We start from the raw sequence: 56,834 nt of genomic DNA, 5'->3' as shown, positions 1-56,834 counted from the left end.
CTGACTGCCTTCTGGCAAGGCTTTCGCAGCCACTTGGTGCTGCGCAGCGACTGGCCCGGAGTGATCAGCCAGGCGAGCCGGTTTCTTATCCACAGCCTGCTGGGGCTGGGAGCACAGGTGCCGGTAGCGCTGCTCAACAGTTCGCCGCTGCGGGACTTGTTGCGGGACAAATTGCACCTGGAAGGCATCAACGAGTCGATCCGCCAGAAGCACCTGCATGCGGTGGCCGTCACTGCGTTTGGCTACGAGTCCGGGCAAGCGGTCACCTTCTATCAGGGCGGCGGCACCATCGATGCCTGGCTGCGGCATCGGCGCATCGGCATTCCCACCCAATTGACCGTTGAACACCTGCTGGCCAGCTCGGCGATTCCCCTGCTGTTTGCGCCGGTGAAACTCGATCAGGAATATTTTGGCGACGGTGCCGTGCGGCAATCGGCGCCGATCAGCCCGGCGCTGCACCTGGGGGCGAGCCGTGTGCTGGTGGTGGGCGTCAGTGGCAACCCGCGCGGCAATGACCCGTCGAACCCGGCACGCACGTTCACGGGCCAGGAGCCGACCCTGGCGCAGATCGGCGGGCACATGCTCAACAGCACGTTCATCGACAGCCTGGAAAGCGACATCGAATTGCTGGAGCGCCTGAACCAGTTCAGTCATGTGTTGCCTGCCAATGCGGCGATACAAGGGTTGGCGCCGGTGGAAGTGTTGGTGATCGCGCCAAGCCAGCCGATCGATGAAATTGCGGCACGTCACCGCCAGGAATTGCCGGCGGCATTGCGCCTGTTTCTGCGCGGGCCGGGGGCGACCAAAACCAGTGGCGCGGGCGTGCTCAGCTACTTGCTGTTCGAGGCGGGATATTGCAGCGAGTTGATCGAATTGGGACGGCGGGATGCGCTGGCCAAGCGCGAAGAGCTGAAGCGGTTTCTGGGCCTTGGCTGATTACCTGTAGGAGTCCGGCTTGCCGGCGATAGCGCCCCTGAGAACGCCATCGCCAGCAAGCCTGGCTCCTACAGGGGAACATCAGAAGTGGTACTTCACCAACAGGCTCGCCGTGTCCTGATTGGTCTCGAACGCGCCGCTGTCCTGGATCCCGTATTTGTTCTTCCAGTAGTCGTACTCGATACCGACATACAACTGCTTCTCGCCCCAATGCAGCGCCTTGCCCAGGTCATATTTGATCTGCGGGTTGAAGTGCAGGTTGGCGTGGTAAGTGCCACGGGCGTTCTTGTCGTTGTCCACTACCCAGTCCATAAAGCCGTCGATCAGCACATTGGAGTTGCCCACCGGGATTGTGTACGACCACACCGGTGTGATCTGCCACACGCCATCACCCGGGCGATTGCCTTCGGTCTGGCGTTGATAGAAGTTCAACTGGAAGTAATCGAAACCAGGGATTGCCAAGTCGAAGCCCGGGCCCAGCAAGTACGATTCGTTATCGCCTTCACCGAACTCGTAAGTGAACGCCAGCAACACGTCCTTGATCGGACCGAACGACAAGTCCTTGTCGAAAATCTTGCCGAACGACAAGCGCGGGCTGAACTCACCGTAGTAAGTACTTGGGCCTACGTTGCCGTCTTCCTTGCCGTTGTAAAAGATGCGGTCGAGAAAGAAGAAGTTGTCACCGTACTTCCACGCGTCGGCGTGTTCGAAGGTCACGGTTTGCTGGATCTGCGGGTTAACAGTGAAGTTCTTGCCCCACAGATAAGTCAGGCTGTTGTTCTGCCACTGCAGCAGATCACCGGCCATGGCCTGGCCCCCGGCCAGCAGGGATCCTGCCAGCATCAGGCTGTTCACAGTACGTTTCATTCGGTTGCTCCCGAGGTAAAGGTTTCTGGTTTTTTTTCTAAGCGGACGCTCTGGTGTGGCGTCTTTTGGCTTACCGCAAAAATCGTCTGTTCGGTCAGCTTTAATGCTTTTAGCAAGAGCTGCGCCAAGGTGTTTAAAAAGCCAAAAAATCCCCGTCGGCTGCGATTGACGCAGTCGAATTCGGAGAGTTTTTGCACACATTGGCTGCGGACCTGGGGCCGGGATAAGTTGGCCTTGCAGTCAGCTTTTACATTCGCTGTTTTTTTTTGAGTCGATTTGAGCGGGCGCCGAGAATACTGACTCCCAGGCCTGTGCTCAAGTGCGCTGTTACAGAGCGCGCGGGGCGAGAATGGGGCACGGCGTTTGGCCGGCCCCGGGTGAATGGCGTGCATGGTGTATTCCCTGATCGTTATTGTTTTTGTTGGGACGCAGGAATCAATGTTGGTGTGCGTGTTCGCTGGTAACAGCGCGCTCGGCGCCACCCAGAATGTTGAATAACAGGTTCAGCGACAGCGCACTGATCGTGGCCATGGCGATACCGCTGTGAGTGATCGGGCTCATCCACAGCGGCAGTTGCGCGAAGAATTCGGGACGCACCACCGGGATCAAACCCATGCCAATACTCACCGCCACCAGCAACTGGTTACGGCGGTCGGCGATGTCGGCTTCCTGGAGGATCTTGATCCCGGTGGCCGCCACCATGCCGAACATGGCAATCGCTGCGCCGCCCAGTACAGCGGGAGGAATCGAGGCCACGAGGAACGCGGCCTTGGGCAGCAGGCTCAGCACAATCAGAAACGCCCCGGCCATGATCGTCACCGACCGGCAGCGCACGCCGGTCATCTGCACCAGGCCGATGTTCTGCGCGAACGAGGAGTGGGTAAAGGTGTTGAAGAACCCGGCAAAAAACGATGCGCCGGCGTCACACAACAAACCGCGACGCAGCATCTTTGGCGTGACGTCCTGGCCGGTGATCTTGCCCAGGGCAAGGAACATCCCGGTGGACTCGACGAAGATAATCACCACCACCAGGCACATCGACAGAATCGGCGCCAACTCGAACTTGGGCATGCCGAAATGCAGCGGCGTCACCACTTGCACCCACGGCGCCTGCGCGAGGCCGCTGAGGTCGACCATGCCGATCATCCCGCACAACCCGTAGCCGAGGGCCATGCCGATCAGCACCGAGATGTTCACCCAGAAACCGCGCATGAAACGGTTGATCAGCAGAATGGTGGCCAGCACCAGTGCGGCGATCGCCAGGTAAATCGGTGAGCCAAACGTGGAGGCCGCAGCACCGCCGCCGGCCCAATTGACCGCAACGGGAAACAGCGAAAGACCGATGGCGGTGATCACGGTGCCGGTCACCAGCGGCGGAAAGAAGCGCACGACCTTGGACATGAACGGCGCGATCAGCATGCCGAAAAAGCCGGCGGCGATGGTGGCGCCGAAGATCCCTTGCAGGCCGATGCCGGGCATGCCCGCCATGGCGACCATGCTGCCGACTGCGGCGAAACTGGCGCCCATCATCACCGGCATGCGGATGCCGACGGGGCCGATGCCGAACGACTGGACCATGGTTGCGATGCCGGCCACCAGCAGGTCGGCGTTGATCAGGAAGGCGATTTCTTCACGGCTCAGGCCCGCGGCCTGGCCGATGATCAAAGGCACGGCGACGGCGCCACCGTACATCAGCAAGACGTGTTGCAGGCCTACCAGAATCAGTTGCAAGAGGGGAAGCCGCACCATGGGGGGCGCGGCAGGAATCTGCGTTTCCAACTGGGACATGCAACACCTCGAATCTTTTTATTGTTGTGTTGTTCGGCATTCAATTGCCGGGTGGAACTCATTCTTCAAAACACGTCGCAGCTCTAGTGTGGGAGCGAGCAAGCCCGCTCCCACATTTGGATCTGCATCAGGCTGTTAGTTGGTACGCGCCCCCTGAGTGATCCATGTGCCAATCAAGTCCCGTTCCTGCTGGGTCATCTGGGTGATATTGCCCAGCGGCATGATCTGGCTGGCCACGGCCTGCGCCTGGATGCGCGGGGCCATTTGCTGGATCTGTTGGGGTGTATCAAACATCACCCCGGCGGGCGCGGTGCTGAACAGCGGGCTGGTGGGCTTGGCCGAATGGCACACCGCACAGCGCTCCTGAATCACCCCGTGGACCTTGTCAAAATCAATCGACGCCTGGGCCGGTGCCGCTTCGGCGGGAGCCGGTGCAGGTGCTGCTGGCGCAGCCGGTTTAAGCCCGCCACCCAACGCCGTTTCCGGCAGTGGCTGGTACTCGATCGCCGCGGGAGCCTTGGCCACTTCCGGTGCAGTCGCCACCGGTTTTGGGCCGGTCACGTAGGCCAGGCAAATCATTGCCAGCGCGCCCACAGGCAGGGTCCAGGCATATTTCTGGCTGTTATGACGGGTGTTGAAGTAGTGCCGTACCAACACGGCCGCCACTGCGATACCCGCCAGGATCAGCCAGTTGTATTGGCTGCCGTAGGTGCTCGGGAAGTGGTTGCTGATCATGATGAACAGCACCGGCAAGGTGAAGTAGTTGTTGTGGCGCGAACGCAGCAGGCCCTTGGCCGGCAGTGCCGGGTCGGGCGTGCGGTTTTCCGCGATGGCCGCCACCAGTGCACGCTGGGCGGGCATGATGATGCGGAACACGTTACCCACCATGATGGTGCCGATCACGGCGCCCACATGCAGGTACGCACCACGGCCACTGAACACTTTGCTGAAGCCGTAAGCGGCGGCAATCAACAGCACGAACAGGATCAGGCCGAGCAGGGCAGGGCGCTTGCCCAGTGCCGAGTCGCAGAGAAAGGAGTAGATGAACCAGCCGGCCAGCAGCGAGCCGAGGCCCAGCAACACACCTTCCGGACCGCTGAGGCTGCTGCCCGGGGTCAGCAGGTACAAGGTCGGGTTGGCGTAGAACACCACGCACAGGAGCGCGATGCCGGACATCCAGGTGAAGTAGGCTTCCCATTTGAACCAGTGCAGGTTGTCCGGCATGGTCGGCGGGGCCAGTTTGTATTTTTCCAGGTGGTAGATACCGCCACCGTGGATCGCCCACAAGTCACCGGCGAGGCCGTCCTTGGGGTTGACGCGATTGAGGTTGTTTTCCAGCCAGACGAAGTAGAACGAAGCGCCGATCCAGGCGACGCCAGTGATCATGTGAACCCAGCGCACGCTCAGGTTCAGCCATTCCATCAAATGTGCTTCCACAGTCTTTACCTCTCGCCTGTCACTCTGTCGTCGAGTGATCAGACCTTCTCTTATTGGTGGGGGGCGAGGATCAACCGCTCATCCTCTTTGAAAAAATGCTCATCGCAGTTATTGCCTGTGCCACTGCGATCAACCACCAGGAAGTCATCCCGCTTTTCGATCGTCAGCACCGGGTGGTGCCAGACGCCGCGATGGTAATTAATGCCCTGCCTGCCGTTGGTAACGAAGGCGCGGACCAAGCCCGATACAGGTTCATCGCCAACGGGCGCGACCACGATCAGAAAGGGGTTGCCGAGCAGCGGAATGAAAGCCTGGCTGCCCAGCGGGTGTCGTTCCAGCATGCACACGGTCAGCGGCATGTCCTGCGCGTCGGCGCGGAAGATGCTGATGATCGCGTTGTCTTCTGGCGTGGCGGTTTGCACCGTCGCCAGTTTATGAAAGCGCATGGTCGACCCGTTGTTGATCATGAAGTGATCGCTGCCATCGGTTTCGATAACGTCTCCGAAAGGGGCGAAGGCTTCTTTGGTCAGGGGTTCGATCATCAGTGTGCGCATGGCTGTCTTCTTAATCTTTTGAATGATGTGATTTCTGTGTAGGAGTCCGGCTTGCCGGCGATGGTGTCCGTGAGACCGCTATCGCCGGCAAGCCGGGCTCCTACAGATGTCGGTTCACCGCTTATTTGGCGACCTTACCGAGAACCCGCAGGCGGCTCACACCACCATCCGGGAACACGTTCAGACGAATGTGGGTGATCGGGCCCAGCGCCTTGATCTGCTCGGCAAACGTGTGTTCAGCGTGCATTTCCAGTTTCTGCGCCGGCAGCAGTTCGCGCCAGAACAGCGATTGGGTTTCGATCTGGCTGTCGGTGCCGCCCTTCACGAAGGCGCCCTGGATCGAGCAGGTGTCCGGGTAGTTGCCCTTGAAGTGCAGGGTGTCGACCACGATCTTCTCAATCTCGCCCGGGTGGCCCAGTGCGACGATCACCCAGTCATTGCCCGGCGTACGACGACGTGCAGTTTCCCAGCCATCGCCCATGTTGATGCCACGGCCCGGGTTGAGGATGTTGCTCATGCGCCCGAAGTGTTCATCGGAGCAGGCCAGTGCACGGCCACCGTTCAGGGCCGCAGCCAGGTCAACCTGTTCGTTGTCGCCCACGGCCGACCAGTCGCGGAACGGAATGCCGTACACGCGCAGGCGGGCCACGCCACCGTCCGGGTAGATGTTGAAACGCAGGTGGCTGAAGGCCTGGTCGTTGTTGATCTCGTGGAAGTGATGGCTGTTGCCTTGCAGCTCCACGGCCGACAGCACTTCAACCCACTGGGTGTTGTCATCCGGCTCGCCGGACGCCAGGAAGCAGGCTTCCAGGGACGCCGATGGCGGGAAGTTGCCGGTGAAGAATGAAGTGTCGATGTCCACGCCTTTGATCGAGCCCGGTACGCCCAGGCGGATTACCGCGCTGTCGTAGCCTTCGAAGCGCTTGCGGCGCGACTCCCAGCCGTCCATCCACTTGCCGTTGTCATCGAAAACGCCCTCCTTCCACACGGCCGGGGTCGGCTGGAACAGGCGGTTGGCGTCGGCGAACCAGTCATCGGTCACAGAGATGATCTTGGTGCCCAGGCGGGCGTCGGCCAGGTTGACGAACTTCTCGAAAGGTACGGCGTAAGCTTTCATTCTTCTTGTCTGCCTTAAATAGAGTGGCTTGGGATGCTCGCGAGGCCCTGGGCGTTCATGAATCGCTCGGGCCAGGTCTGCTTAAAGAGTCAGTAATCGGAACAACGCGATCTTGTTGATCTCGGCCAGTGCGCATTTGAACTCGGCTTCCACCGAGTTGTGAATGCGCGTTTCAAACGCGGCCAGGATCTGATGCCGGTTGCTGCCTTTTACCGCCATGATGAAGGGAAACTTGAACTTCGCCTTGTAGGCATCGTTCAGCTCGGTGAAGCGCGAAAACTCGTCGCTCGAGCATTGGTGAATACCCGCGCCAGACTGTTCTTCAGTGCTGGCTGCGGTAAGCTGGCCCTGGACGGCAGCTTTGCCCGCCAGGTCCGGGTGAGCGTTGATCAGGGCCAGTTGACTGGTGTGATCGGCGCTCAACAGGATGTCGCTCATGCGCTGGTGCAGGGTTTCGATCTCGTCGATTGAAGAATCCTGGCCCAGGTCGAAGGCCTTTTCGGCCACCCATGGCGAATGTTCGTAGATGTCGGAGAAAGCTGTGACGAATGCGTCGCGGCTCAGGGTCGACGGTTTCAAGGTCTGGAACGCAGTCATTTGGCGGCTCCCTGGAAAGGGTGTACGTCACGCCAGTGACGGGCGATGTCGACGCGGCGGGTGAACCACACCTGGTCATGACCCTTGGCGTATTCGATAAAGCGCTTGAGGGCGGCCAGGCGCGCCGGGCGGCCGATCAGGCGGCAGTGCAAGCCGATAGAGAGCATTTTCGGTGCGTCCGCGCCTTCGGCGTACAGTACGTCGAACGCGTCCTTCAGGTATTCGAAAAAGTCGTCGCCCTTGTTGAAACCCTGGACCTGGGTGAAGCGCATGTCGTTGGTGTCCAGGGTATAGGGGATCACCAGGTGCGGCTTGCCGGTCGGGTTGTTGGGTTCCCAGTAGGGCAGGTCGTCGTCGTAGGTGTCGCAGTCGTAGAGGAAGCCACCTTCCTCCATCACCAGCCGCCGGGTGTTGGGGCCGGTGCGCCCGGTGTACCAGCCCAGCGGGCGTTCGCCGGTGAGTTCGGTGAGGATACGGATCGCTTCGAGCATGTGCTCGCGTTCCTGGGCCTCGTCCATGTATTGGTAGTCGATCCAGCGGTAGCCGTGGCTGCAGATCTCGTGGCCGGCGGCGACCATCGCGCGGATCACGTCCGGATGGCGCTGGGCGGCCATGGCTACGGCGAAGATGGTCAGCGGGATGTCGAATTCCTTGAACAGCTTGAGGATGCGCCACACGCCGGCACGGCTGCCGTATTCGTACAGCGACTCCATGCTCATGTTGCGCTCGCCTTGCAGCGGCTGCGCCGACACCATTTCCGAGAGGAAGGCTTCGGACTCTTTGTCGCCATGCAGGATGTTGCGCTCGCCGCCTTCTTCGTAGTTGAGTACGAACGACAGGGCGATACGGGCCTTGCCGGGCCAGTGTGGGTGAGGAGGGTTACTGCCGTAACCGATCAGGTCGCGTGGGTAGTCAGCGCTCACTGCAGTCTTCCTTCTTGTTCGTGGTAGCGGTGTGTGTGGCGGCCGGGCAGCGGAAAGACTGGGTGGCGTCACGACGATGACTGATTGTATACAACTTGGTGCGCACTTTGTAAGCCTGTATTTCTGCATTTTTTCCGCAGGGTCTTCGCAGAGTAGCATTGCAAGAAACCTGCCTGACTGGTCAGCTAATGGATAAAAGGTCGTTTAAAAGCAAGGACTGCTCATCAATCGGCTCATGCACCCGCGATGACGGGGTGGTGCATAAGTTTGTGATTTTTATTGTGTACAATTTTTTTGAAAAGTGTCTTAATCAGTCATCGCCGGCTTTTTCAGCGCCCTGAAAAGGTGCGGTCTTTCACTTTACTGACTTCGGGAGGCGCGCAGACGCTATGGGACGTTTGACCACACACGTATTGGACGCCGCGCACGGCTGCCCTGGCAGCGCGATCAAGGTGGAGTTGTACCGTGTCGAGGGCACACAGCTTGAACTGGTGGCCAGCACCTTGACCAACAACGACGGCCGTTGCGATGCACCTCTGCTGCAAGGCGATGACTACCGCAGCGGTGTCTATCAGTTGCAATTCAGCGCCGGTGATTACTACCGCGCTCGCGGTGTGCAACTGCCCGAGCCTGCGTTTCTCGACGTGGTGGTGCTGCGCTTCGGTATCAGTGCCGAGCAGGATCATTACCATGTGCCGTTGCTGATTTCGCCTTACAGCTACTCCACCTATCGCGGTAGCTGAGTCGTCACCACGCTTCACACCCCCAAAGCTCTTCGTTGGTTTTTCGCCCGCTCACACTGCGGGCTTTTTTTTGCCCGGCGTTCGGCCTAACTATGTAAGGCCCCGTAGAGCAACGCGCTGCTTACCCTCGGTTTTTCATCTGGAACCGATGGCGACATGACTACCGACCCCGATTCTCCCCAACCTGACCCCGATGACTCCCTGGACGAGCTGGCGCGCCTTCGTCTCCATCTAACCCGGCGCGTTGAATCAAGCCCCAGGCCCAGCCGGTTCATCAACCAATTGCAGGGTGCCCAGGCGCGCTGCCACGAGGCCGAGAGACTGTTGCGCCGGTTGCTGGAGCAGGCGCCGAGTCTCCATCGCCTGGTGCGCAAGGCGCTGCGTGAAGCGTTCGACCTCGACCCCGACCGCCTGTTGTTCAGCGAGCCGGTGACGCCGGGCGGGCCGCTGGCAGTGGATAGCCTCACCGACCGGGCTCTGGGTCTGCTGGATAACCCGCAGTTCCCGATCAACATCAATCGTTACACCACACTGAGTATGCAAGGTGACGCCGTGGCTAGATTGCCGTTCAGCGCCAGTGAAGCGTTGCACAAGGTCAATGCCCTGGAGTTGCCCGGGCAAGTCCAGGCGGCGGTGTCCGGTTATTGGCAAGGGTTGGCATTTGGCAGCGCGCTATCCCGGGAAGAGCGCTGGGTGCAAGTGCACCTCGAGGCCTTCGCTGAAAGCGCGTACCTCGCCCACACGCTGTACGACTTGTCGGATCATGGGTTTGCCATGGCGCTGGGCATTCTCGATGCGCCCACCCCACAGGTCCGTACCCAGGCTGGCGGTGCGTGGGAGCGCTTGCAGGTCAGTCCGGTGCTGTGGCCGTCGGATGCAGGAAGCGGGGTGCCCTTGGCCGGCGCGCTGCATATCTACCGCTCGGGAGACGCCCTGGACAAACGCCAGGTGGTTTACCTGCCAGGGCTTGGCCAGGGCTTTCATGAGTTTGCCAGCCTGGCACAGATGCAGGTCAAGTTGCCCGCCCTGATCAACGGCGTACACCGGGACGTGTTCTGGCAACAGTTGCCCCTGCGGCGCCGGCACGGGGTGGCGAAGGATTTCGGCGTATACCGTGGGCCGACGCTGGCGGGGGATGCACTCAGGCATAGCGCGTTGGCGCAGGTGTACCTCCAGCGGGACAACGAACGGGACTGCCTGCTGGCGCGACATGCGTCCAGGGTGAGTGCGGACAGGGCAAGCGTCGCGTGGAGCGCCTCCCAGCGCTTGCGTCGGGTGGAACAGGCCCGGCGCCGGTCACCTGCCGACGAAGGGTTGCGTGAGGCCGTTGAGCAACTGCTGGAGTGGGACCGCCAGCGCCGGGCGCCGGAAGTCAGCTGTGCAGCACTGGCGCCGGGCCTGGCCAGGGGAACCGCCGAGGCGTTGGTGCGACGTCACGAGCAAGGGCTGTTGGCGCTGCTGAACCCGGCGGACCTGAGCCAGGACTACCGGCCTTACAGCGACGTTGAGACCTTGCACACGCAATGGCTTGAACACGTAGAGAAGCTGCACGGGATGCTGGACGGCCACGAACATCGCCTGGGCGACAGGGCGTTCTGGCTGGAAAAAGTGCCCGGTTCGACCGCCAGTCGCGGCGTACAACGGCTGAATATTCAGCGTTCAGCGTTGATTAAAGACGCGCACCTTTATTATCGCCTGGGGTTGCTGGATGAGGTCGAGCGTACGTTGCTGACCGAGGTGTACACCGTGCCAAGGGCCAGCGACCGGGCGGCCAGCACCACCCGCGTTCTGCAACTGTCCGTCGGGCGCGGGCGGCAGACGCTCTTCCGATTGGTCGGGGTGCTGGTCGTCACCACGCGGGAAGCCGTCAGCCACCCTGATCGCTTGCAGCCTGTGGTGCTCCAGGTGCCGGGAAAGTACGGCGGCTTTCAGGCGTTCGGCTCGCTGGATGAGTTATCCGCCAGCCTCGATGCCAGCCTCAAGAGCCCGGACGGTTCGGTGCTCTGGCACTGCATCCCGCAGGATCAACGCCAGGAAGCCCGCGAGGTGATCCACGCGATGGCTGCTGGCGAGCCGACACTCGTCTACTACGAGGTGATGGAAGGCAACGTGCTCTCCGATCCGTTCAAGGAGCAGATCGAGCACTCCGCGCGGACCGACCGTTGGGTAGGCCAGGGCGGGCGGCCGTTCAGCGAGGTGACTGACGTGGCGCTGACACGCACGTTGCTCGCCCGCGAGCTGGCTGACAGCCTGCATCTGCCCCTCGGCACCGCGCGTACCCGGGCGTTGGCCACTATCAGCGTGTTGCGCCTGGCGGTGGCCCAGGCCAAAACATTGCCGGCCTGGCTGACAAGTGCTTCGCGCCCGTTGCGCAAGCGCTATCAGCGGTTGCACACGCATTACCTGGCCAGCGCCAGTGCCCTTGAGCAGGAACTGGGGCAAGTGCTGCCGAGCCTTGAGGCATTCGCCCGCAAGACCTTGGTCGAGGCGTTAAAGGGCGAGGGGGTAACCGCGCCGCTGGATATCGACACGCCGTTCCTGGACATGCCCGACGATGTCAGCACTCATTGGGAATCTCATCCCCAGCGTCCGGCTGGGGATTCCGGGGTCCGGACGGTGGTCAGCCAGGAGCGTCATACCTACAGCCTGTTGCAATTGGCCTTGCACAACCTAGACGCCGATGCGCCCTGGACGCGCGAGCGACTGCGCCACAGCCGCTACCTCGAACCTCTGTGGGCGCAGCATCTGCCAGCCGAGGGCCTGACCCGTCTGATCGCCGGCCTGGACCTGGCGGGCCAGTATGAGCGATTGATTGCCCATGCGTTCTATCCGGATGCCAGCGGGGCGCCGGCCAGGTTGTCCACCGCGCTGCTGGAGCGGCCGTGGTTGCAGCGTGCGCGGCGGGATCATTTCAGCGCCCGGCAGCAAGGGCTGAGCGAGGGCGCGTTGAGTGGGTTCGCCACAGCCCTGGCCGCCAGGACGCCCGGGGATTTGAAGAAAAATGGTCATCACCTGCAAGTGTGTTGCGTGCATCTGGCGGCACTCACCCTTGAACAGCCACGGCATATCGCCGGGGTGTTGGTGATCGATGACCGGGCGCTGGGCAAGACGCTGCTCTACTGGCCGGCGGTGAAGGGCTATCCGCCGTTGACCGAGCACGACAGTGTGGCGGCGGCCCGGCAAGCATTAATCACCGCGGCGCTGAGCCCTGGAAACCTTGAAGTGCTGGCTCAATCCATTGCTCCCGGCTGGGAGGCGCAAGCCCTGGAAAGCTACCCGGTGGCGGTTCGGCCAACCCGTGGCACGCCTGATCGCACCTATCATGCCCTGTCGAGGTGGGGCGCCATCTGGCCTTTTTCCTTTGCCTCCCTGTGGGGTGTGGTGCAAGCCGTCCGGGGTTGGTTTGGGGTGCGGCGTGCCCAGCCGGCGGCGGCAGTGGCGGAGATTGAAAAAGAGATCCACGAACAGATCGAACAGGCCCCGCAGCAGTGGCTGGGCATTACCCCGACCACCGGCTGCGACCTGCTGCGCATGCTCACGCACGCCCGGGTATTGGCGATGCAGCGCGACGTACAGGCGGTCGCCAACTCCGCCAGGGACCTTGTCAGTTATCGGCAACTGCGCCTGGGCGAGCAATCGGCGGCGCGGGTGCGCGGGCTGTTGTCGTTCATCCCCGGGGTGAGTGTCGGGGTGAATCTCTACGAGGTGCTGCTGGCCGCCCGGCGTTTTCACCACAGCGGTGACGCCCGGGACGGGGTTGCTACCGGCTTTGCCACGTTGATCCTGATCGCTGACGTCGCGCTGACGGCATTTCCGCTGGCCAAGGGAACTCCCAAATCCGGTTTGCCGGTCAGGCGAGTGTCGATGTTGTCGGCCTTGAACGTGATCCGCCGTCCGCCACGCCGCCATGGCGTCAACTCCGGATTACCGCCGGTAGCCCGAGCCTTCAAGGGGCTTGAGGGCTACCGCAAGGACCTGACGCTGGAGGGCTCGGTGGCTTTGCACGGGCCGATCAACCAAGGCAGCCATGTGAAGGGCGGCCAACAGTTTGTCGTCGAGGACAGCCATGCCTATCCGGTTTATCGGCGCCGGAACGAGCCGGCGTTGCGCTTGAAGAACCCCAGGGACAACGGCCAGGACGAACTGGTGCTGTCCATTGAAAAGCCTGGCGAGTTGTTGCTGGGCGCCGATGCGCCACCCACGCCTCGGGCAGGTCCAAGCTCCGGCATACGGCGTCCATGGGAAGCACCAAGGGGCGGCACAGCGTGGGTGGCACCCTCGGCTTCGCATTTCGAACGGGTGGAGCGGCAACCCTTGTTGGCCTCCACCCATTGGCATCCCTGGGGCCGCCAGCTCAACGAGCAGGCGGTGGTGGAGATTTCGGCGTCACGCCGCTTGTATCGGGTTCAGGGTGTGCCAGGTGTTGACGCGGTAAAACTGGGTAACCATTACTACGAACTGTTGCCCAATGGTTCGACCGTACCGGACGGCGTCATTTTTTTAAGAGCCCCCGAGTTGCCCTACGCACCTGCCCGGGATGAGCTGGCCCGCTGGTTGATACCCGGCGTGGTAAGCGAGCAACCCATACCGGCCACCTGGGGCGCGGGTCAGGCGTGGGTCCCTCGTGAACCGTTGTTCAGCCATCCCTTGTCAATGTCGGTGGGCACGGCATTCCCCGGTCTGACCCCGGCCAGCCAGCGCTTTGTGACGGAACGCCTGATGGAGCTGGCGGATTCCGGTCGTTCGATGACCGCAACCCGGATCCTCAATATCCGCGCGACGCTGGACGACTGGCTGCCACCAGCGCCCGCATTGACCGGGCAAACGGACGATTTGTTACGCATGCTCAGGCCTGTTTCAAGAAGGCGCCAGGTCAGTATCAATATTGGGCAAGCAGAGCAAGCGCCCGGCCTGGAGCGCGTGGATTTCCAGTTGCCGACTGCCCTTGATCCGAGATTGCTGGCCCACACGGGCAGGGCACTGGGCAGCGCCCGGCCCTGGCGGCGCAATCCGCTGTGCGGTCAGTGCTGGAGCGGCAGGGGTTTGTGCTGCAGACGCTGCGCAAGGGCAGCCCGGCCAGCCTGGTCAACTTTGTCTGCACCCATCCGAAGTCGACCAACCTGTATTACGTGCTGACGCGCTGGACCGAAACTCCGAGCGTTGCCCTGGGGTCGGGAGGCCTGGTGCAACTGTCTGACGCCTGGTTGCGCAGCAACGCCCGGTCGACGGTCCTGGGGCGGGCGCAAGCGCACCAGTCGGTTCTCCAGGCGCTGAAAGAGGGGCGTCTGGTCAGAGTCGTCGCGGGCATACATCACAACGCCCGCTCCAACAGCGTCACGGCGTACTTCGTCAGAGTGACGGACCTTTAGCGGCTCAACAATGACGCCGCTCCGGCCCCGGAAAACAGCCCGGCGCTGATCCGGTTGAACCAGCTCTGGCCCTTGCCGCTGCGCAGGTAGCGCGCGGCACCATGGGCGCCGAGGCCGTAGGCCAGCTTGCACAGCAGGTCGAGCACGGTCCAAGTGGCGATCATGATCAGCAGCTGTGGGAGAAAGGCCTGCTGGGCGCTGAGAAATTGCGGCAGGAAGGCGGCGAAAAACAGAATGTCTTTCGGGTTGCTTGCGCCCAGCACAAAGGCCCGGCCAAACAGCGCGCGAAAACGCGGGGTGGCGGCCACTGGCGGCACGTCGGCGCCGTGGGACGGTTGCCGGGATTGCTGCCAGCTCTGCCAGGCGAGGTAAAACAGGTACACCGCACCGACGATCTTCAGGGCGCTGAACAGCTGTTCCGAGGCCAGCAACAACGCACCCAGGCCCAGCGCCGAGGCGCTCAACAGGCAGATCGAGGCAATCACCCCGCCGAGAAACGCCGGGTACGAACGGCGCAGGCCGTAGTTCAGGCTGTTGCTGATCATCAGCAAGGACAGGGGGCCGGGGATCAGGATCACCACCAGCGCAGCGCCGCTGAACAGCAGCCAGGTTTCCAGACTCATTGCATTCCTCCATTCGTACAAAAGCCCCACCCGACGGGGTGAGGCAGGGTCAAGCCAGTTGGCCTACAGGAACGCGAACTTGGCGATGAAGATCGCGCAAAGCACCCACAGGCTGATGGAAATTTCCTTGTGTTTACCGGTGCCTGCCTTCAGCGCCACGTAGGTGATAAAACCCAGGGCGATGCCGTCGGCGACCGAAAAGGTCAGGGGCATCATAATCGCGGTGACGATCGCCGGAATGCTGTCGGTGGCGTCGTCCCAGTTGATATGGGCCATGCCACTCATCATCAGCATCGCCACATAGATCAACGCACCGGCGGTGGCATAAGCGGGAATCATGCCAGCCAGCGGTGCGAAAAACATCGCGGCGATAAACAGCACGCCCACGGTGACAGCGGTCAACCCGGTACGGCCACCGGCGGCCACCCCGGCGGCGCTTTCCACGTAGCTGGTGACCGGCGGCACACCAACCATGGCGCCGAACACGCTGGAAGCACTGTCGGCTTTCAGGGCGCGGGAGAGGTTTTCGATCTTGCCGTCGGCATTCACCAGGCCTGCACGCTGGGCCACGCCCATCAAGGTGCCGGCGGTGTCGAACATGTGCACAAACAGGAAGGCGAACACCACGCTGATCATGCTGACGTTAAACACGCCCATCACGTCCATCGCCATCCAGGTCGGCGCCAGGCTTGGCGGGGTGGCCAGGATGCCGTGGTATTCCACCAGGCCCAGGCCCCAACCGGCGAGGGTCACGGCAATGATGCTGATCAGGATTGCGCCGAATACCCGGTGGTAGCTGAGGATCGCGATCAACAGAAAGCAGACGGCCGCCAGCAGCGGGGCAGGCTCATGCAGGGAACCGAGCTTGATCAGGGTGGCCGGGCTTTGCACGATGATGCCGGCGGTTTTCAGGCCGATCACTCCGAGGAATAGCCCCACACCCGCGCCCATGGCGTGGCGCAGGCTCACCGGAATGCTGTTGAGCAGCCACTCGCGGATACGTGAGAGCGTCAGGATCATGAACAACACACCGGAGATAAACACCGCACCCAGTGCGGTCTCCCAGTTGTAGCCCATGGTGCCGACCACGGTGTAGGTAAAAAACGCGTTCAGGCCCATGCCTGGCGCCAGTCCTACGGGCCAGTTGGCGTACAGGCCCATCAGCAGGCAGCCCAGCGCCGCAGCGATGCAGGTGGCGACAAATGCCGCGCCATGATCGATGCCGGCGTCAGCCATGATGTTGGGGTTGACGAAGATGATGTAGGCCATGGTGATAAAGGTCGTGAGGCCGGCGATCAGCTCGGTCTTCACTGTGGTGCCATGCAAGCGGAGTTTGAACAGGCGTTCCAGCCAACCGTTGTGGGGTGGCGAAAGGTCGAGCGTAGGGGCTTCGGATTTGCGGCTTTCCACAGCAAGTACTCCTCAAGAGTTTTATTGTTATTTCCAGCGCCGGACACATGAGTGGGCAGCAGCGCTTTGAGGTACCAGCGGGTTTTGTTGACCAATAGGTCAGGAACTCGCACGAAGCGAATTATGCTTTTGTATACAAATAAAGCAAATAATGTTTTCTATTTTGTGTGCGAAAAGGATGAAAGGCAATTCAGGATTGGCCACCGAGTGCCTTGTTTACTGCCAGCCAGCCCTCTACTGCCGTCTCGCCAGCCTCGGCAAACGCCCGTTGCAGCAGCTTCACTTGCTCGCGACGCAACGACTGTTCGAAACGCTGACCTTCTTCGGTCAACTCCAGCAGGCGCTTACGTTTGTCGGTCTCTGAAGCCACGCTATTCACCAGGTGCATTTCCTGCAATTGGCGCAACGGCATGTTCAACGCCTGTTTGCTCACGCCGAGCAATTCCAGCAATTCCTTGACGCTCAAGGCCGGGTAGCGCGCGATAAAAAACACGATGCGTTGATGCACCCGGCTCAGGCCACGGCGCTCCAGCATTTCGTCGGCCTTGGCGGTGAACGCCTGGTAGCCGAAGAAGAAGGCTTCCATGGCGGTTTGTTGGCTGGTCTGGTTTTTAAGGTCAAGCATATTGACGTATCTGCCCAAGTCGTCGTAATTTCGGTCAACCAGTTTGACGTATTTTCCTCAGGCTTCGCTACCGGTGACCCATATGGCCTTCTCAGAACGTGTTTCGCGCCTCAAAAGCTCCTTGATCCGTGAAATCCTCGCGGCGGCGCAAAAGCCGCAGGTGATGTCCTTCGCCGGTGGCCTGCCGGCCGAAGTGATGCTGCCCAAGCTGGATTGGGAAGGCATGCCGCTGAATATTGGCCAGTACGGCATGAGCGAAGGCGAGCCGCAGTTGCGTGAGTTGCTGGCGGCCGAGGCGCGGGGGCTGGGTATTGCGTGCCAAGCCAGCCAGGTCATGGTGGTCAGCGGCTCCCAGCAAACCCTGGATTTGGCGGCCAAGTTGTATATCGACAAAGGCACCAAAATCCTGCTGGAAGGCCCGACCTATCTCGCGGCGTTGCAGATTTTCCAGCTGTTTGGCGCCGAGTGCCTGACCGTACAGCTTGAAGCGGACGGTCCGGACCTGAAGGCGCTGCGCAACAGCCTTGAGCAGCATCGTCCATCCTTCGTCTACCTGATCCCGACGTTCCAGAACCCGTCAGCCGTGCGCTACAGCGAGGCCAAGCGCGAAGCCGTGGCTGCACTGCTGGACGAGTTCGGCGTGACCCTGATCGAAGACGAACCCTACCGCGAGCTGACCTTCGACGGTGGCAGCGCGCAACCCATCGTCAGCCGCCTGAAAAAGGCCAGCTGGATCTACACCGGTACCGTGTCCAAGACCCTGTTGCCGGGCCTGCGGGTCGGCTACCTGATCGCCAGCCCCGACCTGTTCCCACACCTGCTCAAGCTCAAGCAGTCGGCCGACCTGCACACCAACCGGGTTGGCCAGTGGCAGGCAATGCAATGGATCGGCACCGAGAAATACCAGCACCACCTGGTGGAACTGCGCAGCTTCTACCGAGGCCGCCGCGATGCGTTCCAGGCTGCACTGGAGCGACATTTCAGCGACCTGGCCGACTGGCAAATACCCCAGGGCGGATTATTCTTCTGGCTGACCTTGAAACAACCGCTCGACACCCGCACCTTGTTGGCACCTGCGCTCGACCAGGACATCGCGTTCATGCCCGGTGAACCGTTCTTTTCCGAGCCGGATAACCATCACGGTCACTTGCGGCTCAATTTCAGCCATATCGACCCGGCGCGCTTGGACGAAGGTCTCAAGCGTCTCGCTGCGGTGGTCCGTCAAGCACAGCACGCGCAAGCGGCATAAGGGGAGCCTCCATGTACAAGGTCTACGGCGATTACAAATCGGGCAACTGCTACAAGGTCAAACTCATGCTCAGCCTGCTGGGCATCGACTATGAGTGGATCGATGTCGACATTCTGAAAGGCGACACCCAGACCGCCGAGTTCCTGGCCAAGAACCCCAACGGCAAGATCCCGGTGCTGGAGCTTGAAGACGGTACCTGCCTGTGGGAATCCAACGCGATCCTCAACTTCCTGGCCGACGGCAGCGAGTTCCTGCCGACCGAACCGCGCCTGCGCACCCAAGTGCTGCAGTGGCAGTTTTTTGAGCAGTACAGCCATGAGCCGTACATCGCGGTGGCGCGGTTTATCCAGTTTTACCTGGGGCTGCCGGAAGATCGGCTGGAGGAATACAAGAAGCTGCACAAGGGCGGTTACAAGGCCCTGAAGGTGATGGAGCGCCAGTTGCAGCTGACGCCGTACCTGGTGGGCGACCAGTTCTCGATTGCCGATGTGGCGTTGTATGCCTACACCCATGTGGCGGATGAAGGTGGTTTTGACCTGGGCGCTTATCCGGGCGTGCAGGCGTGGCTGAAACGCGTGGCCAGCCATCCAAAACACGTGGCAATGCTGGGCTGATCACCGAAACCCTGTAGGAGCCCGGCTTGCCGGCGATAGCGCCCTCAACGACGCCATCGCCGGCAAGCCGGGCTCCTACAAAGCGCGCAATTCTTCATTGAGCAACTCAAAACAGCGCTGCGCCGCCGGGCTCAACGGCTGCCCACTGCGACTGATCAACCCGATCTCCCGGTTCACGCCCGGATGATCAATCGTAATCCGCTTCAACCCCTCCAGGCTGTCCGCCGCCGACTCCGGCAGAATACTGATCCCCAATCCCTGCCGTACCAGCGCCAATACCGTCGACATGTAATTGGCCTCCATCCCCGCTTGCATTGTCACCTGTCGCTCATCGAACAACGCGTCTACCTGTTCGCGCACGCTGCTGTCGCGCCCGGTGAGGATGATCGGCTGATTGGCCAGTTGGGTCAGGGTCAACCGGCCATGGCGCGCCAGGGCGTGATCCAGCGGCACAAACGCACACAGCCGGTCATTCAGCACCGGTACAAACGCCAATCCGTGACTCAGCCGCGCTCGTACACCAATGCCGAAATCCACCTCACCCGAACGCACTTGCGCATGAATCCGATGGGCCACCAGGTCGTGCAGCCGCACCTCGATCCCGGCGAAACGCTCGCGAAACAGACGCAGGGCGGGAGGCAAGGCGCCGGCGCACACGGAGGGCAGGGCGGCGATGGTCACCACGCCCCGGCGCAAGGCCGCCAGGTCGCGGGAGCCGGTGACGATGTTGTCCAGGTCCAGCAACAACTTCTCCATCGGTCCACGGGCATCCAGGCCGGCAGCGGTGATGCTGACGTGGCGCGGGCTGCGGTCGAGCAGGGCAACGCCCAGCCATTCTTCCAGTTGCTGCACCTGAACGGTCAGTGCTGAGGGCGACAAGTGCAGCTCATTCGCCGCCCTGGTAAAGCTGCCCGTGCGGGCAACGGCGAGAAACGCCTGGATATGCTGGATCGAATTTTTCATTTTTATTTTGCTCGAGCGTTTTGTTTTTACGAATATGAAGTGACGAATATTCCAATTTACAAAGCCTAACGCGATTCCAATACTCCAGGGAAAACAATAACCGGCCGAAAACGCCGTTCTGGAGCTACCCCATGCTCGCTACCCTGGGTGTCATCACCATCCTGTGCCTGCTCACTGCCGTCATGAGCAAGCGCCTCTCGCCACTGGTGGCCCTGATCGCCTTGCCGATCATCGCCGCGCTGCTCGGCGGGTTCGGCCTGCAAACCAGCGCCTTCATCATCACCGGCATCAAGAACGTCGCCCCCGTGGTGGGCATGTTTGTGTTCGCGATCCTGTTTTTCGGGATCATGACCGATGCTGGCATGCTTGACCCCATCATTGATCGCATCCTGCGCACGGTAGGGACGCGTCCTACACGAATTGTCGTCGGTACGGCGACGCTGGCGCTGCTGGTGCACCTGGACGGCTCCGGCGCGGTGACCTTTTTGGTGACGATACCGGCAATGCTGCCGCTGTATACGCGGCTGGGCATTGATAAGCGCATCCTGGCCTGTGTGGCGGCGATGGCGGCCGGGGTCAACTTCCTGCCGTGGACCGGCCCGGTGCTGCGCTCCTCGGCGGCGTTGCATGTGCCGGTGGCGGACCTGTTCCAGCCGCTGATCCCGGTGCAGATCGTCGGCCTGGTCTTTGTGTTCGCCTGCGCCTGGTGGCTGGGCCGCCGTGAAGAAAAACGCCTGGGCCTGGGCGCCGGCTCCAGTGTGGACGCGGTGCCGCAACGGGTGCTCAGCGACGATGACATCGCCCTGCGTCGCCCGCGTTTGTTCTGGGTCAACCTGATCCTGACGGTGCTGGTGATGGTGGTGATGATTGCCGGTTGGGTCGACCCGGTGGTGATGTTCATGCTCGGCACCGTGGTTGCGCTGTGCATCAACTACCCGAATGTCGACGCCCAGCGTGCGCGGATCGACGCCCATGCCAAAACGGCCCTGACCATGGCCAGCATCCTGCTCGCCGCCGGGGTGTTCACCGGCATCATGCAAGGCACCGGCATGCTCAAGGCCATCGCCGAAGTGGCGGTGGCGCAGATTCCGGCGGGCCACGGCAAGCTGATCCCGGCGGTGGTGGGCTTTCTGTCGATGCCGTTGAGCATGTTGTTTGATCCCGATTCCTACTACTTCGGCGTGATGCCGGTGATTGCCGAAGTCGGCAAGGCGCTGGGCGTCGACCCGCTGCAAGTGGCCCAGGCCTCGCTGCTGGGCGTGCACACCACCGGCTTCCCGGTCAGCCCGCTGACGCCCGCGACTTTCCTGCTGGTGGGCCTGTGCAAGATCGAATTGGCCGATCACCAGCGCTTCACCATCCCCTTTCTGTTTGCCGCGTCAGTGTTGATGACCCTGACAGCTTTGCTCCTGGGAGTGATTTGAAATGAAAACCTTGCGCATCGGTTCCGGCGCCGGCTACTCCGGTGACCGTGTCGAACCTGCGGTGGAATTGGCCGAACGGGGCGACCTGGATTACCTGGTCTTCGAATGCCTGGCTGAACGCACCATCGCCCTGGCGCAACAGGCACGCATCAGCGACCCACAAGGCGGTTACGACCCGTTGTTGAGTGAGCGCATGCGCCGTGTGCTGCCCTTTGTCGGCCAGCCCGACGGCCGCCGGCGCCTGCGGGTGATCACCAATATGGGCGCGGCCAATCCGGTGGCGGCGGCGGTTGAAGTGCGGCGGATTGCCAGCGAATTGGGGCTTAATCTCAAGGTGCTGGCGGTGGTGGGGGATGACGTGCTTGAGGTGTTGCGCCGCGAGCCGGAGCAGTTGCTCGACAACGGCCAGACCCTGGGCTCATTGGGTGACCGGCTGATTTCCGCGAATGCCTACCTGGGTGCCGAGGGCATTATCGAGGCCTTGCGCGCCGATGCCGACGTGGTGATCACCGGCCGGGTAGCAGACCCGTCGTTGTTCCTGGCGCCACAGATGTTTGAATTCGGTTGGGCCGCCGATGATTGGCAGCGCCTGGGGCGCGGCACGCTGGTGGGGCATTTGCTGGAATGTGCGGGGCAGGTCAGCGGCGGCTACTTTGCCGACCCGGGCTTCAAGGATGTGGACGACCTCGCGCGGCTGGGCTTTCCGTTGGCCGAGATTGACGCAGACGGTGAGGTGCTGATCACCAAGGTCGCAGGTTCCGGCGGGCGGGTCAGCCGTGCCACCTGCACCGAACAACTGATCTACGAAGTGCACGACCCGGCGGCGTACCTGACGCCGGACGTGTGCGCGGACTTCTCCAGCGTGTCGTTTACAGAGGAGGCCGTGGACCGGGTGCGGGCACACGGCGCAAACGGGCGGCCACGGCCTGAACAGTTGAAAGTCAGCGTGGGGTATCTGGACGGCTGGATCGGCGAGGGGCAGATTTCCTACGGCGGCCCGGGGGCGGTTGCCCGTGCGCAACTGGCGCGTGATGTGGTCCTCAAGCGCCTGGAATTGACCGGCGTACGCATGCAGGACGTGCGCGCCGAATTGATCGGCATCGACTCCCTGCACGGCCCACGCAGCACTGTTGAACCGTGGGAAGTGCGCTTGCGCATCGCCGCCCGTTGCGAAGAACGCAGCGAGGCGGTGCGCGTCGGCAATGAAGTGGAAACCCTCTACACCAACGGCCCGTCCGGTGGCGGTGGTGCCAGCAAGGGCCTGCGCCAGGTGGTGGCAGTGGCGTCATTGCTGTTGCCCCGTCACGCGGTCAATCCGAGGATCGAATCATGAAGCTGCACACCCTGGCCCACTCCCGTACGGGAGACAAGGGCGACACCTCGAACATCTCGATCATTGCGTATCGGGCCGAGGACTATCCGCTGCTCTGCGAACACCTGACGGCTGAGGCGGTGGCGGCGTTTTTTGCACCGTTGCTGGAGGCGGGGGCGGCACCGGTGCGGCGGTACGAGTTGCCCAACGTGCAGGCACTGAACTTCGTGTTGCCGGGGATCCTGCGGGGCGGGGTGACGCGGTCGCTGGCGCTGGACGCCCATGGCAAGTGCCTGGGTTCCGCGCTGCTGGACCTGCACATCAACCTGTAGGAGCCGGCTTGCCGGCGATAGCGGCTTGAAGAGGGGCGGAGAACCCGCCGGCCTCATCGCTGGCAAGCCAGCTCCTACAAAGGGCAGGGCGGGTTTCAGACCGCCGCAAACCGCTTGTCGAGGTAATCGATGATCACCTTGGAGTCGTACATCCAGGTGGTCTGGCCGTTCTCTTCAATGCGCAGGCACGGCACCTTGATCTTGCCGCCTTGCTCCAGCAGGGTCTGGCGGTCCTGCTCGTTGTTCTTCGCGTCCTTCAACGCCACCGGCACGTTCAGGCGGCGCAGGGTGCGGCGGGTCTTCACGCAGAACGGGCAGGCGTGGAACTGATACAACGTCAGGTCCTTGGCCGACTGGTCGACCAGGGCTTGAGCGCTCGCCGGGCGTTGTTGCTTGCGCGGGCGGGTGATGAAGTCGCCGAAGATGATGATCTGGCCGAGGCCGACTCGAAGCGCTTTAACGAACACGGTTATAAACCTCTTGCCCTAAACTTTAGGGGCCGCAGCTTACCTGATTTTTCACAGGCGAAAAAAAACCGGCGATGAACGCCGGTTTTTCCAGGTGCTGCGTGTTACTTGATCAGGCTGAGAAACTCGCTGCGGGTAGCCGCGTTTTCGCGAAACTCACCCAGCATCACCGAGGTGATCATCGAGGAATTCTGCTTCTCCACACCGCGCATCATCATGCACATGTGCTTGGCCTCGATCACCACCGCAACGCCCAGGGCGCCGGTCACCTGCTGGACCGCATCGGCGATCTGGCGGCTGAGGTTTTCCTGGATCTGCAGGCGACGGGCATACATATCGACGATACGCGCGACCTTCGACAGGCCCAGCACTTTGCCGCTCGGGATATATGCGACGTGAGCCTTGCCGATAAACGGCAGCAGGTGGTGTTCGCACAGCGAGTACAACTCGATGTCCTTGACCAGCACCATTTCGCTGTTGTCAGAGCTGAACAAGGCACCGTTGGTGACTTCTTCGAGGGTCTGTTCATAGCCGCGGCAAAGGTACTGCATGGCCTTGGCGGCACGTTTTGGCGTGTCGAGCAGGCCCTCGCGGGAAACGTCCTCGCCGAGCTGGCCGAGGATCGCGGTGTAATTCTGTTCCAGGGACATGAAACTACCTAGTGGGATTTTCGCAAAGGGCAAGGGTACGGCGGCCGACACATCGCTGCAAGCCTGACGATGGCACTTGTTACTCGTCGCGGCCTTCCATCATGGTGCGCTTGAGCATCACATACACCGCGCCGGCGCCGCCGTGGCGCGGTTGGCACGAGGTGAAGCCGAGCACCTGGGAATGCTGGCGCAGCCAGGTGTTGACGTGGCTTTTGATCATCGGCCGCTTGCCGTCCAGGCGCACAGCCTTGCCGTGGGTGACGCGCACGCAGCGGATTTCGAATTTGGTGGCTTCGGCGAGGAACGCCCAGAGGGTTTCGCGGGCTTTTTCGACGGTCATGCCGTGCAGGTCCAGGCTGCCCTCGAACGGGATCTGGCCGACCTTGAGCTTGCGCATCTGGCTTTCCTGCACGCCGTCGCGGGCCCACATCAATTCGTCTTCGGGGCCTACATCGATAACGAATTGATCCGACAGGCCGTCCACGGTGGTGGCGTCAGTACGCACGGTCGCGGCCTGGCGCAGCTTGGCGATCTGGGCGCGGTCGGTCTTGGGTTTGCCGGTCTCGGCGCGATCGTGCTTGATCGGCTTGACGCCGCGCAGCTCGTTCTTGAATAGGGAAAAGTCGTCGTCTTGCATGTCAGCCTCCGCGAAGGGCGGGCAGTTTACCTAATCGCGGCGGCTTGATGCGCAACAAACGCTATCTGGATGCCATCAGTCGTGCTTTTTCATCAGGTGCGACGCGATGTTCAATGACAGGGGCTGGCGCATGCGCCGACGCAAACGGCGCCACAGCCATACGCCGAACCACAGTACCAGCAGGCCGATCACCAACAGTATTGCAGAACCGCCAGGGCTGGCATTCAGCTCGCCCAGTGCCGGTGAGTGTCCCAACAAACCAGCGGCGCCGGCGATTGCCAGCAGCACGCCCACTATCGCAAACAGCGCGGCAAAGCCGGCGCCGATGCGCAGACGCCAGTTGCTCGGGCCCTTGGGGCGCAAGCGACGAGCGTCAAAACCATCGGATATCTTCATTCCGACCTTTCCTCCAGGGTATCGGCCCTTCGACCGGAAGATACACAGGTTGTTCCGGGTACAGAGGCAATTGCTGCAAATGACAGGCTTTTGCGGATGAGCGGGCGGCTACCCGCTCATCGAAGGTCGATCAGATCAGATCTTTGGTCAAGGCGAGGGTGGCGAAGTTGTCAGCCATGATGGCCATTTCGGTCTGCTGCACGTGGTCGGCGCTGAGGATGCCGCCTTTGTAAGGCAGGTCGCGGGTGGCGCAGGCGTCTTCCACCAGGGTGCAACGAAAGCCCAGGTTCTTCGCCGCGCGCACGGTGGTGCTGACGCTGGAATGGCTCATGAAGCCGCAGACAATCAGGTCCAGGGAGCCGAGGTCCTGCAGGTGCTTCTCAAGGCCGGTGCCGTGAAAGGCACTGGGCAGCAGCTTGCCGATGATGGTTTCGTCGGCCTGGGGTTCGAGGCCGGGAATGAATTCACCGCGCTCGCCCTGGGGATCAAACAGCCCGCCGACCGTGCCCAGGTGGCGCACATGCACGATCGGGCGCCCGGCGTTGCGCGCGGCAGCGGCCAGTTGCTTGATGTTATCGACAGCAGAATCCATGCCCGAAAGGGCGAGGGGGCCACTGAGGTATTCCTTCTGGGCGTCGATGATCACGAGGGTCGCATGGTTCAGGTTCGCCGCTGCGTAACCACGACCGCTGAGTTGAAACATCGTCTTTGGAACGGACATTCTGGGGCTCCTGTGAGTGGGGCTTTTGTGACATTGTCCTCTGGCTGAGCGCTTCTGTGAATCGCTACCATCGTAAGGTACGCCGTTGTTGGCGTGTAGCGATGTCAATAGGGCACTACGTTTAAGCAAAAAGCACGATTAAGATGAAATCCGACGTGCGGCAAAGGGTTTTTCGTACATCGTCGGTACAGCTTAAGACTGTTAGAATCGCCGGTCGTTTTTTCCAGGAGCTTGCCCCCGTGATCACTTCCCGCCTGCGCACCTTGCGCGACCACATCCGATGGGCCGTCAGCCGTTTCCATGGGGAAGACCTGTTTTTCGGCCATGGCACCGACAACGCCTGGGATGAAGCCCGGCAACTGGTGCTCGGCGCCTTGCACCTGCCGTGGGAAATTGCCGACAGCTACCTGGATTGCAACCTGGAAGAAGAGGAAATCTCCCACGTGCAGCGGTTGCTGCACCGCCGTATCCATGAGCGTGTCCCTACCGCCTACCTGTTGAAGGAAGCCTGGTTCTGCGGCATGTCGTTTATCGTCGATGAGCGCGTATTGATTCCACGTTCACCGATTGGCGAACTGATCGAAAACCGCTTCGAACCGTGGCTGGGCACGCCGCCGGCACGCATTCTGGACCTGTGCACCGGGTCCGGCTGCATTGGTATTGCGTGCGCCTACGAATTCCAGGACGCCGAAGTGGTATTGGGCGACCTGTCCTTTGAAGCGCTGGAAGTGGCCAACCAGAACATCGAGCGCCATGGCGTCGATGAGCGTGTGTATACCGTTCAGGGCGATGGTTTTGACGGTTTGCCGGGGCAGCGGTTTGACCTGATCGTGTCCAACCCGCCGTATGTCGACGCCGAAGACTTTGCCGACATGCCGGATGAATACCAGCACGAGCCGGAACTGGGCCTGGCGTGCGGCGATGATGGTTTGAACCTGGTTCGGCGGATGCTGGCCGAGGCGGCGGATCACTTGACCGAGAAGGGCTTGTTGATTGTCGAGGTGGGCAACAGCCAGGTTCACGTCGAGGCGCTGTACCCGGAAGTGGACTTTGCCTGGCTGGAGTTCCAGCGTGGTGGGCATGGGGTGTTCATGTTGACGGCTGAGCAGTGCCGGGCGCATCAGGCGGTGTTTGCCGCCAGGGTCTGATCTAACGGCAGGAATACGGTCAGTGTGGGAGCTGGCTTGCCTGCGATAGCGGAGTGTCATTGCCGGGGATGCTGGCTGATACACCGCTATCGCAGGCAAGCCAGCTCCCACATTTGTATCCGGTTTCTGCAGAAGGATTACCGATGTGTTGCAATCCAGATCAACAACCCCGCCTGAAACACGGTAAACGCCACCAGGCACGTAATCGTGAAGCGCAGCCCGCTGTCTTCGCGCTTGAACTTGGTGACCTTTTCCTCTTCCTTGCGCAGCTTCACTTCCTGCTCGGCCAGGTTCTGCTCGGCCTGTTGTAGCATCTGCGCCGCTTCCAGAATTTCCACGAACTGCAGCTTTTCGGTGTTCCAGCTGTCCAGCACATCGCTGACCTTGCCCGGCTGCACGTTGCCCTTCAAATGCTGGACATCGGCATAGGCCACATCAAAACCCTGGATGCGCAGGAAGTGATCACGCCGCAGGCGTGTCGCTTCGTTGAGCGCATCCTTGTTGGCCAGGTCAACGCCGTCGACGCGATAGTGCGACCACTTCTTTTTCGCCCAGGCAGCGCCCTGGGCCACCAGGAAACGGCCGATGCCGCGGTTCGCCGGTTCGATCTCCAGGCTGTTGCCCGGACCAAAATGCACCCGGTGGGTGGCGTGATCGACCCAGATATCCAGGTGATTCTGTTCCCGGCGTACCCGCTGGCCAGGCAACTGAATGACCATGCGCAGCAGGCTGCGGTCCTTGTTACTGCGTTCGGCCCAGCCAAATTGCACGAAGCGCAGGGGCCGTACGCCGGTGGCGCGGTCGGTGGCCAAAGGGGCCAGGCGCAGCATCTTGAAATGTTCGGCCTGTACCTCCGCCCACGGTAACGCGGCCGATGCGGCGGCCTCGGTTTCAGCCGTGTTCTCGGCGGTAGATTCGGGTGTTGCTTCGGTGTTCGTCATTCGGCGCGATCCTGTCCAAGCTCTGCGGGCCGACAGGCTTTTTGCTGTCGACCCATGGCTTATCGGCCGTTTTACTCAGGACTGGAGGGGGAATACTCGCTTAACTGGCGCGAAGTCCGTCGATAAAGCGAACCAGGCGGGTGCCCAGTTCGGCAGCCAGCGGCAGCTGAGGGTCGTTATAGGATTCCAATTGCTGCTTCACGTCATTGGGCACGATCCGCATCACGTGGTTCATGCCCTCGATCACCGTCAACTCGGCGTCCGGCTTGGCCTTCTGCAGTTGTTGCGCATCGGCCACGCCGACCTGCAGGTCATTGGTGCCCTGGATGATCAGGGCCGGCATCTTCAGTTTGGCAAAGGCCGCCGCCGGATCGGCGCGGAACAGGCTGATCAGGTAAGGCTGCACGCTGGGTCGGAAAATGCCCTCAAGCGGCGTGGGCACATCGGCATCCACCTGGCCGGCCTTGAGGTGGTCGAGAATCTGGTTGCTGCGCAGCAACAGCGCAGGCGGCATGTGATCGGCCAGTTGCTGGCGGATCACCTGGTCCACCGGGCGGGCGCTGCCGGACAGGGAAATCACCCCGGCCGGGTTGAGCTGTGGGGCGGCGAGGGCAGCCACCAGCGCACCTTCACTGTGGCCCAGCACAATCAACGGCCCCATGCGCGGGTCGGCCTTGAGCAGCTTGCCCCAGGCCACGGCGTCGGACACGTAGGCGTCCAGGGTCAGGTTGCGTTCATCGGGGGTGGCAGCAAGGCTGGCGGCCACGCCGCGTTTGTCGTAGCGCACACTGGCGATGTTGTGCCGGGCCAGCACCCAGGCCAGGCGCTTGAGGCTGTCATTGCGCGCGCCATCGGCGCTGTTGCCGTTGCGGTCGGTGGGGCCGGAGCCGGGAATGATCAGCACCACCGGCACTGGCTTGTCGGATTTGGGCAACAACAGCGAGCCAAACAGCTCGCCGCTGCCGGTGTCCAGGCTGATGGGCCGTTGCAGCACGACAGGGGAGGCGGCGAAGCCAAGGCTGGAAAACAGGGTAAGGGTCAAAAGCAGAACTCGCAGCATCATCGCGCCATCATGAGGAAGGTGCCGGTTGGACCAATGTCTACCGGTAAGGTTTCGATGATGATCTAGTCGGTTAGCCTGCGTATACTGGCCGCCTTAAGTTATTACGGTTGACTTGATTCAACTGATTTCACGGAGCGCCCTGCATGTCCGGCAATACCTACGGCAAGCTGTTCACTGTTACCACCGCGGGCGAAAGCCATGGCCCGGCGTTGGTCGCCATTGTCGACGGCTGCCCTCCGGGCCTTGAGTTGTCCCTGGAAGACCTGCAGCGTGACCTCGACCGCCGCAAGCCCGGCACCAGCCGCCACACCACCCAGCGCCAGGAAGCCGACGAAGTCGAAATCCTCTCCGGCGTGTTCGAAGGCCGCACCACCGGGTGCGCCATTGGCCTGCTGATTCGCAACACCGACCAGAAGTCCAAGGACTACTCGGCGATCAAGGACCTGTTCCGCCCGGCCCACGCCGACTACACCTACCACCACAAGTACGGCGAACGCGACTACCGTGGCGGTGGCCGCAGTTCGGCGCGGGAAACCGCGATGCGCGTGGCGGCCGGTGCGATTGCCAAGAAATACCTGGCGGCCCAGGGCATCGTGATTCGCGGCTACATGAGCCAGCTCGGCCCGATCGAAATCCCGTTCAAGACCTGGGACAGCGTCGAAGACAACGCCTTCTTCTGCCCCGACCCGGACAAGGTGCCGGAACTGGAAGCCTATATGGACCAGTTGCGCCGCGACCAGGACTCCGTCGGCGCCAAGATCACCGTGGTTGCCGAAGGCGTGATGCCGGGCCTGGGCGAGCCGATCTTCGACCGGCTGGACGCCGAACTGGCCCACGCGCTGATGAGCATCAACGCGGTCAAGGGTGTGGAAATCGGCGCCGGTTTCGCCTGTGTGGCCCAGCGTGGCACCGAGCACCGTGACGAGCTGACCCCGGAAGGCTTCCTCAGCAACAACGCTGGCGGCATTCTGGGCGGCATCTCTTCGGGCCAGCCGATTGTTGCGCACCTGGCGCTCAAGCCGACCTCCAGCATCACCACCCCGGGCCGTTCGATTGATGTGCACGGCAACCCGGTGGACGTGATCACCAAGGGCCGTCACGACCCATGTGTCGGCATCCGGGCCACGCCGATTGCCGAGGCAATGATGGCCATCGTGCTGATGGACCACCTGCTGCGCCATCGCGGGCAGAACGCCGAGGTAAAGGTCAGTACGCCGGTATTGGGCCAGCTGTGACAGTGTGTGGCGAGCGAGCTTGCTCGCGCTGGGCTGCGACGCGGACCCAAAGCCTGCAACCCGGCATTACCTGGAGAAATGCGGCGCTTCTAGTGGGGCCGCTTCGAGACCCAGCGCGAGCACGCTCGCTCGCCACCCGCCACTTATGCTGACGGAAGCACTCCCGTACTGGCGACTCTCCAGCTTCTACCTGTTCTATTTCGCCCTGCTGGGGGCGACAGCGCCGTTCCTGGCGCTGTACTTCGATCACCTGGGGTTCTCCAGCGCGCGTATTGGCGAGCTGGTGGCCATCCCCATGCTGATGCGCTGCGTGGCCCCCAACCTCTGGGGCTGGCTGGGGGACTACACCGGCCGGCGCCTGGCCATCGTGCGGTTTGGCGCGGTGTGTACCCTGGTGAGCTTCTCACTGATCTTTGTCAGCAAGACCTACGCCTGGCTGGCGCTGGTGATGGCGTTGCACGCGTTTTTCTGGCATGCGGTGCTGCCGCAGTTTGAAGTCATCACCCTCGCGCATTTGCAGGGCCAGACCTCACGCTACAGCCAGGTGCGGCTGTGGGGCTCCATCGGTTTTATCCTCACCGTGGTGATCATGGGCCGGCTGTTCGACTGGCTGAGCCTTGACATCTACCCGGTGGTGGTCGTGGTGATCATGGCGGGCATCATCGGCGCCAGTCTCTGGGTGCCGAATGCGCAGCCGTTGACCCAGGGCAACCGTCTGGCCGGCGACGGCTTTTTGCGGCAATTGCGCAGCCCCGGCGTGCTGGCGTTTTATGCCTGCGTGGCGCTGATGCAAATGAGTCACGGCCCTTACTACACCTTTCTCACCTTGCACCTCGAACACCTTGGTTACAGCCGTGGCGTGATCGGCATGCTGTGGGCGTTGGGCGTGGTGGCGGAGGTGTTGATGTTCCTGGCCATGAGCCGGATCCTCACGCGCTTTTCGGTACGCCGGGTGCTGATGGCGAGCTTCCTGCTGGCGGCGCTGCGCTGGTTGCTGCTGGGCTCGTTCGCCGAATTCTTCTGGGTACTGCTGCTGGCGCAAGTGATGCACGCGGCGACCTTCGGCAGTTTTCACGCGGCGGCCATCCAGTTCGTGCAGCGCAGCTTTGGTGCTCGCCAGCAGGGTCAGGGCCAGGCACTGTATGCCGCACTGGCCGGTACCGGCGGCGCACTGGGCGCACTCTATTCAGGTTACAGCTGGAACCTGCTGGGGCCGACCCTGACCTTCAGCATTGCCAGCCTCGCGGCCCTGGCCGCCGCCATAATCATTGGCATTCGATTGCAAGAGGAGAGGCCATGAGCCTGTCCCGTGACAGAGGAAGAGTTTGATGAGCTATCTCGCGGTTTACCACGTCTCCACCCCCGATACCCCGAACAAGGTCCTGACTCACCAGGACGATATCGCCTCGACCCTGGCCGAGCTGGGCGTGGGGTTCGACCGCTGGCAGGCCGCCACCCGGCTTGAGGCGGGCGCCAGCGAGGTTGAGATCGTCGCGGCCTACCAGGCGCCCATCGACAAGCTGATGACCGAGCGCGGTTACACCCATGTCGATGTCGTCAGCGTCAGCAACGACCACCCGCAGAAAGCCGAGCTGCGCGCCGAGCGCCTCGATGAACACCGTTTGGCGCATGATCATGTGCGCTTCTTCGTCGCGGGCCGTGGCCTGTTTACCTTGCACATCGACGACTATGTGTACGCGGTGTTCTGCGAGAAAAATGACCTGATCTCGGTGCCGGCCGGCATTGCACACTGGTTTGATATGGGTGAGAACCCGCACTTCGTAACGATTCGCCTGTTCAATAGCCTGGAAGGGTTGGCGGTCAATCTGACCGGTGATGGGATCGCCCAGGGTTTTCCTCGGCTCGAGGACTAACCTCGCCAACAGCAGCTTCCCGGATAGGAGGCTGCTCTAAAGTTCAACCCATACAAGTTGGAAATTGTTGTGGGAAGAAGCTTATAGGTTTGTGAGCAACAGCTGTTTCTCGCCGGCCTTACTTAATACTTCCACTCTTTGTGTAACTCTCTCTTTTCTCGATAGTTAATGGCCTGTCAATAGGAGCAATCCGAATACGGGCGTTATAAGACCTGAAGAAGAGAGAGGCCTGCATGAACGGTCCAGAACCACTGGAACAGCCGTCCACCGAAAGCGACAACCGACCTGCTGACAGCAGCAACACGCGTGCGAAGAAGTTGTTGTCCGGTAAACCCCTGACCCCAAAGGAACGGGAGGTTCTGCGCTGGGCCACTGAAGGCAAGACGGTCTGGGAAATCAGCAGGATTCGTTCAATCTCCCAGGCCACGGTGAAGTTTCACCTGCGTAACATCTATGGAAAGTTGCAGGTGACGAACCGGGTTCAGGCGGTGAACGAGGCGGTCAAGCAGGGTTTGTGCGAATAAAAAAAGGCCGTGATGCGCAACGGCACCACGACCTGTTCGGGTCCTGCATTACAGTCAAGCCGAATGGTAGGTCGGCAGGGCAAAGCGGTTCTGGCTTTGCAGCATCGAAATCTGCGGCAGGTCGCTGGCTTGTTCAGCCAGGTCACGGCGAATGGCGCTGATGACCCAAGTCAATTGGTCGGCCGTGTGCAGCTGCTGATAAGAGATCGAACGTTTGATCTGCTTGCCTTCGCTGTTGCGCAAGGTCAGCAGGATGCCGCCATCAGGACGTGCCTGAGTGGTGACGTCGAAATTGGAGAACACAGAAGAAAATTTATCTTGGATCAGGCTCATGTCTATCAGCTCCGTTAGCTCATGTTTTGCAGCGTGGAGTGATAGGTGCAGTGATTGTGCCAGTACTGGGTATCGTTAAAAAACGTTATAAATCAATAAGTTAAAAATTTATAAGATTTTCAGTTTCGTGCAAATTGCATGAATGGCCATCGTGCATCCTGCATTTTGCGTGGTTCTGCGTGGGATTTATCCGCATGTGCGCAAGGCAGGTCTTCCATACCGACCGCGAGACGGGTCGCGAAATTCCTTTTCCTTGCGGGATACAAAACTTTTCAAATCCTGAATGTACAGCCGAAGAATGGCTGGCGTATTTTCCTGCAAGGTATCCGGCGCCGGTCTTACGGTGCGAAGGGTGCTTGAGGGTCATACGAACAATAAGAAAAAGGACGTTCCCGCCATGAACCACCCGCCAAGTGACATGATCACCTGGGGCATGATGCTGCGTAAGGTGCCCACCATTGTCCGTGCGCTGCCCCGATTGGTGCGCGGTATCCGCGTTGCCAACATCACCGACCCCGACCAGCCATGCGGCCTCGGCTGGACCTTCGAACAAGCCACCCAGCGCAACCCCGATGGCGCCGCGCTGCTGTATGGCGACAGCGTGCTCACTTACCGCCAGGCCAATCAGCAGGCCAACCGCATGGCCCACTACCTGCAGCAGCAGGGCATCGGCAAGGGTGACGTGGTGGCGTTGTTTATCGAGAACCGCCCCGAGCTGTTGCTCAGCGTGCTGGCGGTGGCCAAGGTGGGCGGCATTTGCGCGATGCTCAATACCTCGCAAACCCAGACGGCACTGGTACACAGCCTCAACCTGGTGACGCCGGCAGCCATTGTGGTCGGTGCCGAGCTGGTGGGTGCCTACGAGGCGGTTCGCAGCCAGGTGGCAATCGGGGCAGAAAAAACCTGGTTTATCGCCGATCAACAGCACACCAGCGTACCGCCGGGTTATGTGGACCTGATGGCGGCGAGCGCTGACCATTCGCTGGAAAACCCCGCCAGTACCCAGCAGATCTACTTCAACGACCCTTGCTTCTATATCTATACCTCCGGCACCACGGGCTTGCCCAAGGCCGGCATTTTCAAACACGGCCGCTGGATGAAGTCCTCGGCCAGTTTCGGCACCATCGCCCTGGATATGGGCCCCGAAGACGTCGTCTATTGCACCTTGCCGCTGTATCACGCCACCGGCTTGTGCGTGTGCTGGGGGTCGGCGATTGCCGGAGCGTCGGGGTTTGCCATTCGCCGCAAGTTCAGCGCCAGCCAGTTCTGGGATGACGTGCGCCGGTTCAACGCAACCACCCTGGGTTATGTCGGCGAGTTGTGCCGCTACCTGATCGACCAGCCCGCCAGCGAGCAGGACCGTGATAACCGGGTGACAAAGATGATCGGCAACGGCTTGCGCCCCGGCGTCTGGGCTGAGTTCAAGCAGCGCTTTGGCGTCGATCACATCTGTGAGCTGTACGCTGCGAGCGACGGCAACATCGGCTTCACCAACGTGCTGAATTTCGACAACACCATCGGCTTTTCCCTGATGCACTGGGCGCTGGTGGACTACGCCCATGACAGCTGTGAGCCCATTCGCGGCAGTGACGGTTTCATGCGCGAAGTGCCGAAGGGCGGCCAGGGGCTGCTGCTGGCCCGGATCGATGACAAGGCGCCGTTCGACGGCTACACCGACCCCGAGAAGAACCGCAAGGTGGTGCTCAGCGACGTGTTCGAGAAGGGCGACCGCTACTTCAACACCGGCGACCTGTTGCGCAATATCGGCTTTGGTCACGCCCAGTTCGTGGACCGGCTGGGAGACACCTACCGCTGGAAAGGCGAGAACGTCTCCACCACTGAAGTCGAGAACATCTTCTTGCAGCACCCGCAGATTTCCGAAGTGGTGGCCTACGGCGTGGAGATTGAAAACACCAATGGTCGCGCCGGCATGGCGGCCATCACCCCCGCTGAATCCCTGGCGTCCCTGGACATGCGCGAACTGCTGACGTTTGCCCACGGGCAGTTGCCGGCGTATGCGGTGCCGTTGTTCCTGCGGATCAAAGTGAAGATGGAAACCACCGGCACCTTCAAATACCAGAAGGTAAAACTCAAGGAAGAGGCGTTCGACCCGGACAAGGCCGGTGATGATCCGATCTTTGCCTGGCTGCCGGGATCGGACAGCTACGTGCCGGTCACCGGGCAACTGCTGGCGGACATCCAGGCGGGCAAATTCCGTTATTGATTCTGCCTATCGCCGCTTTTGGGAAAAAAGGCATGACAGTGGGGAACTCCGTCGCGAGACTGGACGCCTTATGAAACACCAGACAAGGAGCCCCACATGTCAGACCAAGCCAAACAAATGACCGAAGACGAAGCCGCCGAATTTGCCGAGCAGGTATTCGACGTGGCACGCAAGGGCGATGCCGCGATGCTGGCGGCGTTGCTGGCCAAAGGCTTGCCGCCTAACCTGCGCAACCACAACGGCGACACGCTGTTGATGCTGTCGGCCTATCACGGTCATGTCGACGCGGTGAAAGTGCTGCTGGAGTTCAAGGCCGACCCACAGATTGCCAACGACAAGAACCAGCTGCCGATTGCCGGCGCGGCGTTCAAGGGCAACCTGCCGGTGGTCAAGGCGTTGATCGAGGGCGGAGCGTTGGTCGAGGGCGCCTCTTCAGATGGCCGTACGGCGTTGATGATGGCGGCGATGTTCAACCGCACCGAAATGGTGGATTACCTGATCAGCCAGGGCGCCAACCCCAAGGCCACCGATGCCCAGGGCGTGACCGCGCTGGCAGCGGCCCAGACCATGGGAGCGGTGGATACGGCGGCGCAGTTGCAAAAACTGGTGTAGGCTTTGCGCCCTCAAAACCAGCCCCGCCACAGGACCACCCCATGAAAACCGCACTCGTCGAACTCATCAGCAAAATCAGCTCCGGCTGCATGAGCGAACCCGAGATCGCCAGGGTGGCGGATGAAGCGGCCCAGGCCTACGCCGATCCTGACGCTTTCCTGGCCGCCAACCCGGACATCAACTACGACGACACCTTCCCGATTCCCCTGGGCGAGTGGATCGTTGTCGGCAGCCTGCCAGACACCGTGCTGTTCCAGGCCGACACTTACCAGGACCTGTTCGCCCAGATCGTCGCCTCGTTCGGCCCCGGCGTGGCGTTCAACCTCAAGCCCAAGCAGTTGGCCAAAACCGAAGCGCTGACCGCGCTGAACCGCATCCAGATCCAGATGAGTGCCCTTAATCCGGAGAGCGGCGGCTACGTGCTGGTCAACTTCAGCCAGTTGCTTGACGACGAGATCCAGGCCGTGCTGGTCTACGGCAATGACGTGCCACGGGTGCTGGAATTGTGCGCCGAAGTCGGGATCAAGGGCGAACCGTCCCTGGAAGCCCTGCGGGTTGCGGTCCACGTCTGAAATAAAACGGAACCCCTGGCCACGGCTGACTATCCTAAGCAGGCAAGCCCTCACTTAGGAGCGATACCATGGGTTCCACTTTTAATGGCCTGATCGGGTTGATCATCCTGGCGCTGGATATCTGGGCGATCATCAACGTGTTCAAAAGCGGCGCAGGTACCGGCGCCAAAGTGCTGTGGATCCTGTTGATCCTGCTGCTGCCGGTGCTGGGCTTGATCATCTGGGCGATCGCCGGGCCGCGCGGCAACGTGCGGATCTGATCGCCGGGCAAGGCTCCCGTGCGTCGCACGGGAGCCTTCAGATCAACCAGCTGCCTTCCAGCTCCAGCAACTTCACCTTGTTTTCAATCCCGCCGCCAAACCCCACCAATGTTCCATCGCTGCCCACCACACGGTGGCACGGAATGATAATGGAGATCGGGTTGGCGCCATTGGCCGTGCCTACTGCGCGGATCGCCTTGGGGTTCTCCAGGTACTGGGCCTGTTCGCCATACGTCCAGGTGCGTCCGTAGGGAATCTGCAACAACGCCTGCCATACCTGCTGCTGAAACGACGTACCCACCGGCGCCAGCGCCAGGTCGAAGACTTCCCGCTTGCGCGCGAAATACTCATCCAGTTGCCGACGCACTTCATCCAGCTCATTAGTTGCCGGAATCCAGTCTGCCTGCACCGGGCATTGATGCACGTCCATATACAACAGGCGCAGCCCTTGCTCATCCGCCGCCAGTAACAGCGGCCCGAGCGGACTTGGGTGATAGCAATAAAACATCATCGGGGCAATCCAAAAGGGCAGAGGGCAAAGATACGGCCGTAAGTTGGCCGCTACAATCCCGTTGTTTTTTGTGTGTCGAGATATTCGCTGTACAAAATTTTCACATTCCATCCAAGACAATTCGCCGGCTATTTTGCTGTCCGAGTGCTCTAAGACGAGTGCCAACAAACGGCCGGAGTGAGTAATCAATGGCGTTGCCGGCGTTGATCGGGCACCATTTGCGCCATTGCGTTCACCGTCTACCCCAGCCAGCCTGGGCGAGGGCGGGGCGCCGCTGTATTCATTCGCAACTTAAACTTCCAATGGGTCCTAAAACGACATGGCAAACCCGGACGCCCTGAATCAGCAGCGAGCTTCTAATCGCTTGCTGCAACCGACCGTCAAATCCCATCTGGCGTACACGCTGCTTTGTGCCTTGATCATGATGGTGATGTTCTCCCTGCTGCGCCTGGCGCTGCTGGTCTACAACCGCGAGATGATCCTCGACACACCGGCCTCCACCTTCCTTGAAGCATTCGCCAACGGCCTGCGCTTGGATATTCGCCTGGTGATGTACGTGCTGGTCCCGCTGCTGCTGGCCTTGTTCAGCGTGCGGGCGATGGCGGCGCGCGGGTTCTTCCGCTTCTGGCTGACGGTCGCGTCGAGCATCGCGCTGTTCCTCGGCCTGATGGAGATGGACTTCTACCGCGAGTTCCACCAGCGCCTCAACGGCCTGGTCTTCCAGTACGTGAAGGAAGACCCGAAAACCGTGATGAGCATGCTCTGGTACGGTTTCCCGGTGGTGCGCTACCTGCTGGCCTGGGCCGTGGGCACGCTGATCCTGAGCATCGCCTTTAAAGGCGCCGACCGTGCAACTCGCCCACGCGGCCCATTCAGCGGTGGCAGCATTGGCACCCGCCAGGTGGCGCCGTGGTACACCCGCATCGCGGTGTTCGTGGTCTGCCTGTTGATCGCCGTGGTCGCCATCCGTGGCACCCTGCGTCAGGGCCCGCCGCTGCGCTGGGGTGACGTTTACACCACCGATTCGAACTTCGCCAACCAGTTGGGCCTCAACGGCACGTTGTCGCTGATTGCGGCAGCCAAATCGCGCTTCTCCGAAGAGCGTTCGAACATCTGGAAAGCCACCCTGGAACAACCCCAGGCCACCCAGACCGTGCGCGACATGCTGGTGCTGCCAAGCGAAAAACTGGTGGATACCGACACCGCCGCCGTGCGCCGTGACTTCACGCCGCCGGCCGAGAAGACCCTGCCGATCAAGAACGTCGTGGTGATCCTGATGGAAAGCTTCGCCGGTCACTCGGTGGGCGCCCTGGGCCGCCCGGGCAACATCACGCCGTACTTCGACAAACTGTCCAAGGAAGGCCTGCTGTTCGACCGTTTCTTCTCCAACGGTACCCACACCCACCAGGGTATGTTCGCCACCATGGCCTGCTTCCCGAACCTGCCAGGCTTCGAATACCTGATGCAGACCCCGGAAGGCAGCCACAAACTGTCGGGCTTGCCACAGTTGCTCAGCCATCGTGATTTCGACGACGTGTATGTCTACAACGGCGACTTCGCCTGGGACAACCAGTCGGGCTTCTTCAGCAACCAGGGCATGACCAACTTCATTGGCCGCAATGACTTCGTCAACCCGGTGTTCTCGGACCCGACCTGGGGCGTGTCCGACCAGGACATGTTCAACCGTGGCCTGGAAGAGCTGAAAGCCCGTGAAGGCGGCAAGCCGTTCTATGCGCTGCTGCAAACCCTGTCCAACCACACGCCGTATGCGTTGCCGACGCCATTGCCGGTCGAGAAAGTCACCGACCGTGGCAGCCTCAACGAGCATTTGACGGCCATGCGCTACTCCGACTGGGCCCTGGGCCAGTTCTTTGAAAAGGCCCGCAAGGAGCCGTACTTCAAGGAAACCCTGTTCGTGATCGTGGGCGACCACGGCTTCGGCAACGAACAGCAGATCACCGAGATGGACCTGGGCCGCTTCAACGTGCCGATGCTGATGATCGCACCGGGCATGCAGGAGAAGTTCGGTGAGCGTGACCACACCGTGGGCACCCAGATCGACATCGTACCGACTATCATGGGCCGCCTCGGCGGTGACACCCTGCACCAGTGCTGGGGCCGTGACCTGCTCAACCTGCCGGAAGGCGACAAGGGCTTTGGCGTGATCAAGCCGTCGGGCAGCGACCAGACCGTGGCCTTGCTCACTGGCGACCGCGTGCTGGTACTGCCGAAGGAAATGCCGCCGAAGTTGTGGGAATACGAACTGGGCGCCAACCCTACCGGGAAGGTGATTCCAGAGTCGCCGGACGAGGCTGCGTTGAAGCAGAAGCTCGAATCGTTCCTGCAGACCGCTACCAAGAGCCTGCTGGATAACACCGCAGGTGTGGTGGACGGCAAGCCGGACTAAACACCCGCGCATAAAAAAAGAGGCCTTTTAAGGCCTCTTTTTTTTGTGCTGTTAAACCGGTTATATCTTGCCCAGCAACAACAGAATCAACAGAACTACCAACACGGTACCGAGAATACCCGATGGCCCGTAACCCCAGTTGCGTGAGTGTGGGAACACTGGAAGACCGCCGACCAGCAGGAGGATCAGAATAATGATAAGAATGAGGCTCATGTTTTGTTTTCCTTATTGTCTTCTGAAAAGACCTGATATTTAACGAGTAAGCCCGACAGCTATTACGGACGCCTTAATAACTCCGACCGGTGCGTCTGGCAGAAAATTCCGTGTTTTTTTAAAGCTTTTTGCTAACTTGCTTATTTCCTTTAACCGCGTTGCAAATATCCATCCTTAGTTGAAATAAATTGAACTTGGCGGGTTTGCCGGTATCCGACCCGGCCCGCGGTTTGCCCGGGGCATTCAGCACTCTGATGGTGCGTGGGTGCGGGAAAAACCTTCGCTACACTGCGGCTCACTTCTTCCGTGAACCACAAGGCTACTTTCCTATGCAAAATCGCATGATGATCACCGGCGCCGGTTCTGGCCTGGGTCGCGAAATCGCTCTGCGCTGGGCCCGCGAGGGTTGGCAGCTGGCCTTGTCGGACGTCAGCGAAGCGGGGCTGCAAGAAACCCTCAAGCGGGTGCGCCAGGCCGGCGGTGACGGTTTCACCCAGCGCTGCGACGTGCGCGACTACAGCCAGCTCACGGCGTTCGCACAGGCCTGTGAGGAGAAGCTGGGCGGCATCGACGTGATCGTCAACAACGCGGGTGTGGCGTCGGGCGGGTTCTTCAGTGAGCTGTCCCTGGAAGACTGGGACTGGCAGATCGCAATCAACCTCATGGGCGTGGTCAAGGGCTGCAAGGCGTTCCTGCCGCTGCTGGAAAAGAGCAAGGGCCGCATCATCAACATCGCCTCCATGGCCGCACTGATGCAGGGCCCTGCCATGAGCAACTACAACGTGGCCAAGGCCGGCGTGGTGGCGCTCTCCGAAAGCCTGCTGGTGGAACTCAAACAACAGGAAGTGGGCGTACACGTGGTGTGTCCGTCGTTCTTCCAGACCAACCTGCTGGACTCCTTCCGCGGGCCGACACCCGCCATGAAAGCCCAGGTGGGCAAGCTCCTGGAAAGCTCACCGATTACGGCGGCCGAGATTGCCGACTACATCTACCAGCAGGTGGCTGAAGGGCAATTCATGATCCTGCCCCACGAGCAGGGGCGCATGGCCTGGGCGCTGAAGCAGAAGAACCCGCAGCTTCTCTATGACGAAATGACCGTGATGGCGGACAAGATGCGGGCCAAGGCTCAATCGCAGGCGGTGAAAGGTTGAATTTCAGGTGAGCAACTGATGTGGCGAGGGAGCTTGCTCCCGCTGGGCTGCGCAGCAGCCCCAAAACCTGCCAACCAAGTCTTCCTGAAAGAATGCATTGACCTTATTGGGGGCGCTTCGCACCCCAGCGGGAGCAAGCTCCCTCGCCACAGAGATCGCCTGCAAATATGAACATATCGTTTGGTTCTTGGGTGTAATTCGAGATTATTCACAGCCTGTCTGTAGGGTAATTTACCCTGATGTGTAAGATATGCCTGTTTATCCTGAAGGCCATTGATGGTGCCAGGCGGGTAGCGCAAGGTCGGGGTTCGGTAACTTAAAAAGGACGAACCCCATGCTGGTATTAAGCCGCGCGGTAGGCGAAATAATCTCGGTGGGCGACCACATCACGCTGCGCATCCTGGAGGTGAGCGGCACCCAGGTGAAATTGGGCGTCGAAGCGCCGGTGGGGGTCAATGTGCATCGCACGGAGGTCTATCAGAAGATTCTCAGCCGTCAGGGGCAACCGGCCCAACCTGCTTCCAACCCCTGAGGGTCAGTCGAACAGGTGCTTGGGCACGTCGTGCTTGAGCATCAATTGGCATTGCTCGCTCTCGGGGTCGAAAACGATCAGGGCCTGGCCCTTGGTCAACGCCTGGCGTACCCGCAGCACCCGGGTTTCCAGGGGCGTATCGTCGCCGTTATCGGTGCCGTCGCGGGTCACGAAGTCTTCGATGAGGCGGGTCAGGGTGTCGACTTCAAGTGCATCGTAAGGAATCAGCATACAAGCCTCAGCTAAGGAATCCCGGCGATGCTACTGCGCCGGGATCCCAGTTGCCAGTCTCAGGTTTTTTGACCCACCAGACTGTCCACCGACGGCACGCGGGTATCGCTCTCCATTTGCGTGTCGTGTTCGATCTGGTGGCTGAACCGATCCAGGGAGCCTTTGGCCGGCTGGGCATCGCTGGCGAATACCGGCGGGCTGAGGATGTAGGCACCCAACAGGCGACTCAACGCCGCCAGGCTGTCGATGTGGGTGCGCTCATAGCCGTGGGTGGCATCGCAACCAAACGCCAGCAGGGCCGTGCGAATGTCGTGGCCGGCGGTCACTGCCGAATGTGCGTCGCTGAAGTAATAGCGAAACAGGTCGCGGCGCACCGGCAACTCATTTTCCGCCGCCAGGCGCAGCAGGTGCCGTGACAGGTGATAGTCATAGGGTCCGCCGGAATCCTGCATCGCCACACTCACCGCGTGTTCGCTGGAGTGCTGCTCGTGGGCCACCGGCGCGATGTCGATCCCGACGAACTCACTCACATCCCACGGTAAGGCTGCCGCTGCGCCGCTGCCGGTTTCTTCGGTGATGGTGAACAGCGGATGGCAGTCGATCAGCAGCGGTTGGCCGCTGTCGACAATCGCCTTGAGTGCCGCCAGCAGGGCGGCAACCCCGGCTTTATCATCCAGGTGGCGGGCGCTGATATGGCCGCTCTCGGTGAACTCCGGCAGCGGGTCAAAGGCGACGAAATCGCCCACGCTGATGCCCAGGGAATCGCAGTCGGCGCGGGTGGCGCAGTAGGCGTCCAGGCGCAGTTCGATGTGGTCCCAGCTGATGGGCATCTCATCCACGGCCGTATTGAACGCGTGCCCCGACGCCATCAGCGGCAGCACACTGCCACGGATCACGCCGTTGTCGGTAAACAGGCTGACGCGGCTGCCTTCGGCAAACCGGCTGGACCAGCAACCCACCGGCGCCAGGGTCAGGCGGCCATTGTCCTTGATCGCCCGCACGGCAGCGCCGATGGTGTCCAGGTGCGCGGAAACGGCGCGGTCGGGGCTGTTTTTCTGACCCTTGAGGGTGGCGCGAATGGTCCCGCGCCGGGTCATTTCAAACGGAATGCCCAGCTCTTCAAGGCGCTCGGCAACGTAGCGCACGATGGTGTCGGTGAATCCGGTGGGGCTGGGGATGGCAAGCATTTCCAGCAGCACTTTTTGCAGGTAAGCGAGATCCGGTTCGGGGATGGTTCGGGTCATGGAAACTCCTGATGAGTTGAGGGCATCGATGGTTTCGATGAGTAGGCCATTGGCTAGAGAGTCATCGGCTGTTCCGGCCCCATCGCGGGCAAGCCCGGCTCCCACAGGGGAATGCATTCCAAATGTGGGAGCGGGCTTGCCCGCGAAAGCGCCAGTCAAGGCAACGCATTTCTCAAACCGTCGGCTGGCTATGCGGGAACAACAGGTCCACGAACTTTTCAGCCGTCGGCTGCGGTTCATGGTTGGCCAGCCCGGCCCGTTCGTTGGCTTCGATAAACACGTAGTCCGGTTGGTCGGCAGCCGGCACCATCAGGTCCAGGCCCACCATGGGGATGTCCAGGGCACGGGCCGCACGCACGGCGGCGTCGACCAGGGTCGGGTGAAGGATGGCGGTGACGTCTTCCAGGCAGCCGCCGGTGTGCAGGTTGGCAGTACGGCGCACGGCCAGGCGCTCGCCACGGGGCAGGATGCTGTTGTAGTCGTAGCCGGCGGCGTGCAGGGTGCGTTGGGTTTCATCGTCCAGGGGGATTTTGCTTTCGCCGTCGGTGGCGGCCTGGCGCCGGCGGCTCTGGGCCTCGATCAACGCGCCGATGGAGTGTTGGCCATCGCCGGTGACTTCCGCCGGGCGGCGAATGGCGGCGGCGACCACTTCAAAGCCGATCACCAGGATGCGCAGGTCGAGGCCTTCGTGGAAGCTTTCCAGCAACACTCGGCTGTCGAACTGGCGGGCTGTTTCAATGGCTTGCTGTACCTCTTCGATACTCTGCAAATCCACCGCCACGCCCTGGCCTTGCTCGCCATCCAGCGGCTTGACCACGATGCGCTGGTGCTCGTCGAGAAACTCCAGGTTGTCATCGGCACTGGCGGCCAACTGTTGCTCCGGCAGGTTCAAGCCGGCGGCCTTGAGCACCTTGTGGGTCAGGCTCTTGTCCTGGCACAGGGTCATGCTGATGGCGCTGGTCAGGTCGCTCAGGGACTCGCGGCAACGCACCCGGCGGCCACCGAGGCTCAAGGTGAACAAGCCGGCATCGGCATCATCCACCTGCACGTCGATCCCGCGCCGATGGGCTTCCTCGACGATGATCCGCGCGTAGGGATTGAACCCTGCTTGCGGGCCGGGGCCGAGGAACAGCGGTTGGTTGATACCGTTTTTGCGCTTGATGGCGAAGGTGGTCAGTGCGCGGAAACCCAGTTTGGCGTAGAGACTTTTCGCCTGACGGTTATCGTGCAGCACCGACAGGTCGAGGTAGCTCAGGCCACGGCTCATGAAGTGTTCGATCAGGTGGCGCACCAGCACTTCACCCACGCCGGGGCGGGTGCATTGCGGGTCTACCGCCAGGCACCAGAGGCTGCAACCGTTCTCCGGGTCGTGGAAGGCTTTCTGGTGGTTCAGGCCCATGACGCTGCCAATCACCGCGCCGCTGTCTTCGTCTTCCGCCAGCCAATACACCGGGCCGCCTTGATGACGCGGGGTCAGCAGCGCCGGGTCGACCGGCAACATGCCGCGCCCCTGATACAGCTGGTTCACCGCCTGCCAGTCCGCCTCGCTTTGTACCCGGCGAATCCGGAACCCGCGAAACACCCGGGTTGCCGGACGGTAGTCGGTGAACCACAGGCGCAGGGTGTCGGACGGGTCGAGAAACAGCTGCTGTGGATCAATCCCGAGGATCTGCTGCGGCGCGGCCACATACAGTGCGATGTCGCGCTCGCCAGGCTGCTCGTTGAGCAACTCCAGGGCCAGGCTCGCCGGGTCCGGGAAGGTATGGCCGATCAACAGCCGGCCCCAGCCGCAATGCACGGCAATCGGCGTGGGGTCCAGTTCGCTGCCGTCTTCGGCGAAGCGGGCTTGCAGGCGCTCGTAGGAGGGCGCCTGGCCCCGCAGCAAGCGTTGGCTGTAAGCCGTGGCGTGAGGTTTCATGAATCAGATTCCTTGTTCGCTGAGCCACAGGTTCAGCGCCGCCAGTTGCCACAGCTTGGAGCCGCGCAACGGGGTCAATTGGCCTTGGGGATCGGTGAGCAGGCGGTCGAGCATCGCCGGGTTGAACAGGCCGCGATCCTGGCTCGGGTCCAGCAGCAGGTCACGCACCCAGTTCAGGGTGTCGCCTTGCAAATGCTTGAGGCCGGGCACCGGGAAGTAGCCTTTCTTGCGGTCGATGACTTCGCTTGGAATCACCCGGCGCGCGGCTTCCTTGAGCACTTGCTTGCCGCCGTCCGGCAGCTTGAATTTACCCGGCACGCGGGCTGACAGTTCCACCAGGCGATAGTCGAGGAACGGCGTACGCGCTTCCAGGCCCCAGGCCATGGTCATGTTGTCGACGCGTTTGACCGGGTCGTCCACCAGCATCACGGTGCTGTCCAGGCGCAGGGCTTTGTCCACCGCGGCATCGGCGCCGGGCTGGGCGAAATGCTCGCGCACAAAGTCGCCGGCCGCGTCATTGGCCGTCAGCCATTGGGGGGCGACGGTGGCGGCGTAGTCGTCGTAGCTGCGGTCGAAAAACGCATCGCGGTAGGCGGCGTACGGGTCGCTGGCGCCGTCCACTTGCGGGTACCAGTGGTAACCGGCGAACAGTTCGTCGGCGCCCTGGCCGCTCTGCACCACCTTGCAATGCTTGGCCACTTCCCGGGACAGCAGGTAGAAGGCAATGCAGTCATGGCTGACCATCGGCTCGCTCATGGCGCGGAACGCCGCCGGCAGTTGCTCGATGATTTCACTTTCGGCGATGCGCAGTTGGTGGTGCCGGGTGCCGTAATGCTTGGCGATCAAGTCCGAATACTGGAACTCGTCGCCGCGCTCGCCGCCGGCGTCTTCAAAGCCGATGGAGAAGGTCGACAAATCCTGCACGCCGACTTCCCGCAACAGGCCCACCAGCATGCTCGAATCGACACCGCCCGAGAGCAGCACGCCCACATCCACCGCCGCCCGCTGCCGAATCGCTACGGCTTCGCGGGTGCTGTCGAGCACGCGGTCGGTCCAGTCTTCCAGGGTCAGGTTGGCTTCATCGGCGTGGGGGCCGTAAGGCAAGGTCCACCAGGTTTTCTGCTCGGTCTTGCCGTCCGCCTCGATACGCATCCAGGTGGCGGGCGGCAGTTTTTCAATGCCGGCCAACAGGGTGCGCGGTGCAGGCACCACGGCATGGAAGTTCAGGTAGTGGTTGAGCGCCACCGGATCGAGGATCGGGTTGATATCGCCGCCCTTGAGCAGCGCCGGCAGGGCCGAGGCAAAACGCAGGCGCTGGCCGGTGCGCGACAGGTACAGCGGTTTCACGCCGAGGCGGTCACGGGCGATAAACAGGCGCTGGGCATCACGTTCCCAGATGGCAAACGCAAACATCCCGTTGAGCTTTGGCAGAAGCGCTTCGCCCCAGGCGTGGTAGCCCTTGAGCAGCACTTCGGTATCGCCGCCGGAATAGAAGGCATAGCCCAGGGCCTCCAGCTCTTCGCGCAGTTCCGGGAAGTTGTAGATCGCGCCGTTGAACGCCAGGGACAGCCCCAATTGGGCGTCGACCATCGGTTGGGCGGAGCCGTCCGACAGGTCCATGATTTTCAGGCGTCGATGGCCCAGGGCAATCGGCCCTTGGGCATGAAAACCCCACGCGTCAGGACCGCGGGGGGCGAGGTGATGGGTGATTCGTTCCACTGCTGCCAGGTCGGCAGGTTGGTAATCAAAGCGTAACTCGCCAGCTAATCCGCACATAAATTCCTTACCGGTTTTTCCGTTGGGGAGGGGTCAAAAGCAGTCGCGCCAAAACGGCGGCCACCCAGAAACTGACACGGATGAATCTAGGGAGTTTTAGAACGATCGGTTATAAGCAGGCTTTTCAGGGAGGGCTCGGGCGTATACCCGGGTGGCGTCACATAGTTATGGGCGCCGGGCGCGGGGGGATGGTTATCGTGGGGACTCACTCCTGTGCAAAAGGATATTGCCGATGGCTGACTCCGTTTCCGTGCCCGCTCAACTCACCCCGCAACTCCTCTCGTCGACCCTGCTGGAACTGACCGGCGACCTGGATAAAGCCGATGTCCTGCAGCAACGCCTGCCTCCCTGGTTGCTGACGGCCAAGCCCGAACCGTTGGAGCAACTGGAGAAGGTCCACGCGTTGGCCGGGCTTCACGAGCCCAGGGTCAATGCGATCCTGCAACGCATCAAAGGCCTTGATCAGTTTTGTGCCGAAGAACTGACCCGTGGCCTCAAAAACCGGTTTGGCGTGACCCTGGACGTGAAGCGTGATCATTTATGGCTGCCGTGGGAACGCCTCGACACGGGAAGCACTTCATTCGGGATTCCCGCCACCAAGGTGGTGATTGAAACCCGGACGTTGCTGGAGGCGGCGATGCAGAATTTTTCCGAGGATGAGGCCTTGGGCAGCGTTTTTCCCACTGGCAGCCAGGTACGACGTGACACCGATACTCGGGTGAACGCCGTCAGTGTCCCGGCGTTTGCCGCCTACTGCCGCACCCTCGACCTGGGGCGACGCTACCAGGAGCATTTGCGTGGCGCGATCAACCAGGTCCTGCCAGTGGCTGATGAGCTGCTGCACAACCCTGATGCCAACGAATTCAGGCAACTTAAGGTGTATGACATGGCGGCTGATGTGTACCTCGCGTACCTGCGTGGTGACATCGGCGAGCCGGCCTTCAAGCTGTTATTGCGCTTTACCCGCCAGGGCGCCAACCTCGACAAGGCAACCATGCTCACCGAGACATACGGCGCCAGGCCCTTGGTATTTCAAGGGCTGGATGTGCATGACTGTTGCCTGTGGGGCGTCGTTGTATTTTCCCGGGAAGTCATTGATGAACACCCCGAAACCCGGTGCATCGTCTACATGCCGGGAGAGCCTTATCGGCCGATTTTCGAATACCCCAGCTTTGCAGACTTTCAGCGTTACCTGACGCTGAAGCTGCAGGTGAAAAGCTACGCCGATTTTTTTGTGCGTTACCTGGACGAAGAATCCCGCGGTGATTTTTCCACCCGGTTTTCTGCGGGTAAATCCCTGGGGCTGATCAAGCCATTGCCGATCGACGTCGGGCTGTTCCAGTTTTTCTTCAACAGCACCGTCGGCAAGCTGCAAAAAGACAGCCGGGTGCTGGCGGTACCGACCGCAGACTTTGACCAGGCGGTGCGTGACCAGCGTTGGCGAGACTATGAATCGTGGGGCCTGGACCTGCTCAACCTTGCCGGTTTTTTTGTACCGGTGATCGGCCAGTTGATGATGGGCGTGGCCGTCGGGCAAATGCTCGGCGAAATCTACGAAGGGGTGCAGGACTGGCGCCACGAGGACCGCAGCGCGGCGCTGTCACACCTGCGCAACGTGCTGGAGAGCGTGGCGTCGATGGCGGCGTTTGTAGCGGGTGGCAAAGTCATTGGCACTTTGCGCCGTGGGGCGCGGGAAATCCTGGAAGGCCTCGATAACGTTGAAGCGGTTGAAAGCGCGGACGGGCGGCGCCGGCTATGGCGTTCCAGCCTCAGGCCTTATGGGCAGGCATTGGCGGCGGGTGAAGCCGATGCCCAGGGCTTTCATTGGAAGGACGGGCGGCCATGGATCAGTATTGATGGCCGTGGCCATGAAGTGCGTTTTGACCCCGCTTTGGGGCAGTGGCGTATTCGCCATCCCGGCCGTCCGTATGCCTATGCACCGCCGGTGATGCATAACGGCGGGGGTGGCTGGCGGTCGATCCATGAGCGACCGCAGGAGTGGAGTAACCACCTCTACGCCCTGCGGCGCCTGGACCCGCGCCTGAGCGCCCTGGACGACACCCGCCTGGAGCAGATTCGCCAGGTAGGCGGTGTACAACTCCCCCAACTGCAGCGCTGGGCACAGGACAACCTCAAGTTGCCCGCAGGTCTGCAGGACAGCGTCCAGCGGTTTGCGCTGGACCAGAAGATCACTGACTTGATCTGGCGCCTGGAGAAACGCCAGCCTTTCACCCCCGAGAGCATCACGTTGCAACTGGACGCCTTGCCGCTGATGCCCGGTTGGCCCCGTGGTCGTTACCTCGAAGTGCAGGACGCCGCAGGCAAGGTGACGGCCCTCTATCCATCCAGCGCGCGTATCGACAGCGAGTTGAGCGTGATCATCAGCCAGGACCAACTGGAGGAGGGTGAAGTGTTGTTGGGCGTGACCGATGGCTTGTACCGGGCTGAGCTGGACACATTGTTCGGCGATATGCCCGTAAAGGCCGGCGAAACCGATGCCGAGGCACTGGCACGGCGCTTGGCGCACACCTTGAATGTCGATCGCAAACCGTTGCACCAGAAGCTGTATGCCGACTATGACCAGTCCGTGGGGGCAGAGCAGAGGCGCCTGGTGGAGGGCGTGCCGGGCTTGCCCTCCCAGGTTGCCCAAGAGCTGATTGATAACGCTGCAAGCATTGATCGAATCCACTTGCGTGACGCACGCCGGGTGCCACTGCCGCTGCGGCAGGCCGCCCGTGAGGCGGCAGCCCGGATCCAGCGTGAGCGCCTGACCGCCAGTTTCTATTTGCCGGAGCTGGCCGACACGCAGGCCCGGGATTTTTCCTGGCGCCTGCTGGAACAGATGCCTGCTTTTCCCGACACCTTCCAGTTGCAGTTGCGCGAGGCATCGACCACCGGGACGGTGTTGCAACGCATGGGCGATGCTGCGGCCACTCAGTCGCGTGTGGTGGTCCAGACGGGTGAGCGCTATCAGGCTTTCGAGGCGGATGGGCGGGCCTTGGGCGAAGTCTTCAGCGGCCCGCACGGGTTTTATCGCGCGACTTTGCAGGCTCTGCCGATTCCGTTGCGTACCGCATTGGACATTGGCGGCAGCACCCTGTCTGACGCCCGGCGATTGCGTTATCAACTGCTTGATCGTGCGCTGGCTGTACGCGGCAAGGCACCCATCAGTCCCGTCGGGGGCGTGGCTGCCTGCCAGGTCGGCGACCCACCGCAGCCACCGACGCTTTCGCGAACCCAGCGTGGGCTGGTGCGCAAAATCAGAAACCTGTACCCGTTCTTCACCGAGCGCCAAGCCAGCGAACTGATCGAGGGCCTGGGCCCTGATGATGTGTCGCGGGCCAGTGCGGTGCGCCTGCGCGAACAGCAATTGGTGAAGCTTGACGGGGTGCTCAAGGCCTGGACCCAGCAGGACGCGGACATGCGCAAACTCCCGGGCCGGCTGGATGACTACCGCCACAGCCGTCGGCAGGTCGCAGACCGTTTGCGCAGTGCCTGGCGCCACCAGGTCCGGCTGGTTGATGAAGCCCACGCCTCAGTCTATGGCCTGAGCCTGGACGGCATGCGGGTTGGCAAACTGCCAAACTTTCCAGCCGATATCGACTTTGGCCATGTGCAGCGCCTGTCCCTGAAAAACATGGAACTGGATAACGATGTGGCGTACTTCCTCAAGGCGTTCAAGGGGTTGCGCTCACTGGAACTGGACAAAAACCAGCTGACATGGCTGCCGGAAGTGCTGTCCCACATGCCTTCCCTGCAACGCCTGAGCCTGGCGCAAAACCGCCTCAACCTGACCGACGCGACTACCAAAAAACTGCAAGCCATGAGCGGCCTGCGCTCCCTGGACCTGAGCAGCAACCCGTTGGGCGAAACGCCTTCGGTGGCGCACATGCACGATTTGCAGCACCTGAACCTGCGTGACACGCGAGCCAGGGAGTTGCCCGAGGGTTTGCTCACGCGCTTGCACCTGGAAGACGCCAACCTGCGGGAGAACAGCATTATCGAACTGCCCCCGGACTTGTTTACTGCGCCGGTGGCGGTGACCGAAAAAATCAACTTGCGGCTCAATCCGGTGTCAGTGCGCAGCCGCCAGGACCTGGATGAGTACCGCCGCCGCACAGGCGTGGGCATGGGCTTGCAGGAGGACAATATTGCGCTGTTGAGCGAGCAACGCTCCCAACAAGCCTGGCTTGAAGGAGAGACGGCCGATGCTTATCTCGCCCGTCGGGCGACCTGGGAGTTGCTCCAGGACGATTGGCAGTCCGGGGACTTTTTTGCGGTGCTGCGCCAACTGGTCAATACCCCGCAATACAAGCAGGTGCGCGCTGACCTGGTGCGTCGGGTGTGGCAAGTGATGGACGCGGCGGCCGAGGACAGCGAACTGCGGGCGTTACTGTTCAACCTGGCCAGGGGCGAGCCCAACTGTGTGGACGCGGCGGCCTACAGCTTCAGTGAAATGGAAGTCACGGTGATGCTCAACAAGGCCATGAAGGAAGCCGGTGTCACACAGCCCAGTGTCGCGACCTTGCTGAAACTGGGCCGCGGGTTATTCCGGCTGGAGCAGCTGGACAGCATTTCCGATGTGTTCAGTCGCCGCAAAAACATCGCCGATCAACTGGCGGTGCGCCTGGTGTATCGCAGCGGTCTGGCGAAGGTCCTGGAGTTGCCGGGCCAGCCGGAAAGCATCACGTACCGTGAGGTGGGCGGGGTGACCCAGGAGGACCTCACTGATGCCGTCACCCAAGTCAGCAGCCGGGAGATAACGGGTAACCTGGCGCGTTTCATGGCACGCCAGGGGTTTTGGCTGGAATACCTGAAACGTCAGTTTGCGGCTGAGTTCAGTCGCGTCAGTCAGGTGTACGACACCCGGCTCAAAGCACTGGACGTGGCCAGTACCACCTATTTATCCCAAGCGCTCAACGTACAGAGCGACCACGCACAAGCCCGTGAGCAACTGGTGGAGCGCCTGACCCGCACGGCACTTAAGGATGCGGATAAACCCTTGACGGTAGCGTGCCCGCTTTAGGCCTTGCCGCGAATCAAGGCGCGTACGGCAAACCGGTTTGGATGGCAGTCCTGGGCCACGCTCCTGGGCAGCGGCAGCGGTTCATTGTCGAGCCATGCCGCCAGCAATTCCCCGGACAACGGCGCGGTAATCAGCCCGCGCGAGCCGTGGCCGCTGTTGACATACAAGCCATCCAGCCACGGGCAGGGCGTGTCGGGTACCTGGCGTGCATCCTTGCTCAATACCCCATAGGCGTCGTTGAACAGCGCCGGGTCTGCCAATGGGCCGACGATGGGCAGGTAGTCCGGGCTGGTGCAGCGGAAAGCGGCGCGGCCCTGGAGGGTTTCAAGGTCGAGTGAGTCGGCGTGCAGGCGCCGGCGCAGGTCCGGGGAAATCTCCTCCAGCAGTGCGAGGTTGCCCGCGTGGTCGGCAGCACTGGGGGTCAGGTCGAGGCTTTTGAAATCGAAACTGGCACCCAGGGTGTGTTCGCCCAAGCGGGCAGGGGCGACGTAACCCTCGGCGCACACCACCGTGTTCAGTGCCTGGCTCTGCGGGGTGTGTGGCAGCCGGGTGATCTGCCCGCGAATACGCTTGAGGGGCAGGTCGGCGCTCGGTGCAAAGTGTTTAACCTCGGCGGCCCCGGCCAGCACCACCACCGGTGCACTGGCCAGCAAGCGCTCGCCGTCCCACGCTTGCCATTGGCCGTCGGCCTTGCGCAGTTCAAGCACGTCGTGATGGGGCAGTACCTCGATCCCCGGTTGTTTGGCCTGCCACTGGCACAGCGCGGGTGGATGCACCCAGCCGCCTTCGGGGAAATAAAGCCCGCCATGCTCCAGCGCAACCCCCGCGCGCGCCTGCGCCTGGGGTTGATCCAGCAGGTGCAAGAGCTGCGGGTCAAAGGCTTCGGCCAGCTGTGCCTGGCGTTCGGCTTCCTTGGCATTGAAGGCCAATTGCAGGACGCCGCAGCCGTCCCAGTCCGTCCCGCGCTGCAAGTGTTCCAGCAGGCGCCGGGTGTGGCCAAAACCGCTGACAATCAGTTGCGACAACGCGGTGCCGTGGGCCGACAACTTGAGGTACAGCACGCCTTGTGGATTGCCCGAGGCTTCGCGGGCGAGGCCGTCGTGCCGCTCCAGCAGGCTGACCTGCCAACCCCGGGCGGCCAGGCTGGCGGCACTGGCGCAGCCGGCCAGGCCGCCGCCGATCACCAGCGCCCGGCGTTCGCCGCCGACTACTGGTGGGCGGGCGAACCACGGTTTGGCCAGCGCCGGTGGCGGTGTCTCGGCCGGCCAGCCAAGAAACTCGCCCCGCAGGATCTCCCACTTGTGGCCAATGCCCGGTGTGCGCTTCATCTTGAACCCGGCCGCATTGATCAACCGCCGCACCCAGCCGGTGCTGGTAAAGGTGCTGATGGTCGAACCCGGCGCTGCTAGCCGCGCCAGTTCGGCAAACAGTTCGGCGGTCCACATGTCCGGGTTTTTCGCCGGGGCAAAACCGTCGAGAAACCAGGCGTCGATCTGTGCATCCAGTTGCGGCAGTTGCTCCAGGGCGTCGCCGATCAGCAGCGTGAGGGTGACGCGGCCGTTATCCAGCACCAGGCGCTGGAAGCCTTGATGAATCGCGATGTACTGCGCCAGCAACTGATCGGAGAACGCTTTGAGTTCGGGCCAGAGGGCGAGGGCGCGTTGCAGGTCGGCGCGGCTCAGCGGGTATTTTTCCACACTCACAAAATGCAGGCGCGCGCCCGGCACCGCATGTTGCTCGAACAACTGCCAGGCGCAGAGAAAGTTCAGGCCGGTGCCGAAGCCGGTCTCACCGATCACCAGCCGCCCGCCCGCCGGCAACGCAGCAAAGCGCTCCTGCAAACGGTTCTGCTGGAGGAACACGTAGCGGGTTTCTTCAAGGCCCGACTGGTCGGAGAAGTACACGTCGTCGAACACCCGCGAGTGCGGGCGGCCTTGTTCATCCCAGTCGAGCTGGGCGTGGGATACGGGGTTCATGGGCGGCTCGGTAAAGACAAGGCGGCCATTCTAGCCGATCAACCGGGGTGTCATTGATCCATGACAACCGCGTGTGGAATTTCCTCCGGCGCAGCGCCGTCCAATCCGCTAGTCTTGCCTCATTCTGGAACGGAGCCGCCCATGTTCGAATCTGCCGAAATCGGTCACGCCATCGACAAAGAAACCTACGACGCCGAAGTGCCGGCCCTGCGTGAAGCCTTGCTGGAAGTGCAGTACGAGCTTCAGCAGCAAAAGCGCTTCCCGGTGATCATTCTGATCAATGGCATCGAAGGCGCCGGCAAGGGCGAAACCGTCAAACTGTTGAATGAATGGATGGACCCGCGCCTGATCGAGGTGCGCACCTTCGACCAGCAGACCGACGAAGAACTGGCCCGCCCGCCGGCCTGGCGTTACTGGCGCCAGCTGCCGGCAAAAGGCCGTATGGGCATCTTTTTTGGAAACTGGTACAGCCAGATGCTGCAGGGGCGTGTGCATGGCGAGATCAAGGATGCGCGGCTGGACCAGGCCATCGCCGGGGCTGAGCGTCTGGAGAAGATGCTCTGCGACGAAGGCGCGCTGATCTTCAAGTTCTGGTTCCACCTCTCGAAAAAGCAAATGAAATCCCGGCTCAAGGCCTTGCAGGACGACCCGCTGCACAGCTGGCGCATCAGCCCGCTGGATTGGCAGCAATCGAAGACCTACGACAAGTTTGTGCATTTTGGTGAGCGCATCCTGCGCCGCACCAGCCGTGACTATGCGCCGTGGTTTGTGATCGAGGGTGTGGATGCGCACTACCGTGGGTTGACGGTGGGCAAGATCCTGCTCGAAGGCCTGCAAAACGCCTTGAAACTGTCCAAGGCTAAAACCAGCGGCATGAACCCCGCACCGCTGCCGTCGGCGGTTGACCAGATGAGCCTGCTCAACAGCCTGGACATGAGCCTGAGCCTTGAAAAGGCCGATTACGAAGAGCAACTGATCACCGAGCAGGCGCGGTTTTCCGGGCTGATGCGCGACAAGCGCATGCGCAAGCACGCCCTGGTGACGGTATTTGAAGGCAACGACGCCGCTGGCAAGGGCGGGGCGATCCGCCGGGTGGCGGCGGCCCTGGACCCCCGGCAGTACCACATCGTACCGATTGCCGCGCCGAGCGAAGACGAGCGCGCCCAGCCTTACCTGTGGCGGTTCTGGCAGAAAATCCCGTCGCGGGGCATGTTCACCGTGTTCGACCGATCGTGGTACGGCCGGGTGCTGGTGGAACGCATCGAGGGCTTCTGCACGCCGACCGACTGGATGCGCGCCTACGGCGAAATCAACGATTTTGAAGAGCAACTGCGCGACGCCGGGGTGATCGTGGTCAAGTTCTGGCTGGCGATCGACAAGCAGACGCAGCTGGAGCGGTTCCAGGCGCGGGAGGAAATCCCGTTCAAGCGCTTCAAGATCACCGAGGACGATTGGCGTAACCGCGAAAAGTGGGACGACTACCGGGCGGCGGTGGGTGACATGGTGGACCGCACCAGCACCGAGATTGCGCCGTGGACGCTGGTGGAGGCCAATGACAAACGCTGGGCGCGGGTGAAGGTGTTGCGCACCATCAACCGGGCGCTGGAAGAAGCGTTCGACAAGACCGACAAGCATGACAAGAAGGACAAGAAGAAGTAGCGCCATGCTTTTGCATACGCGGGATGAATGATTGTCGCGGTTGACGAGGGCTGGATCTATGCTCGATCCATCTCTCAACAACCACAACAATCGAGGTGGCCCATGCGTGAAGTAGTGATCGTCGACAGCGTGCGAACCGGCCTGGCCAAGTCCTTTCGCGGCAAATTCAACCAGACCCGTCCCGATGACATGGCGGCCCATTGCGTCAATGCGCTGCTGACCCGCAACGGCATCGACCCGGCGACTGTCGAGGACTGCATCGTCGGCGCCGGTTCCAACGAAGGTGCGCAGGGTTACAACATCGGGCGCAACGTGGCGGTGCTGTCCCAGCTGGGCACCGGCACGGCGGGCATGACCCTCAACCGCTTCTGTTCCTCGGGCTTGCAGGCGATCGCCATTGCGGCCAACCAGATTGCGTCCGGTTGCAGCGACATCATCGTCGCCGGCGGGGTTGAGTCGATCAGCCTGACCATGAAGAGTGTGAACACCGACAATCTGATCAACCCTTTGCTCAAGGAGCAGGTGCCGGGCATCTACTTCCCCATGGGGCAGACGGCGGAAATTGTTGCGCGGCGCTATCACGTCAGTCGTGAGGAGCAGGATCTGTATGCGCTGCAAAGCCAGCAGCGTACGGCCCAGGCCCAGGCTGACGGGTTGTTTGATGATGAAATCGTGCCGATGGCGGTGAAGTACAAGGTTGAGGACAAGAACACCGGGGCGGTGCAGGTGCTGGACGGGGTAGTGGATCGGGATGACTGCAATCGTCCGGATACGACCTTGGCCAGTCTTGCGGGGTTGAAGCCGGTGTTTGCCGAGGATGGGTCGGTGACGGCGGGGAATTCGTCGCAGTTGTCTGACGGGGCGTCGATGACGCTGGTGATGAGTTTGGAAAAGGCGCTGGAATTGGGGTTGAAGCCGAAGGCGTTTTTCCGCGGGTTTACGGTGGCCGGGTGTGAGCCGGATGAGATGGGTATCGGGCCGGTGTTTTCGGTGCCCAAGTTGCTCAAGGCCCGGGGGCTGGCGGTGGCGGATATTGATTTGTGGGAATTGAATGAGGCGTTTGCTTCGCAGTGCCTGTATGCGCGTAATCGGCTGGAAATTGATAATGCCAAGTACAACGTTAATGGCGGGTCGATTTCCATCGGGCACCCGTTTGGGATGACGGGCTCGCGGCAGGTGGGGCATTTGGTGCGTGAGTTGCAGCGGCGGAATTTGCGTTACGGGATTGTCACGATGTGCGTTGGGGGGGGGATGGGGGCTACTGGGTTGTTTGAAGCGGTGCGGTAGTTTTTGGGGTATATCCGTTATTTAGGTAACGGCGGCTTAGGGTTCCGCTCTTACAGCGGGTCACTTTGGAAAAGCCCCAAAGTAACCAAAGGGCGTCTGACCCCGCCTTGTCGGCCAACCTGCCTACGGCTCGGGTGTTCCCTCACTCCGGCGATGCTCGCGGCGCCGTAGTGGACGTTACTTCGGCCCAGCGCGCTAACCGACGTCCTGCGGTTACCCGCTCCGGCACCACCTCGCGGTTCCGTCCGTCGGGACGTTAGTTGGGGCAGTTCGAGAGACACGAATCAGAATCAAAGACAAGAGCAACAGCGTCCGACAGGCCGGTCTCGTAGTGAAGTACCGAAGCACACGAAGGGTAGAGTG

50 protein-coding genes (1 of these 50 running past the window's edge) are annotated in these 56,834 nt (G+C 61.6%); 23 read left to right on the top strand and 27 right to left on the bottom strand.

All coding sequences use genetic code 11. The features are described from left to right. Positions 1-936: the 3' portion of a patatin-like phospholipase family protein gene (locus tag MUM_RS0126790; protein WP_010176102.1), read on the top strand. The gene continues 210 nt to the left of window position 1, outside the view; the window shows 936 of its 1,146 coding nt (coding positions 211-1,146); the start codon falls outside the window, past its left edge; its stop codon occupies positions 934-936. 81 nt (positions 937-1,017) lie between these two features. Here MUM_RS0126790 and MUM_RS0126785 read toward each other — a convergent pair whose 3' ends face one another. From MUM_RS0126785 to puuE, 8 genes are all read right to left on the bottom strand, one after another. Further along, on the bottom strand, positions 1,018-1,803 hold the full coding sequence (locus MUM_RS0126785) for an outer membrane protein OmpK (RefSeq protein WP_003209104.1): 786 nt from the start codon (positions 1,801-1,803) through the stop codon (positions 1,018-1,020). Next, positions 1,800-2,195 carry a hypothetical protein gene (locus MUM_RS1000000134365; RefSeq protein ID WP_141629556.1) on the bottom strand — a complete coding sequence of 132 codons (396 nt, stop codon included), beginning with the start codon at positions 2,193-2,195 and terminating at the stop codon, positions 1,800-1,802. The genes MUM_RS0126785 and MUM_RS1000000134365 overlap by 4 nt, the downstream gene beginning before the upstream one ends. Positions 2,196-2,238: 43 nt before the next feature. Then, complete coding sequence (locus MUM_RS0126780) at positions 2,239-3,591, bottom strand: nucleobase:cation symporter-2 family protein (protein ID WP_010176099.1); 1,353 nt, start codon at positions 3,589-3,591, stop codon at positions 2,239-2,241. A 135-nt stretch (positions 3,592-3,726) separates the two neighbouring features. After that, positions 3,727-5,028, bottom strand: a complete 1,302-nt coding sequence (locus tag MUM_RS0126775; protein WP_010176098.1) for a urate hydroxylase PuuD — start codon at positions 5,026-5,028, stop codon at positions 3,727-3,729. A 50-nt stretch (positions 5,029-5,078) separates the two neighbouring features. After that, the gene (locus MUM_RS0126770) at positions 5,079-5,582 is read right to left on the bottom strand and encodes an ureidoglycolate lyase (RefSeq protein ID WP_010176097.1); all 504 of its coding nucleotides are present in this window, start codon (positions 5,580-5,582) and stop codon (positions 5,079-5,081) included. A 121-nt stretch (positions 5,583-5,703) separates the two neighbouring features. Then, positions 5,704-6,699, bottom strand: a complete 996-nt coding sequence (alc, locus tag MUM_RS0126765) for an allantoicase (protein WP_010176096.1) — start codon at positions 6,697-6,699, stop codon at positions 5,704-5,706. Positions 6,700-6,780: 81 nt separating this feature from the next. Next, positions 6,781-7,296 carry a 2-oxo-4-hydroxy-4-carboxy-5-ureidoimidazoline decarboxylase gene (gene uraD, locus MUM_RS0126760; protein ID WP_010176095.1) on the bottom strand — a complete coding sequence of 172 codons (516 nt, stop codon included), beginning with the start codon at positions 7,294-7,296 and terminating at the stop codon, positions 6,781-6,783. Next, a complete protein-coding gene (gene puuE / locus MUM_RS0126755; protein WP_010176093.1) occupies positions 7,293-8,219 on the bottom strand; it encodes an allantoinase PuuE in 927 nt (308 codons plus the stop codon). Before puuE ends, uraD begins: the two co-directional genes overlap by 4 nt. Positions 8,220-8,608: 389 nt before the next feature. Between puuE and uraH the strand changes: the two genes are divergently transcribed. Then, the gene (gene uraH / locus MUM_RS0126750; protein ID WP_010176091.1) at positions 8,609-8,962 is read left to right on the top strand and encodes a hydroxyisourate hydrolase; all 354 of its coding nucleotides are present in this window, start codon (positions 8,609-8,611) and stop codon (positions 8,960-8,962) included. A gap of 156 nt (positions 8,963-9,118) precedes the next feature. Continuing rightward, on the top strand, positions 9,119-14,098 hold the full coding sequence (locus MUM_RS0126745; protein WP_141629555.1) for a dermonecrotic toxin domain-containing protein: 4,980 nt from the start codon (positions 9,119-9,121) through the stop codon (positions 14,096-14,098). Between the two features lie 229 nt (positions 14,099-14,327). On the opposite strand, the gene MUM_RS0126735 is transcribed toward MUM_RS0126745, so the two are convergent. The 3 genes from MUM_RS0126735 to MUM_RS0126725 all read right to left on the bottom strand — a co-directional run bounded on the left by MUM_RS0126735 (position 14,328) and on the right by MUM_RS0126725 (position 16,989). Continuing rightward, on the bottom strand, positions 14,328-14,954 hold the full coding sequence (locus MUM_RS0126735) for a LysE family translocator (protein WP_010176088.1): 627 nt from the start codon (positions 14,952-14,954) through the stop codon (positions 14,328-14,330). Between the two features lie 63 nt (positions 14,955-15,017). Then, a complete protein-coding gene (locus MUM_RS0126730) occupies positions 15,018-16,364 on the bottom strand; it encodes an NCS2 family permease (RefSeq protein WP_010176087.1) in 1,347 nt (448 codons plus the stop codon). Between the two features lie 190 nt (positions 16,365-16,554). After that, the gene (locus MUM_RS0126725; protein ID WP_010176086.1) at positions 16,555-16,989 is read right to left on the bottom strand and encodes a MarR family winged helix-turn-helix transcriptional regulator; all 435 of its coding nucleotides are present in this window, start codon (positions 16,987-16,989) and stop codon (positions 16,555-16,557) included. Positions 16,990-17,071: 82 nt separating this feature from the next. On the opposite strand from MUM_RS0126725, the gene MUM_RS0126720 reads away from it, so the two are divergent. Both MUM_RS0126720 and MUM_RS0126715 read left to right on the top strand, forming a co-directional pair. Then, positions 17,072-18,238: an aminotransferase-like domain-containing protein gene (locus tag MUM_RS0126720; RefSeq protein WP_010176085.1), complete on the top strand. Its 1,167-nt coding sequence runs from the start codon at positions 17,072-17,074 to the stop codon at positions 18,236-18,238. Positions 18,239-18,249: 11 nt separating this feature from the next. After that, positions 18,250-18,852 (top strand): glutathione S-transferase family protein, encoded by a 603-nt coding sequence (locus MUM_RS0126715; RefSeq protein ID WP_010176084.1) that lies wholly within the window; start codon positions 18,250-18,252, stop codon positions 18,850-18,852. 75 nt (positions 18,853-18,927) lie between these two features. Here MUM_RS0126715 and MUM_RS0126710 read toward each other — a convergent pair whose 3' ends face one another. Beyond that, positions 18,928-19,815, bottom strand: a complete 888-nt coding sequence (locus MUM_RS0126710) for a LysR family transcriptional regulator (RefSeq protein ID WP_010176082.1) — start codon at positions 19,813-19,815, stop codon at positions 18,928-18,930. A 131-nt stretch (positions 19,816-19,946) separates the two neighbouring features. Here MUM_RS0126710 and MUM_RS0126705 point away from each other — a divergent pair, with 131 nt between their 5' ends. From MUM_RS0126705 to MUM_RS0126695, 3 genes are read left to right on the top strand one after another with little or no spacing between them, the layout of a single operon-like run. After that, entirely contained in the window at positions 19,947-21,239 is a 1,293-nt protein-coding gene (locus MUM_RS0126705) for a CitMHS family transporter (RefSeq protein WP_010176080.1), read from the top strand. Position 21,240: 1 nt separating this feature from the next. Further along, entirely contained in the window at positions 21,241-22,572 is a 1,332-nt protein-coding gene (locus MUM_RS0126700) for an acyclic terpene utilization AtuA family protein (RefSeq protein WP_010176078.1), read from the top strand. Continuing rightward, entirely contained in the window at positions 22,569-22,883 is a 315-nt protein-coding gene (locus MUM_RS0126695) for an AtuA-related protein (RefSeq protein WP_010176076.1), read from the top strand. Before MUM_RS0126700 ends, MUM_RS0126695 begins: the two co-directional genes overlap by 4 nt. Positions 22,884-22,978: 95 nt before the next feature. Here the strand turns inward: MUM_RS0126695 and MUM_RS0126690 are convergent, their stop codons facing one another. The 5 genes from MUM_RS0126690 to MUM_RS0126670 all read right to left on the bottom strand — a co-directional run bounded on the left by MUM_RS0126690 (position 22,979) and on the right by MUM_RS0126670 (position 25,754). Further along, positions 22,979-23,350, bottom strand: a complete 372-nt coding sequence (locus MUM_RS0126690) for a glutathione S-transferase N-terminal domain-containing protein (protein WP_010176073.1) — start codon at positions 23,348-23,350, stop codon at positions 22,979-22,981. Between the two features lie 104 nt (positions 23,351-23,454). After that, positions 23,455-24,000 (bottom strand): GTP cyclohydrolase I FolE, encoded by a 546-nt coding sequence (folE, locus tag MUM_RS0126685; protein ID WP_003204506.1) that lies wholly within the window; start codon positions 23,998-24,000, stop codon positions 23,455-23,457. 79 nt (positions 24,001-24,079) lie between these two features. Further along, the gene (locus MUM_RS0126680) at positions 24,080-24,637 is read right to left on the bottom strand and encodes a Smr/MutS family protein (RefSeq protein WP_010176067.1); all 558 of its coding nucleotides are present in this window, start codon (positions 24,635-24,637) and stop codon (positions 24,080-24,082) included. A gap of 75 nt (positions 24,638-24,712) precedes the next feature. Next, complete coding sequence (locus tag MUM_RS0126675) at positions 24,713-25,033, bottom strand: hypothetical protein (protein WP_010176065.1); 321 nt, start codon at positions 25,031-25,033, stop codon at positions 24,713-24,715. A 130-nt stretch (positions 25,034-25,163) separates the two neighbouring features. Next, entirely contained in the window at positions 25,164-25,754 is a 591-nt protein-coding gene (locus MUM_RS0126670; protein WP_010176063.1) for a cysteine hydrolase family protein, read from the bottom strand. Between the two features lie 239 nt (positions 25,755-25,993). Here MUM_RS0126670 and prmB point away from each other — a divergent pair, with 239 nt between their 5' ends. Continuing rightward, a complete protein-coding gene (gene prmB / locus MUM_RS0126665; protein ID WP_003213129.1) occupies positions 25,994-26,902 on the top strand; it encodes a 50S ribosomal protein L3 N(5)-glutamine methyltransferase in 909 nt (302 codons plus the stop codon). Positions 26,903-27,039: 137 nt separating this feature from the next. Here prmB and MUM_RS0126660 read toward each other — a convergent pair whose 3' ends face one another. After that, a complete protein-coding gene (locus MUM_RS0126660) occupies positions 27,040-27,843 on the bottom strand; it encodes a hypothetical protein (protein WP_010176061.1) in 804 nt (267 codons plus the stop codon). A gap of 100 nt (positions 27,844-27,943) precedes the next feature. Continuing rightward, a complete protein-coding gene (locus tag MUM_RS0126655) occupies positions 27,944-28,906 on the bottom strand; it encodes an alpha/beta hydrolase (RefSeq protein ID WP_010176059.1) in 963 nt (320 codons plus the stop codon). A 143-nt stretch (positions 28,907-29,049) separates the two neighbouring features. Between MUM_RS0126655 and aroC the strand changes: the two genes are divergently transcribed. From aroC to MUM_RS0126635, 4 genes are all read left to right on the top strand, one after another. Continuing rightward, a complete protein-coding gene (aroC, locus tag MUM_RS0126650; protein ID WP_010176056.1) occupies positions 29,050-30,141 on the top strand; it encodes a chorismate synthase in 1,092 nt (363 codons plus the stop codon). Between the two features lie 148 nt (positions 30,142-30,289). Further along, positions 30,290-31,441: an MFS transporter gene (locus MUM_RS0126645; RefSeq protein WP_029616118.1), complete on the top strand. Its 1,152-nt coding sequence runs from the start codon at positions 30,290-30,292 to the stop codon at positions 31,439-31,441. A gap of 28 nt (positions 31,442-31,469) precedes the next feature. Then, positions 31,470-32,015 carry a 1,2-dihydroxy-3-keto-5-methylthiopentene dioxygenase gene (locus MUM_RS0126640; protein WP_010176052.1) on the top strand — a complete coding sequence of 182 codons (546 nt, stop codon included), beginning with the start codon at positions 31,470-31,472 and terminating at the stop codon, positions 32,013-32,015. 233 nt (positions 32,016-32,248) lie between these two features. After that, positions 32,249-32,539 (top strand): response regulator transcription factor, encoded by a 291-nt coding sequence (locus MUM_RS0126635; protein ID WP_010176050.1) that lies wholly within the window; start codon positions 32,249-32,251, stop codon positions 32,537-32,539. Positions 32,540-32,593: 54 nt separating this feature from the next. On the opposite strand, the gene MUM_RS0126630 is transcribed toward MUM_RS0126635, so the two are convergent. Next, positions 32,594-32,872, bottom strand: a complete 279-nt coding sequence (locus MUM_RS0126630) for a DUF3509 domain-containing protein (protein WP_003216777.1) — start codon at positions 32,870-32,872, stop codon at positions 32,594-32,596. 397 nt (positions 32,873-33,269) lie between these two features. Here MUM_RS0126630 and MUM_RS0126625 point away from each other — a divergent pair, with 397 nt between their 5' ends. From MUM_RS0126625 to MUM_RS0126610, 4 genes are all read left to right on the top strand, one after another. Next, positions 33,270-35,096: a long-chain-acyl-CoA synthetase gene (locus MUM_RS0126625; RefSeq protein WP_010176048.1), complete on the top strand. Its 1,827-nt coding sequence runs from the start codon at positions 33,270-33,272 to the stop codon at positions 35,094-35,096. Between the two features lie 96 nt (positions 35,097-35,192). After that, entirely contained in the window at positions 35,193-35,708 is a 516-nt protein-coding gene (locus MUM_RS0126620) for an ankyrin repeat domain-containing protein (RefSeq protein ID WP_010176046.1), read from the top strand. Between the two features lie 41 nt (positions 35,709-35,749). Then, the gene (locus MUM_RS0126615; RefSeq protein ID WP_010176044.1) at positions 35,750-36,280 is read left to right on the top strand and encodes a hypothetical protein; all 531 of its coding nucleotides are present in this window, start codon (positions 35,750-35,752) and stop codon (positions 36,278-36,280) included. A 68-nt stretch (positions 36,281-36,348) separates the two neighbouring features. Beyond that, complete coding sequence (locus tag MUM_RS0126610) at positions 36,349-36,540, top strand: PLDc N-terminal domain-containing protein (RefSeq protein WP_010176042.1); 192 nt, start codon at positions 36,349-36,351, stop codon at positions 36,538-36,540. 37 nt (positions 36,541-36,577) lie between these two features. Here the strand turns inward: MUM_RS0126610 and MUM_RS0126605 are convergent, their stop codons facing one another. After that, entirely contained in the window at positions 36,578-37,048 is a 471-nt protein-coding gene (locus tag MUM_RS0126605; protein WP_029616117.1) for a methylated-DNA--[protein]-cysteine S-methyltransferase, read from the bottom strand. 322 nt (positions 37,049-37,370) lie between these two features. On the opposite strand from MUM_RS0126605, the gene MUM_RS0126600 reads away from it, so the two are divergent. Continuing rightward, on the top strand, positions 37,371-39,458 hold the full coding sequence (locus MUM_RS0126600; RefSeq protein WP_010176037.1) for an LTA synthase family protein: 2,088 nt from the start codon (positions 37,371-37,373) through the stop codon (positions 39,456-39,458). A gap of 60 nt (positions 39,459-39,518) precedes the next feature. On the opposite strand, the gene MUM_RS1000000133605 is transcribed toward MUM_RS0126600, so the two are convergent. Then, positions 39,519-39,671, bottom strand: a complete 153-nt coding sequence (locus tag MUM_RS1000000133605; protein ID WP_003216767.1) for a DUF3309 family protein — start codon at positions 39,669-39,671, stop codon at positions 39,519-39,521. Between the two features lie 329 nt (positions 39,672-40,000). Here MUM_RS1000000133605 and MUM_RS0126590 point away from each other — a divergent pair, with 329 nt between their 5' ends. Further along, entirely contained in the window at positions 40,001-40,822 is an 822-nt protein-coding gene (locus MUM_RS0126590) for an SDR family oxidoreductase (RefSeq protein ID WP_010176035.1), read from the top strand. A gap of 334 nt (positions 40,823-41,156) precedes the next feature. Next, positions 41,157-41,354, top strand: a complete 198-nt coding sequence (csrA, locus tag MUM_RS0126585; protein WP_010176033.1) for a carbon storage regulator CsrA — start codon at positions 41,157-41,159, stop codon at positions 41,352-41,354. A gap of 3 nt (positions 41,355-41,357) precedes the next feature. Here csrA and MUM_RS0126580 read toward each other — a convergent pair whose 3' ends face one another. The 4 genes from MUM_RS0126580 to MUM_RS0126565 form a co-directional block, all read right to left on the bottom strand. After that, positions 41,358-41,585 (bottom strand): YheU family protein, encoded by a 228-nt coding sequence (locus tag MUM_RS0126580; RefSeq protein ID WP_003192759.1) that lies wholly within the window; start codon positions 41,583-41,585, stop codon positions 41,358-41,360. Between the two features lie 59 nt (positions 41,586-41,644). Then, positions 41,645-42,829: an osmoprotectant NAGGN system M42 family peptidase gene (locus tag MUM_RS0126575; RefSeq protein WP_003216760.1), complete on the bottom strand. Its 1,185-nt coding sequence runs from the start codon at positions 42,827-42,829 to the stop codon at positions 41,645-41,647. Between the two features lie 172 nt (positions 42,830-43,001). Further along, a complete protein-coding gene (gene ngg, locus MUM_RS0126570) occupies positions 43,002-44,747 on the bottom strand; it encodes an N-acetylglutaminylglutamine synthetase (RefSeq protein ID WP_010176030.1) in 1,746 nt (581 codons plus the stop codon). A 3-nt stretch (positions 44,748-44,750) separates the two neighbouring features. Next, a complete protein-coding gene (locus tag MUM_RS0126565) occupies positions 44,751-46,523 on the bottom strand; it encodes an N-acetylglutaminylglutamine amidotransferase (RefSeq protein ID WP_010176029.1) in 1,773 nt (590 codons plus the stop codon). Positions 46,524-46,755: 232 nt separating this feature from the next. Here MUM_RS0126565 and MUM_RS0126560 point away from each other — a divergent pair, with 232 nt between their 5' ends. Then, entirely contained in the window at positions 46,756-51,549 is a 4,794-nt protein-coding gene (locus MUM_RS0126560; RefSeq protein WP_010176028.1) for an NEL-type E3 ubiquitin ligase domain-containing protein, read from the top strand. On the opposite strand, the gene mnmC is transcribed toward MUM_RS0126560, so the two are convergent. Beyond that, positions 51,546-53,525 (bottom strand): bifunctional tRNA (5-methylaminomethyl-2-thiouridine)(34)-methyltransferase MnmD/FAD-dependent 5-carboxymethylaminomethyl-2-thiouridine(34) oxidoreductase MnmC, encoded by a 1,980-nt coding sequence (gene mnmC / locus MUM_RS0126555; RefSeq protein ID WP_010176027.1) that lies wholly within the window; start codon positions 53,523-53,525, stop codon positions 51,546-51,548. The genes MUM_RS0126560 and mnmC overlap by 4 nt on opposite strands. A gap of 141 nt (positions 53,526-53,666) precedes the next feature. Between mnmC and pap the strand changes: the two genes are divergently transcribed. Then, positions 53,667-55,184 (top strand): polyphosphate:AMP phosphotransferase, encoded by a 1,518-nt coding sequence (pap, locus tag MUM_RS0126550; protein WP_010176026.1) that lies wholly within the window; start codon positions 53,667-53,669, stop codon positions 55,182-55,184. A gap of 102 nt (positions 55,185-55,286) precedes the next feature. Further along, complete coding sequence (locus tag MUM_RS0126545; RefSeq protein WP_010176025.1) at positions 55,287-56,471, top strand: thiolase family protein; 1,185 nt, start codon at positions 55,287-55,289, stop codon at positions 56,469-56,471. Positions 56,472-56,834 lie beyond the last annotated feature (363 nt).

This window comes from Pseudomonas sp. PAMC 25886 (assembly GCF_000242655.1).
In the GTDB taxonomy this organism is placed as follows: Bacteria; Pseudomonadota; Gammaproteobacteria; order Pseudomonadales; family Pseudomonadaceae; genus Aquipseudomonas.
Note: the sequence above shows the minus strand (reverse complement) of the source record. Positions and strands in the feature narration are given on the sequence as shown.

Excerpts from the sequence above, each read along its gene's own strand:
- MUM_RS0126785 (WP_003209104.1), bottom strand. The coding sequence starts at position 1,803 with ATGAAACGTACTGTGAACAGCCTGATGCTGGCAGGATCCCTGCTGGCC.
- MUM_RS1000000134365 (WP_141629556.1), bottom strand. The coding sequence starts at position 2,195 with ATGCACGCCATTCACCCGGGGCCGGCCAAACGCCGTGCCCCATTCTCG.
- MUM_RS0126780 (WP_010176099.1), bottom strand. The coding sequence starts at position 3,591 with ATGTCCCAGTTGGAAACGCAGATTCCTGCCGCGCCCCCCATGGTGCGG.
- MUM_RS0126770 (WP_010176097.1), bottom strand. The coding sequence starts at position 5,582 with ATGCGCACACTGATGATCGAACCCCTGACCAAAGAAGCCTTCGCCCCT.
- alc (WP_010176096.1), bottom strand. The coding sequence starts at position 6,699 with ATGAAAGCTTACGCCGTACCTTTCGAGAAGTTCGTCAACCTGGCCGAC.
- uraD (WP_010176095.1), bottom strand. The coding sequence starts at position 7,296 with ATGACTGCGTTCCAGACCTTGAAACCGTCGACCCTGAGCCGCGACGCA.
- uraH (WP_010176091.1), top strand. The coding sequence starts at position 8,609 with ATGGGACGTTTGACCACACACGTATTGGACGCCGCGCACGGCTGCCCT.
- MUM_RS0126745 (WP_141629555.1), top strand. The coding sequence starts at position 9,119 with ATGACTACCGACCCCGATTCTCCCCAACCTGACCCCGATGACTCCCTG.
- MUM_RS0126735 (WP_010176088.1), bottom strand. The coding sequence starts at position 14,954 with ATGAGTCTGGAAACCTGGCTGCTGTTCAGCGGCGCTGCGCTGGTGGTG.
- MUM_RS0126725 (WP_010176086.1), bottom strand. The coding sequence starts at position 16,989 with ATGCTTGACCTTAAAAACCAGACCAGCCAACAAACCGCCATGGAAGCC.
- MUM_RS0126720 (WP_010176085.1), top strand. The coding sequence starts at position 17,072 with ATGGCCTTCTCAGAACGTGTTTCGCGCCTCAAAAGCTCCTTGATCCGT.
- MUM_RS0126715 (WP_010176084.1), top strand. The coding sequence starts at position 18,250 with ATGTACAAGGTCTACGGCGATTACAAATCGGGCAACTGCTACAAGGTC.
- MUM_RS0126710 (WP_010176082.1), bottom strand. The coding sequence starts at position 19,815 with ATGAAAAATTCGATCCAGCATATCCAGGCGTTTCTCGCCGTTGCCCGC.
- MUM_RS0126705 (WP_010176080.1), top strand. The coding sequence starts at position 19,947 with ATGCTCGCTACCCTGGGTGTCATCACCATCCTGTGCCTGCTCACTGCC.
- MUM_RS0126700 (WP_010176078.1), top strand. The coding sequence starts at position 21,241 with ATGAAAACCTTGCGCATCGGTTCCGGCGCCGGCTACTCCGGTGACCGT.
- MUM_RS0126695 (WP_010176076.1), top strand. The coding sequence starts at position 22,569 with ATGAAGCTGCACACCCTGGCCCACTCCCGTACGGGAGACAAGGGCGAC.
- folE (WP_003204506.1), bottom strand. The coding sequence starts at position 24,000 with ATGTCCCTGGAACAGAATTACACCGCGATCCTCGGCCAGCTCGGCGAG.
- MUM_RS0126680 (WP_010176067.1), bottom strand. The coding sequence starts at position 24,637 with ATGCAAGACGACGACTTTTCCCTATTCAAGAACGAGCTGCGCGGCGTC.
- MUM_RS0126675 (WP_010176065.1), bottom strand. The coding sequence starts at position 25,033 with ATGAAGATATCCGATGGTTTTGACGCTCGTCGCTTGCGCCCCAAGGGC.
- MUM_RS0126670 (WP_010176063.1), bottom strand. The coding sequence starts at position 25,754 with ATGTCCGTTCCAAAGACGATGTTTCAACTCAGCGGTCGTGGTTACGCA.
- MUM_RS0126660 (WP_010176061.1), bottom strand. The coding sequence starts at position 27,843 with ATGACGAACACCGAAGCAACACCCGAATCTACCGCCGAGAACACGGCT.
- MUM_RS0126655 (WP_010176059.1), bottom strand. The coding sequence starts at position 28,906 with ATGATGCTGCGAGTTCTGCTTTTGACCCTTACCCTGTTTTCCAGCCTT.
- aroC (WP_010176056.1), top strand. The coding sequence starts at position 29,050 with ATGTCCGGCAATACCTACGGCAAGCTGTTCACTGTTACCACCGCGGGC.
- MUM_RS0126640 (WP_010176052.1), top strand. The coding sequence starts at position 31,470 with ATGAGCTATCTCGCGGTTTACCACGTCTCCACCCCCGATACCCCGAAC.
- MUM_RS0126635 (WP_010176050.1), top strand. The coding sequence starts at position 32,249 with ATGAACGGTCCAGAACCACTGGAACAGCCGTCCACCGAAAGCGACAAC.
- MUM_RS0126630 (WP_003216777.1), bottom strand. The coding sequence starts at position 32,872 with ATGAGCCTGATCCAAGATAAATTTTCTTCTGTGTTCTCCAATTTCGAC.
- MUM_RS0126625 (WP_010176048.1), top strand. The coding sequence starts at position 33,270 with ATGAACCACCCGCCAAGTGACATGATCACCTGGGGCATGATGCTGCGT.
- MUM_RS0126620 (WP_010176046.1), top strand. The coding sequence starts at position 35,193 with ATGTCAGACCAAGCCAAACAAATGACCGAAGACGAAGCCGCCGAATTT.
- MUM_RS0126615 (WP_010176044.1), top strand. The coding sequence starts at position 35,750 with ATGAAAACCGCACTCGTCGAACTCATCAGCAAAATCAGCTCCGGCTGC.
- MUM_RS0126610 (WP_010176042.1), top strand. The coding sequence starts at position 36,349 with ATGGGTTCCACTTTTAATGGCCTGATCGGGTTGATCATCCTGGCGCTG.
- MUM_RS0126605 (WP_029616117.1), bottom strand. The coding sequence starts at position 37,048 with ATGTTTTATTGCTATCACCCAAGTCCGCTCGGGCCGCTGTTACTGGCG.
- MUM_RS0126600 (WP_010176037.1), top strand. The coding sequence starts at position 37,371 with ATGGCAAACCCGGACGCCCTGAATCAGCAGCGAGCTTCTAATCGCTTG.
- MUM_RS1000000133605 (WP_003216767.1), bottom strand. The coding sequence starts at position 39,671 with ATGAGCCTCATTCTTATCATTATTCTGATCCTCCTGCTGGTCGGCGGT.
- MUM_RS0126590 (WP_010176035.1), top strand. The coding sequence starts at position 40,001 with ATGCAAAATCGCATGATGATCACCGGCGCCGGTTCTGGCCTGGGTCGC.
- csrA (WP_010176033.1), top strand. The coding sequence starts at position 41,157 with ATGCTGGTATTAAGCCGCGCGGTAGGCGAAATAATCTCGGTGGGCGAC.
- MUM_RS0126580 (WP_003192759.1), bottom strand. The coding sequence starts at position 41,585 with ATGCTGATTCCTTACGATGCACTTGAAGTCGACACCCTGACCCGCCTC.
- MUM_RS0126575 (WP_003216760.1), bottom strand. The coding sequence starts at position 42,829 with ATGACCCGAACCATCCCCGAACCGGATCTCGCTTACCTGCAAAAAGTG.
- ngg (WP_010176030.1), bottom strand. The coding sequence starts at position 44,747 with ATGAAACCTCACGCCACGGCTTACAGCCAACGCTTGCTGCGGGGCCAG.
- MUM_RS0126565 (WP_010176029.1), bottom strand. The coding sequence starts at position 46,523 with ATGTGCGGATTAGCTGGCGAGTTACGCTTTGATTACCAACCTGCCGAC.
- MUM_RS0126560 (WP_010176028.1), top strand. The coding sequence starts at position 46,756 with ATGGCTGACTCCGTTTCCGTGCCCGCTCAACTCACCCCGCAACTCCTC.
- mnmC (WP_010176027.1), bottom strand. The coding sequence starts at position 53,525 with ATGAACCCCGTATCCCACGCCCAGCTCGACTGGGATGAACAAGGCCGC.
- pap (WP_010176026.1), top strand. The coding sequence starts at position 53,667 with ATGTTCGAATCTGCCGAAATCGGTCACGCCATCGACAAAGAAACCTAC.
- MUM_RS0126545 (WP_010176025.1), top strand. The coding sequence starts at position 55,287 with ATGCGTGAAGTAGTGATCGTCGACAGCGTGCGAACCGGCCTGGCCAAG.